Genomic DNA, 57,671 nt, shown 5'->3' on the forward strand with positions numbered 1-57,671 from the left:
GGGTACTTCGCCGTTAACCTATCAGTGGCGCTTGAATGGACAGAACATCCCCAATGCGACCAACACATTTCTCATCGTGACGAACGTGCAATACGGTCAGGCGGGAAATTATTCGGTGCGCGTAACGAATCTGCTCGGGTCGGCCACGAGTTCCAACGCCGTGCTGATTGTCAATCATCCGCCGACCGCGAATCCGCAAACGCTGACATTGGATGAAGACACGGTTGTGGCCATCACGCTCAGTGGTTCGGATGTGGAAGGCGATCCGCTCACTTACACCGTGATGACGCCGCCGGCGCACGGGAGTTTGACCGGAGTAGCACCGAATCTGATTTATCGACCGGCGACCAATTACAACGGCTCGGACAGTTTCACTTTCAAGGTCAATGATGGTTTGATCGATTCAACCGCCGCGAGCCTCAACATCAACGTCCGTCCGGTCAATGATCCGCCCGTGGCGCAGCCACAGTCCGTTTCGGTCAACGAGGATACGGCGTTGCCCATCACTTTGACCGCCTTCGACGTGGATGGCGATGCATTGAGTTACAGCATTGTGGCACGACCCTCGCACGGCACGTTGACCGGAACGCCGCCGAACGTCACTTACCTGGGAGCGACCAATTACAACGGCCCGGACAGTTTCTCGTTTAAAGTCAACGACGGGCATCTCGATTCTGATCCGGCGACGGTCAACATCACCGTCGCGCCGGTGAATGATCCGCCAGTCGCCATTATCAGAATCTCGCCGCTGTTCAGCCTTTCAACCAACGACACGAACTTGGTGGTCTTTTCGGTGGACGGAATTTCGGCGACGGTGATTTTCGACGGCTCGCTTTCATCAGATGTGGAGAATGATCCGCTGCAATATTTCTGGTTCGAAGAAGGGCAGACCAACGCTTTTGCGACTGGTGTGACCGTGACGAACGAACTGCCGCTGGGCGAATACAGCGTCGCGCTCGTGGTCAGCGACGGACAGGACACGGGCACCAACCGCGTCAGTTTTTCGGTGATTTCGCCCGCCCAGGCCGTGGCGGACTTGGTGTTGCTGGTGGAGCAGGCCGATCTCGGCACGAAAAACGATCAACCGTTGTTGGCGACGTTGAATGCCGCCATGTCGGCGTTCGACCGCGACAAATTCAACGCCGGCGTCAACCAGTTGAATGCGTTCGAGAACAAAGTGCGCGCCCAGATTGCGCCGCTGGATCCCGCATTCGCGGACATTCTGATCAACGCAGCACAACGGATAATCAACTCAATCAACGGGCCTTGATCCCATCGCGGCCGTCTGATGGTGGTCAACACTTGCAGTGACTCCCGCCGTTGCATTGTGTGATCCGCGCTTTCGGGATTGATTATGAGAAGTGCTTTGATTACGACCTCCAACCGCATTTGAAGGTGTTGAGCCTCTGTGTCGTCGAAGGAAGGTCGCGAATCCTGGCGGGACTGATCGGGCGTTGTGTTCAAGAAATAAAACGAAAACTATGCGAGTGTGGCGAAACCAAGTCGGATCGGTGTTGGTTTTGAGTTGCGCCTGTGTCCTGACCGCGCAAACTCCCAAGCCGCTTTACGAAAACAATTTTGAGACTGCGGCGGTGGGTTCAGTGCCGGGCGATTTTCTGGTTCAGGACGGCGCGTTCACCGTGAAGGAAGAATCAGGGAATAAATTCCTGGAGTTGCCCGGCGCACCATTGGATACGTTCGGCCTGTATTTTGGCCCGACAGAGAAAGATGAGACTGCCGCTTCAGCGCGTTTCTCCGGGGTTGGCAAAGGCCGCCGCTTCCCCACTTTCGCCGTCGGTTTGGGCGCGGGCGGGCTTTATCGCTTGCAAGTTTCACCGGCAAAAAAATTACTGGAGCTTTACAAGGGCGAGATCTTGAAAGGGTCTGTGCCACACGATTGGCAATCCGGGACGTGGACGTTTCTCAAGTTGCAGGTTCGCAAAGTCAAAGACGGCGAATGGAAAGTGGAGGGGCAAGTGTGGGCACAAGGCAAAGCCGAGCCGGAAGGGTGGGCGATCATCTACGACGAAAAGGAAGAACCCATCGCCGGGCGCGCGTCGCTGTGGGCTAGTCCGTATGCCGGGACGCCGATTCGTTTTGACGATCTGGTGGTTGCGCCAGTGTCCGCAAAATAATAGCGACGCTTGAAGTGCGAATTGGCTTGCGTCCGGCCGGTTGATAAACCGAAATCACCTCACTTATGAATTTTCAAACCCTCGGCTGGATCATCTGTTTCATGTCGGCTTTCACCTCTCTTCTTGCCGCTGATCTGCGCGTCGGAATTATCGGCCTCGACACTTCGCATGTCCCCGCTTTCACGAAACTATTGAACGATCCGAACGACAAGAATCATGTTCCTGGCGGGAGGGTTGTCGCTGCGTTCAAAGGCGGCAGCAAGGACATCGAATCGAGTTGGTCGCGCGTGGACAAATACACAGAACAGTTGCAAAAGCAATTCGGCGTCAAGATTGTGGATTCGATTGAAGAACTTTGTCAGCAGGTCGATGTGGTGATGATAGAAAGTCTGGATGGCCGTCCACATCTGGAACAGGCCCGCCCCGTTCTCAAGGCGCGTAAACCGTTGTTCATCGACAAACCGGTTGCCGGTTCGTTGCGCGATGCGATTGAAATATTCCGGCTCGCGAAGGAATACAATATGCCGGTTTACAGTTCGTCATCCTACCGTTTTTACGACAGCATGGTGGAGTTGAAGAAAACCGACGTGGGTGAAATCCGTGGCGCGATTTCCTACGGGCCTTGCGAACTGGAGCCGCATCATCCTGATTTATTTTGGTACGGTGTCCATCCTACCGAGGCGCTGTTCACGGTGATGGGAACGGGCTGCGAGAGCGTGGTGCGCACCTCGACGCCCGACACGGACGTCGTCACTGGGGTTTGGTCCGGGGGGCGCGTTGGGACATTGCGTGGTTTGCGCAACGCCAGCGCGCCGCACAAGGTGATCGTCTTCGGCACGAAATCCGTGGCTGAGCAAAAGGGCAGCGGCGATTATGCGCCCCTCGTTCGCGAGATCATGAAATTCTTCCAAACCGGAATCGCGCCCGTATCGCCGGAAGAGACGCTGGAGATTTTTGCGTTTATGGTGGCCGCCGACGAAAGCAAACGTCAGGGCGGCAAGCCAGTGAAAATCAGCGACGTGATGAAAAAGAACGGCGGTTGAAATCGTTCTCCCGAAGAACAGCCACGCTGTTCAGTTCAGCTTCAGGAAATTCTTCATGATCGTCCGCCCATTTTCGGTCAGGATGCTTTCGGGATGGAATTGCACGCCCCAGATGGGCAGTTCCTTGTGCCGCACGCCCATGATTTCTCCCTCATCGGATTCGGCCGTGATTTCCAAACAGTCGGGCATTGTATCGCGTTTGATGACCAATGAATGGTAACGCGTTGCTACGAATGGATTAGCCATGCCCTCAAACAACTCACGCCCATTATGCTTAATCGGAGAGGTTTTGCCGTGCATCATGCGGTAGTTCACGACGACTTCCGCGCCGAACGTGTGCCCGATGCATTGATGACCAAGGCAAACGCCGAACAGCGGAATCCGCGCGCCAAACGTGCGGATGATTTCGTTGGACAGACCGGATTCGCGCGGTGAACAAGGCCCGGGCGAAATCAAAATGCGCTCCGGATTCAACTCGCGAATCTGGTCGAGACTAATTTGATCGTTTCGATGGACCTGCATCTCCACCTTCAACTCGCCGAGGTATTGCACGAGGTTGTAGGTGAACGAATCGTAGTTGTCGATGACGAGAACCATGGTGTGAGTTGCTACTGAGGCGAAAGGACGCGCGCGGGCACAATTTCCTTGGTGGCGCCCGGCGGCTGCCAGAAAAATTTACAGCCCGCATCCACGTCGTTTTCGAAGAATTCCACTTTGATGACGTGCGTGCCTTCCTTCAACTCCAGTTCGCCTGATTTTTCTTCCATCGCGTGCAGGCCATTGTTGTCGATGATCTGCTTGCCGTCGATGTAGAGTCGCGAGCCGTCATCGGACTCAAGGAAGAACGTGTATTTGCCGTCCTTCGGCACATGGAGTTTGCCGGTCCAGCGCACGTAGAAGTAATCGACCAACGGCGTGCCGTGAAACGGTTCCTGGGTGCTTTCAAAGTTGACCGTTTTGTCCACGCGCTTCACCACCGGTTTCTTGTCGGCCGCGATCGTCGGAAAATCTTCCAACGAACTTCCGATATCAAAATATTCACCCGTCAGACCGGTCGAAGACTCAGCCGCAGCGGCTGAAGCTGCCGGATGAAACAGAGCCGTCGCGGGAACGATTTCCTTGGCTGCCCCCGGCGGTTGCCACCGGAAAATGCATCCGGCGTCCACGTCGTTTTCAAAGAACTCGACCTTGATGGAATGATCGCCGGATTTCAGTTCTATCTCGCCCGGTTTCTCTTCCATCGAGTGGAGACCGTTGTTGTCGATGATCTGTTTGCCGTCAACGAACAAGCGCGAGCCGTCGTCGGATTCAAGGAAGAATGTGTAATTACCGTCCTTGGGGACGCGGATTTTGCCCGTCCAACGGATGTAGAAAAAATCCACCAACGACGTGCCGTGGAATCCTTCCTGAGTGCTTTCAAAATTGATCGTCTTGTCCACACGGCTGACGACAGGTTTCTTATCATCGGGAATTCTCGGAAAATCTTCCAGTGAAGTGCCGATGTCGAAGTATTCTCCCGTGAGACCGGGCTGGAGGTCTTCGGCGGCAGCGCAACGGCTGACGGCAAACAACAGCAAGGCGGCGAGCTTAGGTAGAGTGGATTTCATGTGATATCGTGGGTTTTGGTTTCTGGGCGCTGTAATGTTATCGGTATCGCGGCCCTTCAAAATCCGGGCTGACAAAACCGTAGTTTAACCGCTCAGGTTGTCAATCCATCGGTGAGCGGAAAATCTTTCAAGAACACCACGCATGGCGAAGGGTTTGATTCGCCGATTCAACGGCGCTTGCGTCTCGATTTGAACAACTCCAACTGCGCTTCCCTGAAGAATTCATAGTTCTTCAGGATGCGGATCATCTGGAGCAAGTCGGACTTCTGGTAATTGCGGTTCACCTCGATGTGGGCGATGAGATCGGCCAGCATCGTGCGAAACGGAATCACGGCGTCCACGCCTTTGGAGCGGAGCAGGGAAATGCTCTGCTCGCGCGCGTCGGCATTGGCGGGTAGTGCGGGAACGACGAGGATTTTGGTCAGCAGCCCTTCGCCGCCGAACGCGCGGGCCGCCTGCTGAAACACCTTCGGCTCAACAAAGCGAAAAATCTCCGGCGTGCTGGTCAGCCGAGCCGAACTGAAGGTCTCCGTGTGCCAGCCTTTGACGACCACGATCGCTCGCTCGACGAACTGCAAATCAGGCGAGGTCAGCACAAACGGCGGCTCAGCCGCGGGTGGTTGCGGATGCGGGTTTAGGACAAAGAAATCAATGTCATCCTCCTCGCGCTTGGTCTGGACGATGTACTTGCGATGCTGCCGGACGAGGAATTCGTGCAGCTCGAAGTATTCGCGGACGATAGTTTCACTGACGGCGGCCACGAGGTTAGTTGAGAGTTGAAGGTTGAGAGTTGAGGGTTTGTTGGATCAGCGCGGCGGGGACGTTGTGGCCGTAGTCAACCCGGCCGATCTTTCGTGCAAAGACGAAGTTGATTTCACCGCCTTTGACTTTCTTGTCCAGAAGCATCGCGTCAAACAACCTCACTCGCTGCGCAGTGGTTAATTTCACATCGGTCGGCAGTCCGGCGCGCGCGAACAAAGTCCTTATCCTTTCGGTATCGCGCTGCGGGAAACCGAGCAGCCGCGTTGAAAGAACCGCCGCGGCGACCTGACCAATGGCGATGGCCTCGCCGTGCAGATATTTGCCGTAACCTGAAATGGCTTCGAGTGCGTGTCCGATGGTGTGGCCGAAGTTCAGGATTTGTCGCAAACCACTTTCGGTTTCGTCCTGACTGACAATCGCCGCCTTGATCTCGCAACAGCGCGCCACGATCGTAGCAAGCGTTTTGCTGTCCCGTCCCAGGAGTTTCGGCAGGTCACGCTCCAGTCGTTTGAACAGGGTCGCGTCGTAAACGATGCCGTACTTGATGACTTCAGCCAGACCAGCGCGATATTCACGCGCTGGCAGCGTCTTGAGCGTATTCAAATCGCAGAGCACGAGCCGAGGTTGGTGAAAAGTGCCGACGAGGTTTTTTCCCGCGCTCAGATTCACGCCGACCTTGCCGCCGACGGAGCTGTCCACTTGCGCAAGCAGCGTCGTCGGCACTTGGACGAAATCAATCCCGCGCAGATAGGTCGCCGCGACAAATCCCGCCAGATCGCCGACGACGCCGCCGCCCAGCGCCACGATGAATGACTTGCGTTCGAGGCGATGGGCGGCGAGTTGATTGTAACAAGCCTGAACTGTTTTGAGATTCTTGGCGGTCTCGCCCGCCGGAACGGTAATCAAGATCGGGTGAAATCCCGCTCCTTCCAAAACCCGCTGAACCCTCTCTCCGTAGCGCGGCGACACATTGCGGTCGGAGATGATGGCGCACCGCTGGCCGAGGTTGAGTCGGGAGCATTCCGCGCCAAGGCGGGATAACCGACCCTCGCCGATCAGGATGGAATAACTGCGGTCGCCCAATGCTACCTTCACTCTGCGCATGCCCTGAGCATAAAGATTGGCCGGAGCATGTCAAAGATTAGCCGGTCGCGGAAAAATAACCTTTTCCTTCGTGCGCAGAATTTTATCCTCAGCCCGAATGAATCCAGTTGCTCTCATCACCGGCGCATCGCGTGGTATCGGTCGCGGCATCGCGCTGGAACTGGCGAAGCTCGGTTACGATCTGGTCATCAACTTTGTCAACAACCGCGCCGCCGCCAGACAAACTGCGAGCGACTGTTTGTCGCGCGCCGAGGCCCACAACCAGAAGATTCGCGCCGAGATTTGCCAGGCGGATGTTGCCAGCGCTGGCGACCGCCGGAAACTCATTGGTTTTACCAGATCGAAATTCAAACGACTGGACCTGCTTGTGAACAATGCCGGCGTCGCGCCGAAAGTTCGCGAAGACATCCTTGAAGCAAACGATAGTAGTTTTGACCGGCTCATCAGCATCAACGTCAAGGGCCCGTATTTTCTGACCCAACTGGCTGCCAAGTGGATGATCGAGCAGTGCAGCATCACGCATCACGCATCACGTATCACGTATCGCCCACGAATCATCACCATCTCCTCCATCAGTGCCTACACGGCATCAGTGAATCGCGGCGACTACTGCATTTCCAAAGCCGCCCTTTCCATGATCACTCCACTCTACGCGACGCGGCTGGCGGAGTTTGGCATCAACGTCTATGAAATTCGACCCGGCATTATCGCCACCGATCTGACCGCGCCGGTGAAAAAGAATTATGACCAGCTACTCGACGCAGGGTTCACTCCGATCAACCGATGGGGAACGCCGGAAGATGTCGGCAAAGCCGTCGCCGCCATCGCACAGGATTCGCTCCCGTTCAGCACCGGCGAAGTGATCAACGTGGACGGCGGCTTTCATTTGCGGCGATTGTAGGAGCCGACGTGAGGAGGCTCTAATTAGTTTGCGGAACAATAGTGACCCGCTTGCGTCGGCTGCTACGAATAACCTATGGCGATCAAAATCGACAACAAACTGACTGCGCGAAAGCTCGTTCCCAAAATCGAGCGGCTCTTCGAACTTTCGGCGGAGAAAATCCTGAGCCTCGAGAAGACTTGGAAGCCGGAGCAGGGGGCACCGGTTTTCACGGTGAAGGGCAGATACACGACGCGCGGCTGGACGGAATGGACGCAGGGCTTTCAATACGGCTCGGCGCTGTTGCAGTTCGACGCGACCGGTGATGAGCGCTTTCTCGAAATCGGCCGCCGCAATACCATTGAGCGGATGGCCACGCACGTTTCGCACATTGGTGTGCACGATCATGGCTTCAACAACATTTCGACTTACGGAAATCTCTGGCGGCTGATGCGCGAAGCGAGAATCCCCTTCAACGAGCAAGAGAAGAACTTTTACGAACTGGCGCTGAAAGTTTCCGGCGCGGTGCAAGCCGCCCGGTGGACGTCGGTCTTCGGCGGCACGGGTTTCATTCATTCGTTTAACGGACCGCATTCCCTTTTCGTTGACACAATCCGCTCGTTGCGCTCACTGGCGGTGGCACATCAACTTGGCCATGTGTTGATGGGCGAGCAGGACCAAACAATTTCGTTGCTCGGGCGTTTGATTCAGCATGGTTTGAACACAGCGCGCTACAATGTCTATTATGGCGAGGGGCGTGATGCCTACGATGTGGGGGGGCGCACCGCGCACGAAGCCATTTTCAACACAGCAAGCTGGAAATTCCGTTGTCCGAATTCTCAGCAGGGTTACTCACCATTCAGCACTTGGACACGCGGGCTTGCGTGGGCACTTTGTGGATTTGCTGAGCAGTTAGAGTTTCTCGATACGCTGGATCGAAACGAGTTGTACGGGAGCCAAAGTTCCAAGCCCGGCCGCAAGCCCAAAGCAAAAGGAGCTCGCATTGTTCGAAATGAATGGGTCGAGGATGTGTTTCTTCGTGCAGCGGGGGTTACCGCGGACTTCTACCTCGCCAACTCCTGCGCCGACGGCATTCCGATGTGGGACACCGGCGCGCCGAATTTGCATCGACTTGGTGATTATCTGAAGAAGCCCGCCGATCCGTTCAACAAGTTTGAACCCATGGACAGTTCCGCCGCCGCAATCGCGGCACAAGGTCTGTGGCGGCTTGGCAACTATCTAAACGCCTCACGCCTCACGCCTCACGCCTCACGCTACAAACAAGCCGCGCTAACCATCGCCAGCACTCTCCTCGGCGAACCGTATCTCAGCACGAACCCGAAGCACCAGGGCTTGCTGTTGCACTCGGTCTATCACCGACCTAACGGCTGGGATTACATCCCGCGCGGACAGAAAGTTCCGAACGGCGAAAGCTCGATGTGGGGCGATTACCACGCGCGCGAACTGGCGCTGCTGTTGTTGCGCGAAGCGCGCGGAGAACCGCATTTAACCTTTTTCAAACCTACGGGTACCAAATGAAATCTTTTCTCCTCCATCTGTTCACTACGGTTGTCGTATTGGCTGCGACACACGAACATAGCGCCGCCGCCGGCTTTGCATTAGAACAAAAGGGCGACGAACTCGTCATTACCTGCAACGGCCAGACAATTGCCACTTACGTCCTGCACGACGATAAAATTCTCCGCCCTCATTTCAAGAACGTCCGCACGCTCGACGGCCTTCAAGTGACGCGTAATCACCCACCCATCGCGGGCAAAGATGCGACCGATCACTCGGACATGCATCCCGGCATCTGGCTGGCGTTCGGCGCAATCAATGATCAGGATTTCTGGCGCAACAAGGCGAAGGTTGAACATGAGCGATTCGTCGAACCACCTTTCGCTCGCGACGACGAAGCTGGTTTTACCGCACTCAACCATTACATATCCACCAATGGCCAGTTGATCTGCCGCGAGACCTGCCGCATCCGATTCAAGAGCGGGCCTGAGGGTTGGTGGTTGCTTTGGGATTCAACGTTTGAGTCCGATCGCGAGGTTGTTTTTGGTGACCAAGAGGAGATGGGTTTGGGTGTGCGCCTGGCGACCCCGCTCACAGTCAAGCAGGGCGGCTCAATTCTGAACAGTGCTGGCGGCCAGAATGAGAAGGGCACGTGGGGCAAGACCGCCGAGTGGGTTGATTATTTCGGAAACCTCGAGGGCAAGACTGCGGGAGTGATGCTCATGCCTGATCCCGCGAATTTCCGGCAGTCATGGTTTCACAGTCGCGATTACGGATTGGTAGTGGCGAATCCGTTTGGCCAGAACGCCTTTACTAAGGGCGAAAAGAGCCGGGTCGTGGTTAAATCGGGAGAGCGCTTTCGTCTGCGCTTCGGGTTGTTGATCCATTCTTCGCCGCAAGACAAACCGCTAAATCGCGTTGCTGCGTACCAGACGTCTCTCGCAGAATTGAAACGAGCCGAGTGAAAAGCCCGTCGAAGCAAATCGGTTTGGTTGGCCTCGGTTTGATGGGCAGCGCCCTCGCCGAACGATTTTTGAAATCCGGTTTTGCGCTAATCGGTTTCGACGTGAACGCCGCTCGACGGCGTGCGCTGAAGACACTTGGCGGGAAACCGCTCGACTCAGTTGCAAAAGTGGCTGCGGCGTGCGGGCGAATCGTTTTCTCACTACCGACGACCGAGGTCGTCGCCGAGGTGATTCGTGAGATGGGGGACAAATTGCGCCCCAGCTCCATAATTGTCGACACGACCACTGGCGAAGCCGAAGAAACTGTGCGGCTGGGCGCAAAGCTGGCAAAGAGGCGCATCCACTACCTGGATGCCACCGTCGTCGGTAACAGCGAACAGGTTCGTACTGGGGATGTAATTGTATTGGCTGGCGGCACACGACCATCGGTGGCCGCGTGCCGCGACGTCTTCGAAAGCTTTGCGCGTCAAACTTTTCAGGTCGGGCCATGCGGCAGCGGTTCGCGGATGAAACTGGTCGTTAATCTGGTGCTCGGTTTGAACCGCGCGGGACTCGCCGAAGGACTTGCCTTCGCCGAAGCCGCAGGCGTTTCACCAAAGCGCGCGTTGGAAATTCTAAAGTCCAGCGCGGCCTATTCTCGCGTGATGGACACGAAGGGAAGCAAGATGCTCAGGAGTGATTTCAAGCCGCAAGCCAGGCTCTCACAGCATCTCAAAGACGTGCGGTTGATTCTTTCCCTGGGCCGGAAGGCTGGCGCGAAACTGCCGCTGTCCAAACAACATAGCAAGTTGTTGGAACAAGTCGAAGCCGCGGGCGGTGGCGATTTGGACAACAGCGCGATCATCAAGGCGTTCAAATGACTCAGGTCCAACTCTTGATGCACGGGGCGTTGGAGTTCAAACTTTAGTTTGTCTCCTGAGTGCGGGTTGTTTTACCGTGACAAGCTGAAGCTTGAACTCCAACAACGGTTGCATCTTCGTCGTCGGGCGTGCGCGTTCCGATTTTAGTCCCGCAAACTTTTTCCCGTCGTGTCCGGCGCGAACCAGATGATCACCATGCCAACGGCGTAGATCAGACTGGTGATGACGCCGACCCTCGCGTAATCCCCTTCGAAAACTTGCATCAACGCGCCGGCTCCGAGCACGCCTGCCGCTGACGCGAAGCGACCGAAGTTGTAACTCACGCCTGTGCCGCTCGCCCGCACGCGCGTTGGAAAAAGCTCCGGCAAATAGAGCGGCAGCCAGCCGAAGAAAAGCGTGGAGATGAAGCCTTGAACAAAAACGCATGGCAGAAACACGGTGTCCAGCGGTTTCAGAAACACATAGATGCTGACCGTGGCGGTCACTGAGCCGAGGCTGATGAGAAAATAGGTGAGCCGACGGCCCATCAGGTTGGCCAGATGTCCGCCGAGCAAACTACCGAGCGCAGCCCCCACCGCCCAATACGCCTGGGTCGTGGCTTTGTAGCCGGGTTGAGCCGCGCCGCCAATTTTGTCCGCCCAAGGGATCATCCATTTGCTCGCGCCCCACGCGCCGATCAGCGGGATCGCGCCGAGACAGATGCCGATCAGCGTCAGCCGCAGCAGCGGCGGGTGAAATAACTCGGCAAGCGGCGACTTGGACATTTTAGTTTTATCCTTCGAGCGGGTTGACAACCACGCCGGTGATTCCGGTACGAACCAGAGTGAAATCAGTCCGAGGATTACCGGGAGCGCGGTGACAAGCATGAGCCAGCGCCATGAATCGGGAGTGACTTTGCGGAACGTGCCGAGTTGCGACATCACGAACACACCGATGTTCGCCGACGTCCCCAACAAACCGGCCAGCATTGGGCGCGACACGTCCGACCAGAACTCCGACACAAGGGCCACGCCGTTCGGCCACATGCCTCCGATGCCGAGTCCGGTGAGAAAGCGCAGCAACAGCAATTGCTCCTGGTTAGTCACGAAATAACCCGCGCCACCGAAAATCGAATAGCAAAGAATGCTACAGCCCATGGCCTTTGCCCTTCCGATGCGGTCGCCCAACCAGCCCAAAACAATGCCGCCGATGGCCGCGCCGAGCATGATCGACGCGGTGTAGCGGGCAAACCAATCGCCGGCATCCGCGTCGTTGAATGCCCCGCCCATCAAATCTCGCGAGACCGAGAGCGACGCCAGCGGCATGAGTCCGAGTTGCACGCCGGCACAGAGCCAGCCGAGAAAACCGGCTGCGAGCACAGTGTAACGCAGTTGGGCCTGGAACGAAGTTGAAGAGTCGTTGCTCATGCGAAAAGGTTTTCCAGCAACGCTGGAGGAAGCGGACCTGCTTGTGCGAAACCAACGGCTTCATCAAGTTGTTCTGGGCCGGCGAAGCCGATCAACGCCGTTGAGATTTGTGCATCCCCAAGCACGTAACGAATGGACGCTTCCTTGAGGCTCGTGCCGGGCGGCAGTAACGCTGCCAATTGCGCGGCACGATGCTGATCGCGCTGGTAAAGTTCGAGCGGGAAGAATTTCGTTTGCAGCGTGTGGGCGCTGGGTGGTTGTCCGACGAGCGCGCCGCCGGCAAAAACGCGGATGGCCAGCACCGCAATCCCTCGTTGGGCACAGGTCGCTATCCAATCACCTTCAGAACGGCGCGGTCCGAGGATATGGAATGGAACCTGGAGCGTCGTCCAATCTCCCTCGGCAATCACCTCGCGGATTGACAACCCGTCGCCCAGTCCGGTCAGGCCGAAATTCTCGACGATGCCGTCGGCTTTCAACTTCAGGAATGCGTCAAGGACACTAGCCTTTCTCAGCACATCACGTGGAGTGATTGAAGTCGGCTGGTCGCCACGGTTTGGCGTGATGGAATTGTGGAGTTGAATGAGCGTGATGCGCGGAACGCCAAGCCGTTTCAAGCTGGCGGCAACGGAGGACTTCACTGCTTCGCCAACATTACCGAGTTGCTGTTCCGTCAGGCGCACTTTGGTGGCGATGTGCACTTTCTCCAGAGCGCCGAGTTCACGCAGTGCCGCGCCAAGATTGGTTTCAGAATGGCCATCCCCGTAGGTCGCAGCCGTATCGAACCAGTTGATGCCGACCTCAAGCGCGCGCCGGATGGTCTTGAGTTGAGCCCCTCGCGCTTTGCTTGTCATGAGTGCGGCGACTGGTCCGGCGCCGAACGAGATTTCGGAAATGCGAAGACCCGTCGAACCAAGCGAGCGGGTGTTGAGCATCGGAACGGTCATGGCGAATGCCGAACAGTTCATCATCAACTCACCTAGATGGCAAGGTGGGATCGCGGACAGGACCCTTGCCTTGCGGTCGTTGACGCGGCTAGTGTCATTTCGACATCGCGAACATTATGGCCGCCGATTTCAAGCTGACGCGCATTCCGACACTCAAGACTGTTGCCGACTTTCGCAACCAGGTCGCAGCACTTGGCATTCAACTGCCGTGTGAAGATGAAATCTTTTTGGGAAATGCGTCACCCCTTGCACAACCAATCGAGGGGATAACCATCAACGGCAAACGCATCAACAATCGCTGGGCGATTCAACCGATGGAAGGTTGGGACGGCACGACGACTGGTGGCGCGACGGATGAGGTGCGTCGTCGCTGGCAGCGCTTCGGCGAGAGCGGCGCGAAGACGATTTACGGTGGCGAAGCGATGGCTGTGCGCCCGGATGGTCGCGCAAATCCGAACCAGCTCGTCATAATCGAGCAGAACCAGCGCGACTTTGCGGAGTTGCGGGAGATTTTGCTGAAGGCGCATCGCGAGCGTTTCGGCAACGCGGACGACGTGGTCATCGGCTTTCAACTCACGCATTCGGGTCGGTTCTGCAAACCGAATGACAAGTTTCGCCTTGAGCCGCGAGTTGCCTATCGTCATCCGATCCTTGACCGAAGATTCAATGTCACGAGCGATGCGCAAGTCTTCAGCGATGCGGAGATCGATCGACTCATTGAAGATTATGTCCGAGCTGCCCGCATTGCGTGGGAGGTCGGCGCAGATTTCGTGGACCTCAAGCATTGCCACGGTTATCTGCTGCATGAGTTTCTCGGAGCACACGCGCGGCCTGGTAAATTCGGCGGCAGCTTCGAGAACCGGACGCGAATTCTGCGCGAGATCGTGTCGGGGATTCGTGCGAGCGGGAACAAGGTTGAACTTGGCGTGCGCCTGAGCGCATTTGACTTTGTGCCGTTCAAACCTGATCCGGCGTTGTCGCACCCCGGCAAACTTGGGCCAGGTATTCCGGAGGATTTCTCTCATTGCCTGCCTTATCGGTACGGTTTTGGCGTGAACGCGAACAATCCGGTGGAGTATGATTTGACCGAAGCGTTTCAGTTCGCGGAGCAGTGTGCGCAACTCGGCGTGAAGATTTTGAACCTCAGCGCGGGTTCGCCTTACTACAATCCGCACATCCAGCGGCCCGCCGCGTATCCGCCGAGCGACGGTTATCAACCGCCGGAAGACCCGCTGGTCGGCGTGGCGAGGCAGATCAATGTCGTGCGACAAGTGAAGGAACACCTTGTCAAAATCCGAGATCCGAAATCCGAAATCCGAAATCCAGTCGTGATCGGGACGGCTTACAGTTACTTGCAGGAATACCTGCCGCATGTGGCGCAATATGCCGTGCGCCATGGCTGGACGGACATGATTGGGCTGGGGCGAATGGTGCTGGCATATCCGGCGATTCTGGCGGATGCGTTGGCGAAGGGGGAGTTAGAAAAAAGATCCATTTGCCGGACGTTCAGCGATTGCACCACCGCGCCGCGGAATGGCCTCATCAGTGGCTGCTACCCGTTAGACAAATATTACACGAGCAAGCCGGAATTCGATCGGCTAAAGGAACTGAAGAAAAAAGTTGGGGCGTGATGAATGGATCAGACGGCTTGGTCACCGGTTTCACTCCACTTGTTCAGCCAGATTTCGCTTTATCTCTCGATAATCAATAGACTCGCCACCGCACAATTTGTTCATGATCACTTTTCCCGTGCGTGGCCAAGGGCCTATAATCACGCCCTTAATTATTCGCCACACGCTGAGTCTTTCTCTTACATATGGTCCGGTCTTGATCTCGCCGATTACAAGAAATTGATTTCGCCGATAGAGCCGAATTTCCTTAACTTCGATTAAGGTCCCCTTTGGAAGAACGCCGATTGGCTGAATGTAATACGGGTGGTAATCCTCATACGGCTTGTAGTTCTGAAGATTATAGTTGGGGTTTTCGACTGAGTCCATCAAGCCGCGATTCGCCAAAAGGATGGCTTCTCTTTGCAGTAGATATCTTTTCCCAATCGTCAAGTGTGCATCGTTAGAGCCGACATGACTAACTGAGGTTGAACATCCGACAAAAGCGAGCATCACCATCCAGAAGATCGGGTAAGAGTGTGTGGCGAGTTTATTCATCGAAAGTTTCGTGCTTATACAAGTCACTGGACGACCTCGACGCGGTAGAAGCGCGCCATGGCCGCGCCATCATCAGTGAAGCTTTGAGTGGACGGCTGCCCCAATGGCGTCGGGTCGATTTCTTCGGCAGCACTCCGTTCAATGGATTGGAAGCCGCCTCCGAGGTCGCCGTTGGCATCAGGTTCGACTCGGCTGATCCGGTAACGCGTGCCGCCGACGGAGGTCCAAGTCAGAATGAAGCGCCTTTGCTCATCCATTCGCGCGCTGAGAATCCTCAGGCTCGAGCCGGCATCGCGTGGATCGGTGTTGGCCCAGTATTCCGCCGCGTTGCCGACGCCATCACGATCCTCGTCGCCGTCCGGATTCGTGAGGCCGTGTTTGGTCATCCAACCGGCGGAAACTCCGTTGGGCAATACATCGGGCGGATTGAATACATTAAGTGAGAAAGTCGCCGGCTCACTGAACATCAACCCGTCAAAAACGCGGAAGATGAAGTGATCCGGCCCAGCATAGCCGTGCGCTGCCGTGTAAGTGCATTTGCCCTTTATAGGATCAAAACCGGTGATCAGGCCGTGTCCCGGCAGCGAAAAGAGTTGGTATGTCAACACGGCATCCTCGGGATCACTGCCGTGCAATTTCAACGGTCGCGGTGTATCTGCGTGGATCAGAGCGGCCAGGTTGTTGGCGCTGGGCGGGTAATTCGTGGTGGAGGTGAAATGCCAAATCGGTCCGCTGACAATGTTTGTTCCATCACTCACACTGACCTGCCACTCGTACAGAGTGCCACGGGCGAGATTTGTCCACGCGAGCGAAGCATTGTTGCCGGAAGGAACTCCGGCCACAGTGCCGAGCACGGCAAAGGGGTTCGTCGTCGTGCCTTCCCGGCCGTAAAACGTCACGGCTAGATCATTCGTCTCCGGATCGGAAACATTCACCGTCAACTCCGGTGGTGTGGGCACTTCCACCGCGCAGTCAAGCGGAGCGATCAACACCGGCGGATTCGGTGGATCGTTCAGTTTCTGGATCGTGAAGAAGTCATTGGTGGTGCCGTTCTCGCGAATGAACTTTGCATCAAGCCGGTTGCCCGAGATGTCAAGGACGAGTGAACCAAGATTGTTCAACGAAATGTACATCGCCGGATGGTTCAACGAGCCGCCGCTGATCTGCCCGGAACTTCCGACCACCGCATAGACCGCGCCCTGATGCGAAGCCGGACCGCCGGCGGGCTTAGTGTACACGCCGCTGCCTGATTCGCGCCCGCTGCCGGCGTTCAATTTATTGGTGGTGGAGAGCGTGGACGATTGTCCATAATGACTGTCCAGCAGGAACGACCTTTCATAACAATGGCTGTGTCCGCTCAACACCAAATCCACGCCATACGCCTCGAGGATCGGCAAGAAATTGCGCCGCATCTGGATCAACTCAATTTCAGCGTCCGAGTTGTGTGAACCCTTGCTGTAAGGCGGATGATGCCAGAAGGCGATGATCCAATCTGCCGTCACATCTGCGAGATCGTTGGTAAGCCAGGTGGCCATGGCGCCGTTGGTCGCGCGATTCGCCGTCATCGAGTCCAGGCAGACGAAGTGGATGTTCGCGTAATTGAACGAGTAATAATGTTCCGTCCCGGACGCCAGGCCGCCGGCTTCCCCGTTCTTGGGAAATGTGAAAATATTGAAGTAAGGATAGTTGTCGGTGAACGCGGTGGCCTGGGCAGTCTCATGGTTGCCAAGAGTGGACCACAAGACCGTTTTACGCAGCAGGTTGGCGTAAATATTAAACACAGCGGTTTGGTATTCGCGATCCGTGCCGCTGTCGTAGGCGTTGTCCCCGAGCATCAACCACAAATCCGTGTCACGTCCGGCCGTGAATTTTTCGTAGGCGTTCCGGACGTTGATCTGGTTCGCGTTGCCCGTGCCCGAATCGCCGATGACCCAGATGCGTGTCGGCTTGCGTGTGCCCGGAATCGGCGGCGTGGTGAAGAAATGATTCGTGTCACCGCCCGCGAGGTTGGTGCTCACCGTGCCGACGGCATAAAAGTACTTTGTGTTGGGCCGCAATCCCGTCAAGTTTACCTCGTGTTCAGTGGATGCCGTGTTGACGTCCGCCTGCGAAATCAACTCGGCGAGGTTTGTACCGAAGCGGACGCGACCGCCGGTGGCCACGTCTGTCCGCCAGCGAACCACGAGGCTCGTGGGTGAGGCGCTTTGCAAGTAAGGTCCGCGCGTGACCCGGGCTGAAATCCCGCTTACCAGACTCGCCGCCGAACCCAACACAATGTCGGAACTGTTCGTCGCCTGCTGATGCACTTCCACCGCCAGAACATTGTCGCCATTTACCAGGTTCGTCAGCGTATCACCGGACAATCCGAATACATCGTACGCGGACGCATCTCCCACCACTCGCGAACTCAGCGTCTCATAAACCACCGGGCCCGCCGGCATGCCGAGGCGCTGGATTTCGACGCCGTTCAAATAAAACACGGCACCATCATCAATGAGGTTTGAGAAGACCAGCACGCTGTCCGGTGGCGCGCTGGTCGCCGTAAAGTGCGTGCGGAAATAATACGTCGCGGCACCCAGTGTCAGCGGCGTGTTTTTGGGCGCCGGTAACGGCGCTGTTTCAACGAACAGCAGTGCTGGTCCGGACGCCCAAGACGAATCGTCAAAATCGAACGCAGTCCAGTTGCTGGCATCCAGACTGCCGGCTTGCCAATAACGCCACTCGTTGGTGATGCCGAACAGAAGATTGGTCTGCGCGGCGGCGGCACGCGTAGAGATGAATCCGCCGGTTGTGACCAGCAAGGCGACGATTCCAAGTCGGAGCAAAAACATACGTCGGGGGCGAACCGGCTTCGCAGGCAGGTTGCGAGAATTGCGGAGACGGTATCATAACCGGCCAGAAAGTCACGACAAACCTAGAGCACAGGATTGAAATCCGGCTGAGGTGCCACATAAGTGAGCGATCAACAAATGAGGAACCCTGCCGGTCACCCAGCAGGGTTCAAAATTGGTTGCGGGGGCAGGATTTGAACCTGCGGCCTTCAGGTTATGAGCCTGACGAGCTACCGGGCTGCTCCACCCCGCGATCAACTGCGCTCAATATACCCGCCGTTTCGTTGCTCGCGCAAGCTATTTAGGGTGAAAGTCGGCAAACCGACTTTTTGTGCCAAATGACCATCAAAACCAGCTTGCAATTCCCAACCCACTGCCGAACCCACATCGATTCGCCACAGTTTCGAGCAGCAGACCCATCATGCGGCTGGTCAGTGGCGCCCTCCGACACCGCCTGAATTCACGGTCCCCGGGCATGGGGGATATCCCCCCGTTGTAACGGCAGGGTTTCGACGCTTACTCTCACAAGTCCGGCACCGCACGATCAGCGGTGCCGACCCCGAACCCAAACTTAAAACGGAAAGAAAAAAATGAATGCTCCAAAACAAAGTCCCAAACCAAATTGCGTCGTTCAACCGTCAGATGACTTGCCTACGAACAGGGAAAGCTCGTCCACAGCAAGAAAACCGCAGACTTCCTTCACCTTGCCTTTGTGCCTGATGGCCTTTATTTCCCTGCTATTCGGAACGCCTTCGACCCGCGCTGCTTTACTGCCCAAGAACTTCTGGGTGAATCCGGCTTTCGAGCTTGGCAGTAACCTCAACCAAACCGACGGCACCGTTTCCAATTGGAGTCGCGGAGGTGGCGATTCGACCATCTGCCAGGTGATCACCAATAACTCCGTGAGTTCAAGTCATTCATTGGCGGTCATCGACGCCAATAGCGGCCCCGACGGTTACGGCGAGTGGTACTCCGACCTCACTTTTAGCGGCCAAGCTTACCCCGGCGACACGTTGGATATCCAGTGGTATGAAATGTATAACCTCGACAGTCCTGAGATGCGCTTAACCGTGCTATTTTTCAATGCCGCCGACTCAGTCGTTGGACAAACCCACTTTGTCACGACCAACGCGACCAGCGGCGGATGGGTGAGCACCATCGAAGATTCCACATTTACGAAGCGAAATGAGACCTTATCCGTGCCGCTCGGCGCGGTGAAAATGCGCTGTTCTCTGGTCTCCGGCGGTCCCGCAGCCACCACCGGGGTCATGATCATTGACGACTTATCCGTGGCGCGCTCACCCGTGCCGAACCTACTGTTCGGCAACTTCTGGGTGAATCCATCGTTCGAGCTCGGCGTTAACCTCGACCAAACGAACGGGACTCCTTCAAATTGGAATCGCGGAGGCGGTGACACGACGATCGATCAAGTCCTTACTAATAATTACGCCAGCTCAAATCATTCGTTGGCCGTCATTGATACCAATACTACTGGCAGCGGTTACGGCGAGTGGTACTCGGACGTGACTCTCAGCGGCAATGCCAGCCCCGGTGACACGTTGAATATCCAATGGTTCGAAATGTATAACATCAGCGCCGCCGAGATGCGCTTGTCAGTGCTGTTTTTTGACGGAGCGGATGTGGTCGTTGGACAAACCCATTTTGTCACCTCCGGCACCACTAACGCCGGATGGCTAGGCACCATCGCGGATTCGACGTTTACGAAGCGCAATGGGTCCGTGTTGGTGCCGACCGGCGCGGTGAAGATGCGCTGTTCCCTGGTATCCGGCGGTGACGCATCCATTACCGGGGTGATGCTCGTTGATGATTTATCGGTGGCGCGCGTGGCGCCTACGGTGTCGGGCAACTTCTGGTTGAACTCGACTTTCGAGACCGGTACCAGCCTCGATCAACCTACCGGCACGCCCGCAAATTGGAATCGCGGTGGCAGCGATGGCTCGATTGATCAGGTCACCACCAACAAATCTGTCAGCCCCACACATGCTCTGGCAGTTGTGGATACCAATGCCACTGGTTACGGGGAGTGGTATGCGGACGTTTTGCTCAGCGGCCACGCCAACCCGGGCGACCGGTTGGATGTCCAGTGGTCTGAAATGTATGGCATCACCAATGGAAGCATGCGGGTGACGGTCGGGTTTCGCACTGCCGGCGACGCTTTCATCTCGGAAACTAGTTTCAACGTGTCCGGCAATAGTGCCGGGTGGCTGGGCACCATCGCTGGCTCTACCTTTGTGGCGCGACAACAAGACGTGGTGGTGCCTGCGGGCGCGGGGAAGATTCGTGTTCAACTGGCCTCCGCCGGTCCCGTCGCAACCGTCGGCGTCATGGTCATCGACGATTTGACCGTGGCCCTTCATCCCTCGACCGTCCTGGCGGGGAACTTCTTCCCGAATCCGACGTTCGAGAATGGCGATCAGTTGGACAATCCCACGGCCGCAACGCCGGCCGGCATTTGGAATCGCGGCGGGGGTGATAGTTCGATTGATCAGGTCAGCGCGGGCAACTCCGTCAGCCCAACCCACTCATTGTCTTTGTTGGACAACAATACCGCCGGCAACGGGTACGGCGAGTGGTACGGGTTTCTCACCCTGTCCGGCGTCGGAACTGACGACGTGCTCGATCTGCAATGGTTCCAACTCTACAGCGTGACGAATGGGGCTATGCGTTTGAGCTTCAGGTTTACCGATGCCGGGAATGGTGAGTTGGGATTCGCCAACGATTTCAACACGTCTGGCGAAAGTAGCCCGGACTGGACGGGAAGCATCGCCACATCGCCCTTCGAGCGGCGTAACGAAAGGCTACTGGTGCCTGCGGGCGCCGTGAAACTCCGGGTGAACTTCGCCTCCGGCGGTGCCGGGAGCGTGACGGGTACGATGTTGATCGACGATTTGTCAGTGCGGCTCAGCGTGCCGAACATTACATCGTTTGTGCCTGATTCGGGTGGCTTCAATCTGACTTGGGACAGCATGCCGAGCAAGACTTACAAAGTTCAATTCGCGACCACTCTGGGTTCTTGGGGGGACCTCGCAACTGGCCTGGCTTCGGGCGGCCTCACAACGTCGTATTTGGACACTGCCATCCATGCTGGCACTGCCGGCTTCTATCGCGTCGTTCAGGAGTAAAGGCCGTGGCGGAAACTTCTTTCCGGCGGGGAGAGTACCCGCCGGAGTGAGATAAAAAGCAGGGCTGCCTGTGCAGAGTTCGTATTCTGCCATGCAGCCCTGCTGACTGAAATGATTGCTTTATCGAGCGCACGGCCTTGCGGAATTAATGAGTGACGACCGGCCAAATCACTCTCGTAAACTGTGTCAACCTGTGCCCCTATGTTTCAGCGCGAGCGAAGAGGTCGATCACGTCGTGTCCGATGGTTAGTCCAATTATGAAAAACTCTTCCTTCGTTCTGCGAATCCTGCCAGTCGTTGCCTGGTTGGTGACGACGGGAGATGCAGGGTGCCTCGGCGCGGTTGAGGAGACTTTGCAATCGAGGATCCCTCGCGTTGAGCGGATGCCGAATCTTCCGCAGCCGTTTGCGATGCGCGATTGGTCCCAACTGACTCGTGATTACCTCGACCTCGTGTTCGATTTCGAAAAGCGCGGCGAGCATCTGCCGCTCGTCGGTTGGCTCGATGCGGGCCGCACGATGGTATCGTTCCCGTCTTATGTCGGCGGGCCGAACGATCCGGAGGCCGTCAACTATCTTGCGGCGGTTGTCAGCGGGTCACTTGTCGGCTTGGACATGCGGAATTATCGCGGTCATGACTGGGTGACGTTAGGGACAAATTTCTTCAACGTGGAAGAAGGGGTTTACGTGAACCGCCCGCACGGTAGCACAGGGGGCTCATTTTGGTATGACGTTTTTCCCAATGTTCTCTTCTACCAGCTCTACGAGCTGTATCCGGGCAATCCTGCACGCGACAAGCAGGCGCGCTCGGCGGCGCAGAAGTGGTATGAAGCTTGTGTGGCGTTAGGCGGTAAAACCGACCCACACGCACTGCCGAATTTCGATCACACCGGATTGAATCTGAAAACCATGAAGCCGACGGAGCAGGGGCGGATCGAACCGGAAGGCGCCGCCGGCATCGCGTGGCTCGAATACATGGCGTGGCTGAAATTCAAAGACTCGCGCTTCCTGACCGCCGCAGACTGGGCCATCCGTTCACTGGAGGAAAGGCCGGTCGCTAAAAGTCCCCTCTATGAAGTTCTGCTGCCCTATGGCGCCCTGATCGCCGCACGCATGAACGCCGAACTGGGTCGTCATTACGATGTCGCCAAGCTGGTGAATGCTTGCTTTGAACCGCGCGGCCAGCCTCAAGCCCGACCGGGATGGGGAGTCATAGCGGATCGCTGGAATGGGCTGGATGCGGATGGCCTGGTCGGCAGTACCACGGACGGCGAAGGCTATGCGTTTGCCATGAACACGTTTCAATGGGCGGGCGCATTGGTGCCGTTGGCGCGCTATGACTCGCGATACGCGCGGGACATCGGCAAGTGGACGCTGAACCTGGCGAATGCCGCGCGTCTTTTCTATCCCAACGCCCACGACGCCGGGCACCAATCGAGTTACGCCTGGGCCCAAGCGCATGACGCCAAATCGGTGATTGCCTACGAAGGAATCCGCAAGTGGAAGCGCGGCGCGGCGACCGCCCGTGCCGATTACCGTACGGTGCGGGGAAAAATCGTGGAGGGAAGTTTCGCGTCCACACATTTTCGGAGCGACGTGCCGCCCGATCGTGAGGTATTCGAAGAGGCGTCCGGCAATGGGCCGCCGTTTGAACATATCTGGGAGTTCACCCTTCCCGAGGCGCGGTCAAAGTGGCTCGTGGTGGCGGCAGACCGCATTAATGGCGGACATGCTGGCAATGTCTTCCGGTTTTCTTACGCGAGCCGTCCTGATGGCCCGTACACGCCCGCTTTCTCGGTGGCCGGCTCAGGTCCCGCTCAGGTGGTTGAACTGCCCGCCGCGCTTCAGACCAAACTCTACGTCAAGGTGGAGAGCAGTGACCGATCGGCCGGTTGGAGCGGCCCGGACCGGCTATCGGTGGACGCCATGGCGATTTCCTATCAATCCAGTATCGGCCCGTTTGCCCAAGGTGACTTGGTGGTTACATTCATTGACCTCCTCAAAGAAGCCACCGTTCCCATTGTGCTCTATCGCCCCGCTGCGGCCGCGACCGACCTGGGTCTTTATGGCAGTTCGCATGTGGGAATTCTTGGCGGCATCATCAAGCCAACCAACGTCGAAAAAATTCTGCAATTGGACCTTCTGAAAACGGATTACTTCCACGCCAAAGCGTATCCCACCTACCTCTATTACAACCCCTACCCTTCAACCAAGACAGTGGAGATCGCTGTCGGGGCAGAGGCGAGGGATATTTACGATGCGGCCAGCGATCAATTTCTCCAAAAGAACGTTTTCGGTCGCGCGCGCATCACCATCCCGTCAGACACCGCGAGGATCGTGGTGCTCACTCCGGTGGGAGGGAAAATATTGCGCGAGGGAAAACGGACTCTGATCGACAATGTCATCGTGCGTTACAGGGATTAGGAAAAATTCGGGTCGTGTCCTAATTCGACGGAAGTCCGTCTGCTTTTGCGCGAGAGCTAGCTGTTTCCGTTTCCCCCTGTTGGGGCGGGAACAAAATGAGATTGCTGGGGGAACAAAATGCAGGAATCAATTGTCTTGCACGCCGCCGACAGGAACAATAAGTTAACGCACAGACTGAACTCGTCGGTCAAGAACATGCCATTGAAACTACCAAGCTTTAGAAAATCGCGCTGCCAGATGCTAACGGCTTGCGGCGAAATTGTGGACGCCGCGGATTTCAGCATCGAGCGTTTGGTAAAGAAGAAAACTCTCAGTGCATCATACAAAGCGGCTGATGAAAGAGCCTCCATACGCATCTTCAGTGGAGGAAAGAAAGGAAATCATCTTCATATCGACATAGCCACCCCCGCGTTCTTTGGCGGCAAAGTGCCAAAGGCCACTCACAAAAGGTCGGATATCGATGCAATTCTGAACCAAGTTATTGGGATGAAAGTCAACGTAGGCGTGCGGGGTATGTTTGTAGCGCCCGTTGAATCCTTGCCGGCAGACGGTGTCATTCGCTCGCTTTCAGTTCAGAAGACATCTGGGAAAGTGGGCCTCAAAATGACAGGTGGCACGGTGTCAGTCGAGGGTGCGCCGATCCGAAAAATGGAATGGTCGCTAATCCAGAACGGGAAGCGCGTTCGGGTTGCCGTTTGGGCAGATAAGTCGCAATTGATTCACGAGGATTACCTCGTCGACTTGCTGAAGTGGATAGAGTCAACGTTTGATACTTTTGTGCTCGGAAAAGAATCTCATGCCTACGATAAAGAACAGAATTGAGGCTTTCCTCCCCGAAGCGCACGAGGCCGAAGCTCAGGGTTGGCGTCCGCCGGAATGCGAGCAGGTCTTGGTTGTACATCGAAAGCCAAGGCAGTACGTTGCTCCGAACTGGCAGAGGATAATGCCCATATTGCTCGCCAAGTTTGCGCAGACGTTTCTCGCTGCGCGGATTGAAGCCCTGGAGCGCGACGTCGAAGCCTTGCGGAAGCGACTCGACCAAGTCGGCTCATCGCGTTCAATAATTGCGCCCATCGAGACATTCGCCCCAGAGCCTTACGAGGCGACCAAGCCATTCCACGTTGTTGTCGAGCCGGTAGACGATGAGTTTATAGCCACGCTGTTCGATGCAAACATCAACGCATCGGGCGACACGGCAGAAGAATCCGTCTCAAACCTGAAGGACATTATGCTCACGCTTTTTGAGCGCCTACAGAGAGAACCCCAAGGGAAACTCGGTTCTGGACCAGCCCGCCAGTTAAGTGTCTTGAAAAGCCTGGTGAGAAAGCAGCCTTAGCATGGCGCGAATCATAACCAAGGAATCGGCACTCAAGATTGCCAAAAAACTGGAAGCCGAAATTGAGACGGGGGGCAAAGCCCACGACATGGCCTATGTTTACCACGAGGGTAAAATGATAGCCAATTTCGGTATCCGCAGAGGGTCGCAGAAGGACAAAGGTCATGACCATATCCCTCGCGATTTACATGTTGGCCCGCATGATGCCCGTATGCTAGCCCAGTGCCCACTGACTCGCGCGGGATGGCTCGACATCTTGGGCGAAAAAGGGTTGCTGTGAGCCGTGTTCCCGGCGCGCAACCAGACCCGTGATGCGGAAAACCAAACCCGCTTCACACTTCGTCCGGCGAGTGATGCTCGCGCTTCTCGTCCGTCTTAAGATTGCTGACTTTGATTCGCTCAACAAGTTTGATGTCCACGCGCGGCGAGCTGCCGGTCGGCGGCGTGCAGCGCAACGATGTGGCGATCCCGCGCCTTGGAGGGACTTGGCGACGTGAACAATAAGAAAGCGGCGGGGGGGGAATTCTCCTCACGCTGGAAAAGCCATCCAAGCCGATGCGCGACGAAGCCGTGGACGCAGGCCGTTACGAATCGAAGTTCTGGCACGACAAGGATTATCCAAAAATCCAACTGCTCACGATTGAGGGCTTGCTGAACGGCAAAGAACGCGTGGACGCGCCACCGCAGATGAATCCCTTTGCCAAAGCCCAGCGCGAAGCCAAACCGGAGAAGCAGACGGAGTTGATTTGAGCGTTGCTTCGCCGCAATCCTGCCGTCAAATTAGGACACTACCAAGAATTCGGATTATGCCTGACATCGCGAAACGCTTTGCTGAAAACCCGATCCTGAGGCCGGCTGACATCCGCCCGAGCATTGAGGGAATGAAAGTCGAATGTCTGCTGAATCCCGGCGTCTTCCGGTTCAACCACAAGACCTGGCTCCTCTTGCGCGTGGCCGAGCGCCCCGAGCAGAAGCCGGGCAAGACGTCGTTCCCCATCCTGGGCGCCAAGGGAGAGTTGCAGATCCTGGAATTCGACAACTCCGATCCGAAGCTCAATCGCGCCGACCCCAGGGTCATCGGCTATGACGGCAGGGATTACTTGACGACGATGTCGCATTTGCGGCTGGTCGCCAGTGCCGACGGAATTAACTTTGCCGAAGACGCGTCTTATCCATCGATGTTCGGCCAGGGCGAATTGGAAGCCTACGGCATAGAGGATTGCCGGGTGGTGCAGATCGGTGAGACCTACTATCTTACCTTCACGGAAGTGTCGGAGCACGGCGTGGGCGTGGGCTTGCGCAGCACAACCGACTGGCGCAATATTTTCCAACACGGCATGATTCTCCCACCCCACAACAAGGACTGCGCGATTTTCGGCGAGCAAATCGGTGGCAAATACTACGCCTTGCACCGACCCAGCAGTCCGGCCCTCGGCGGAAATTACATCTGGCTCGCTGAATCGCCTGACCTCGTGCATTGGGGCCGGCACCATTGTCTGGCGCACAGTCGGCCGGGCCTGTGGGACAGCGCCCGTGTTGGGGCTGGGGCCGCCCCCATCCGCACACCGGAAGGCTGGCTGGAAATTTACCACGGCGCCAATGGCGAAAACCACTACTGCCTCGGAGCGCTGCTGCTCGATCTTGAATCTCCGTGGAAAGTCCTCGCCCGCTCGCGTCAGCCAATCATGGAACCGATTGCGGACTACGAACGCACCGGTTTCTTCGGCAATGTCGTCTTCACCAACGGCCATCTGGTGGACGGCGACACGGTGACTCTTTACTACGGCGCTTCCGACAGCGTCATCTGTGGCGCGCGACTCTCCATCCAGGAGATTCTGCAAACCCTCCGTTCAGCCGCGTTATGAAAAAGTGTTTGCACGAGTATCGGCACTTCCTCTCGTATCCGCGCGACATGCGGATTCTCCTGATCACCAATCTGGTCTATGGGTTGGTGATGCCGGTGATCGAGATGTTCATCGGCGCCTACGTCATGCGGAAATCCGACGACGTGAAAATGGTCGTCATCTACCAGTTAGCGGTTTACACGGGAATCCCCTTCACGTTTCTGGTCAACGGCTGGCTGCTGCAACTGGTGAGCGTCAAGCGCCTTTACTCCGTCGGCATGTTGCTCAGCGGGCTTTCGATGGTGGTCATGATGTCCTTGACCGAGTTGAGCCTGATGGGATTGGGTGTGGCAGGATTGCTGATGGGCATGTCCTTCGGGCTTTATTGGGCCAACCGTGATTATTTGGCCCTGTCCAGTACGAGCGACGGCAACCGAAACTATTATTACGGCCTGGAAACTTTCTTCGCCACCAACATTGGCATTGTGGTGCCGTTCGCGGTGGGAGCATTTATTGGCTGGTATGGCGGCGAAGTTACCGGCCAGGTCTCCCGCGCGTATCAGGTGGTCACGGCGGTCGTGTTCGTCATAACCATCGCGGCTTCGGTCATTGTCCATCAAGGTCAATTCAAGAATCCTCCCCGGAGCCAGTTCCTGTATTTCCGTTATCACTGGATTTGGAACCGGATGCAACTGCTCGCTATCCTCAAAGGGTTGGCTCAGGGCTACATTGTCACGGCGCCGGCCATGCTGATCATGACGCATGTTGGCAAAGAAGGCTCGCTGGGCACGATCCTTTCGGTCGGCAGTGTCCTGTCGGCCATCCTGCTCTACATCCTCGGGCGGACCACCAAACCGAAACACCGCATTTACCTCTTCGCCGTCGGCCTGTCGTTGTTCGCCTTGGGCGCGCTGGCGAATGGAATCCTCTTCAACAAACTCGGCGTGCTGCTGTTCATGGTGCTTCTGGTCCTGGGACGTCCCCTGGCCGACATCGCTTATTTCACGATTCAACTGTTGGTAATAGACACCGTCTCCGCGCTCGAGAAACGCAATCAGTACGCCTACATCTTTGTTCAGGAGTTCGGATTCTACATCGGGCGGTTCACCGGATGCGGGTTGTTCATCCTGCTGGCAACTCAAGTGTCAAACACGTTTGCCTTGCGTTTCGCATTGCTCATCGTCGCCGTGCTGCAGCTTCTCTCGGTGTTCGTGGCCAAACGGATCTTGAAAGGCTGCGCCGACACCGGGCAAGCGGGAAATGTCGCGCCAGCGGGAACACCGATCCCAATCCCGGCGGCATAAAAATCCGGGAACAACAGAAGCAAAGTCGCAGCGGCCTTCGGAAACGGAAACCGCTTTTATTTCCTGGTGCTTTCCTTCACCAGATCGCATTCGGCGGGGGTCAGGCCGTAGAGCGCATACACCAACTCGTCTATCTTCTGCTCCAACACGCTCGTGTCCGCATCGGGATCGCCGCTGCCTGGCGCATCACTCGCCCGATTTATAGCCTCCCGGCAACCGGTCGTAGTCCGGCGGCTCAACGTCCGGGACTTCCTGCAAGGCGTCGAGAAACTTTTCCCGGCTGGCGCGCTTGGCCCGCACGGCCATGTAGCTCTCGTTGCTCCACACGCCGACGGCTTGGGCGACTGCCAGACTGATGATCTGCGCCAGAGGAACATTCTCGCGCGCCGCCAGTTCTTGCGCCTGTTTGAGCACCGGTTCGGGAATTTGGGCTTCAATGGTTTTCATTTTGTCGCTCGTAATTTCAACAGCATTTGCGCCGGAGTGATCGGTTCGATTCCGAAACTCTCCATTCCCGCTCCAACCGCGCGTCAGGCGGTGACGGCGTAATCCACGCCACGCGGGTTTTCGACGCGCTGCGAGGCGTTGAGCACTTCCATCCCCACCACGTTGCCGTCTTTGTCGTAATCAAGAATCACGCCGGGTTTGTCCTCGTCGCTCTCTTCAACCGGAACGTCGCGGAATAGAATCCGCAGCACGTCCACTTCGGGATCGTAGGTCACTTTCATGTCGTTGCCTTCCAGTATTTGTTGATCTTGCTCGTGCGATAAACCGTCACCACTTTCGGCGGTGTTGCCGTCTCGTTCCGCACCGGCGTCCTGTTGCTTTGCTGCGGATGCGCTCAGGCGGGAGCTAAGTCTGCCTCCAACGGCTTGTCCTTTTTGAACTTGCTCACGCCCATGACGCTGAAGCCGATGACGTGGCCTTTGGCATCCACCCGCTCCATGACGGCGTCGTGCTTGGTTTCCTTTTCGTAACCGGCAGCGTCCGAAAATCTCACTTCGAGATAATCGGCTTCCGCGTCAAACCAGACTTTTATTTTATCGGCCATAAATCTTCTCCGGCTTTCGGTTTGTCGGTCAGGTAGGCCGTGACCACAAACGCATCGTTCTCCGCATACTTGACCACAACGCACAGCCATTTGCCACCCACAATCGTCTGCGCGTAAAATTCGTAAAACAACCGCACCGCTTCATCCGAACGCGAACGCCGCACCAATTGGGGTTGAATCAACACCCGCTCAATCTCCGCGCCCATCTCCTTCATTTCGGGATGCTCAAGAATGTGCGCCAGCCGCTCATCCGTGAGCCGGACTTGATGGCCGAAACAATCTTGCAGCGTTTTCATTTGGCGGCTTGCACGAGGGCTTTTTCTTCCGCCGTCAGGCCGTAAAGGCGATAGACGATCTGGTCAATCAACTCGTCGGTGAAGGTGATTTGCGATTCCAGTGGCACGACTTTGTCTTTGGCTGTCTGGAAACGGGTGCGGAGTCTTTCTTCGTCCGAATCTTTGAGGCGGAACTTGTTGGCGCGAAAATGGGCGAAGGCTTCGGCGGCATCAAGCTCCCAAAACTTGTCGAGCTTGGTTTTGGGTTTCAAGGCGTGGGCGTCAACGCCGTGGAAATCTTTGAGGTCGGTCAGGAATTGTTTGGCGGTGGCACGTTTCTCCCGGTTCAAGGTTATCATCTGTTCGGCCAGGAAGGCGAGCAGGTCGTGGACGATATCCGCGCGTTCGGGTCTGGCGGCAAGTTGCTCCGTCACGAAGGCCAGCACACTGTCCGGGTTTCCATCCGACGCGCTGCGTTGGTGAAGTTGCTTGGATTTGGCGACGAGCGATGCACGCGACTTCTCTGGCGTCGTGAATTCAATTCGGCGGATGGGAAGCTCGCCAAGATATTGTTTGGTGCATGTGATCCAGCCTCCGCGAAAGAGATTGCTCATTTGAGCAAGCTTCCAAAAAAGCAACTTCGAGTTTATGAGCGCTAGCACGTAGCCTGAATTAACCGTCGCGGATTCGGCCAAACTAATCGTGAAGCCTCCGCTGGCCATCGGGCAGAATTCGTTCCGGAGGCTGATTGGAACGTGAGCGAACAATCCGCGATCTGCCAAGAGCGGGATGTAGATTTGAGCACGGTCGTGAAGTTCAAGATTTCGTGGCGCGCTGTAGCCAAACCATTGCGCGAACTGCTTACGCTTTTCAAGCCTCTGTCGCGCGTTCTGCAAATGGGCGAACGCTTTCGGGAAACGGGCTTTCAGCTCATCCTCCGAGTAAAGTCGGTACGAACCTCCGTCGAGCCAATATGGGAAAATAATTTTCCAGCGTCCGGCCGGAGCAAAAGAGTATCGGCCGAAGTCCGAAGCGAACACCGGGACGCGACAGATGCCTTCCTCAATGTCTTCGTTCTCATTCATGAACACATCATCGTCCCCGCTGCTGCTCCCTCGGCTCATCTCTGCCGGGAGATCGAGCAAGCGGATGGAATCGCGCTGAATCTTCTTGAGAAGATCCGCCGCAGCATCGGTGGAAAACGTCCATGAGCTTTGGTCTAGCGATTTGCCGGCGATGCGCGTGAACTTCGGGGATCGCAGTGAGTGCGAGTCCGCTCGCGCTTCAGCATAGTCGAACGCTTCTTGAATTCCGCGTGTGAGGAAAAGCAAACAAGTATAAGTCGTGGCGGGAAACACCTGGCTTGCGCCGAAGTCAACGATCTGTGTCAACATGCCCTCGCGTGTTATCAATCGCCGCAAACCCTCTCCATAATCCGTCTTGAAAAACTTGTTCGGTACAATCTCGCCGAGGAGTCCTCCCCGTTTGAGCATTTTCAAGCCGCGCTCGATGAAACTCACATATAGATCAACATTGCCTGTGGCTGACTCAAAGTTCTCTGCGAGGAAGTCAATTTCCAGACGTGGGAAGCCTTGAATTCTCACGTATGGGGGATTTCCGATCACAGCATCAAAGCCTGGACTGTCTCTGTGCGAACCATCGTCGTTGAAAAAGACTTCAGGAAATTCGAGTTCCCAGTGGAAGTAAGGTTTGTCGAGCTCTTTGATCCCGTAGCGCGCCGCTGCTTCCTGCAATCGGGCCGCGCTTTCTTGCGCCACCACGAGGATTTCTTTTGCCGCAGCCAAATACTCTTCCTCACTTAGCGGCCCATCGAAGAAGATGTTTGTCCAGAGGTCTGCCACCCTCTTGTACGGCGCGAGCCGGGGCAGGATTTCAGTTTCCCAGCGCTTTTCCTTTGCCTTCACCGTCGCCATATCGAGGCTGACTTGTCTTTCGATTTCGTGAATCTGGCAGATGGTTTCGGCCACGGCCTGCTTGAAGTCAGGGCCGAACGTAAAATGGATTTGTTGCGCGCCGCCTTTGCTCTTTTTCTGCGGCAGACTGCCGAGCTGATCGAGGCGCGCGCCGATGAGCGAATTTCCGCGCCGCAAGTGATGGTCGAGAAAGTTGAGTGGCTGGTCGCTGGAGATGGTGGTGAGCCAGAGCGAAAGTTTGGCAAGCTCCACGGCCAGCGGATTCAGGTCCACGCCATAGATGCAGGCTTCAACGACGCGCCGCCGCCAATAAGCGATCTCGGTTTCTTCCTGAGACTCGCCCTTGACGAACTCCGCCTGAAATCTCGTGGTCGGGTGATAAACGATTTGGTCAGCCAAAAACGTGGTTGCCTCGACGAGGAAATGGCCCGAACCCATTGCTGGATCGCAGATGTTCAGCTTGAGGACTTCGCCCGCGAATGAGTTGTCCTGTTTGCCGGCGGCACGGGCGGCTTTAACCATCTTTCGTTGCTCGATTTCCTGCAACAGTGGCGTGATCGTTTGCTCGACGATGTATTTGACGACGTAGTCAGGCGTGTAATATGTGCCGGTGGCTTTGCGTTCCGCTTTATCGGTTTTAAGCACGAGCTTGCCGCCCTCGCGCACGAAGTGGTGTTCGAGCAGTCCTTCGTAAATCGAACCGAGTTGTTGGACACTGAGGTCGGCGTAGTCCACCGACTCGAAGGGGACAAACTTTTGTCCGCGCTTTTCCGGGGTAAACATGAGTTGCCGCAACACGTCCGCCAGCACCGCGTCGGCCACGGCCCACTCCTTCAGCAGCGGGCAGTGGTCGGGGTCGAAAAGCCCGCCGTTGTAGCGCGGAACTCCGAATTCATCATTCGCCTTCTTGTCTGTCCCGTTGATGACCAGACAGAGCGCATGGATGTCGCGGTAAAAGCGCGTTTGAGTCTGGCTGTCGTACTCGGTGAAGCTTTTCAGTGGCACGAGGAGGCGGGCGAGCGACAGTTGCTTGTAATATTTGCGCGATTTGGGTTCAACCGGCAGCAACAAACGGCCTTCGGCGTAGAGAATAAAAAGCAATCGGTACAGAAAGATGAGACAATTTTCATAAAGGCGCGGCAAGTCCGCGTCGTTGATTTTGTTTTCCGGGCGTTCGGCAAATCCATTGGCGAGAATCTCGACGATGGTGAAGATTCGCTCACGAAGGTCGGCTTCCAATTCGGCCTGCGTGGCCAAAGCGCTTTCGCGGACCTGGTCGAGGCGGCATTTGCCTTGGGCATCGCGCGTGAACGCGGCGGAACTGAACAGTACCAGGAAAATTTTGAAGTCTTCGAGGGATTTGAGGGCGACTTCAAAGTTCAGCGCGAAATAGTGGCTGGCCTTGGAGTCGCGGCAGTAAAGTCGCCAGACCTCGCCGTTCGTCAGAATTCCCCAAACAATGGAATCCGATTCCTGTAGGTAATCCCGAATTTGCTGATGGGGGTAGCGCTGCTGATGCTTGCTGATTTGGGAAAGCGGGTGTCCAAACTTCTTCGCTTCCAAAATGCCCACACCAGCGCGATACCGCTCGGCAACGCTTTTGTTGAGCACGCTTTCCTTGGTCTCGCCATTGGGGTACAGAATGTAGTCAGGCTCTAAATCCTGCTTAGTTTCCGGTAGTCGCAAGTTGTCCGACCAGGCGAAGCCAAGTCGCTCCAGAATCTTGTCGATGAATTCCTGACGGACTCCCATTTCGTTGTCATACTTGCGCAATGCAAAGGCGCGCTTTTCATATAGCTCTTTGCAGAACTGGAAAGTCGGTTGTGCTTCGGCGTCGTTGGGCCACCAGTCATTATTTTTGAGGCGTGCTTTGAGGTAGTGATCGGAGAAAAGCCCTTCAGTTTGCCAAAGCTTTCTGACTTCTGGCATTCCCAGAAGTTCAGGATGGTCGTGAAATTTGTTTTGCTTCGGCACGTTGGCGCTATATCCCGAGCCGGTCACGCGAAATTCTACCCGGTTCGTTCGTGATGAAGGTCAGGTCGGAGGACATTGATGCAGAGCTTGCCTGCGGTTGCACTTTGATTCAACCCGATAACCGCGAAACTTTTCACTTCGCGTTCGGTACGATGACCACGCACCACGGACTGCCAGAAGATTTCACCCGCCGGTTCGGATTCATGATTTCCTGCGGATTTTGTAAGCGACTTTTGCTTCCGACAGGGTCATGGGTGCGGATTCCTCCTTGGGTGCGATGGTGACGCGGATGGTCGCGCCGAGGATTTCCGCCACGCGGCGCAACATGGTCAAGGAGTGGCCTTCGTAAGAAGGCGATTCGAGGCGGCTGATGTTTTGCTGGGAGGTCTTGAGTTTCCGGGCGAGGTCCTTTTGGGAGAGGCCGGCCTTTTCGCGCAGCGCGGCAAGCTGCATGGCCACGTCCCATGCCTCACCCGCTCTTTCAAACCGCTCGGCGAAGACGGGGTCTTTGAGTTGTTCTTCCAGATAAAGGTCGAAGTTGGTTTTTTTCATGTTTCAAATCTTTCCTGCCAGTCCCGCATCCGCGCCTGTGCCGTGTCGAGGTCGCGGGCCGGGATGGCCTGGCCTTTGTTGCGGATGCCGTGAACGGCAATGATGCGCCGGTCTTTTACAAAGAACCACATGACGCGCGTGTTCAACTTGCCGACATGGCGCAACTCAAACAGGCCGTCCCCCAGCGCCTTGGACAGCGGTTCGCGGTGGTACTGGCGATTCCGCAGCTTCGCCAGACCTCGCAGCACCGCCGCGTGGTCGCCGGGGTCGCTTTGCTTGAGTTCATCAAGAAACTCCTGCACGGGCGAGCGTCCGCTGGCATTGACGTAGAACTCTACGGTGAACTCCATAAATGAGCAACATCAAATTTGATGTTCAGCGATTAACCACGAGGAAAGGAGGCTTCGCGCGGCGCGAGCGCTTGTCTCGTTCGTGATGAATGTCAGGTCGGAGGACATTGCCGCAGAGCTTGCCGCCGCTTGGATTTTGGTTCAACTCGATAACGGCGAAACTTTGTGCGATTAAACGTGGGTTGCTCCGAGGCGATCCGCCTGCGAAATTAGAGCACTACCGTGAGCCACGTACTGTGAACTCGAATGTGTGTTATGATTTAAATGTGATTTATGATTTAACCATGGCCCGGTCGTTTCATGTGCCCCGGCGGTTCTTTTATCTTTTGACAGCGATACTATCGCTGGTCTGGGCGCCCCCACTCCTCCAGGCGGGACTCCTGCCCGGCAACTTCTGGCCGAACCCGACTCTCGAAACCGACACCAATAACGACGGAGTGCCGGATTTCTGGCACAAAGGCGGGGACAGCCAGGCGATCGACGTGTGGACCACTGCGCTGTCGCTCAGCCCTACACATTCCTTTCAGCTCAACGACACCAACGCCACTGCCTATGGCGAGTGGTATTCCGACCGGCTCAACATCACCGCTGGCACGAACTATCAACTACGCTACAACCTGCGCTACACCATCACCAATGTCGGACCGATGCGCTTGAGCGTAAACTTCTATAGTGCTGCCGATGCGTCATTACCCGGAGTGAGCTATCTGTTCTCCAGCGCCCACGATTTCTGGGAGGAATTCACGCAGTCGTTCACCGCTCCGGCAGGCGCAGCGAAGCTGGAACTCCACTTCACTTCGGGCGGCGGCGCGGATGTCACCGGCCAGGCTTGGCTGGACGACATCTCCTTGGCCCCGGCGACGAACGTTAATTCGTTGGTGCCTTACCTCGAAAACTTCCCGTTCTTGCCGGATCCACTCGTCATTCGCGATTGGAAGCAAACCGCGCTTGATTATCATCAGCTTGCTTTCAACCCATCCGTCACGGGCCAATATCTGCCGCTGCTCTATGAATACACCGCGAACACCGCAGCGGGTTTCTCCGGGCCGGCCTTTGGTCTGCCGAGTTACGTCGGCAACCCGCGGGACAGCGGGGAGGCGCTCACAACGCTCGGCGGCGTGCTGGGCGGCACCCTCGCGGGCCTCAACCTGGCTTCGCTCAACGGCCAGGACCGCGTGCAACAGTGCGAGGTTTTCTATTGCGTCGTCAATGGCCACGGCCTGCTTTTGAACAACATCAACTCCCAGGGCTCTGGCTCCGCCTGGTACGACATTTTCCCGAGCACGCTGCTTTATCAAATCGGCTCGCGCTATCCGGGGCGGGCTTCGTTTCAAACAAAGATGGCTGCCATCGCGGACAGTTGGCTCACCGCGCTGCCGGTGTTGAGCAATAACTGGGAACATGCCGGCTTCAGCTTTCAAACGATGACGCCGGTCAATAAAGCCTGGATCGAACCGGACATGGCCATCGGCATCGCGTGGCTCGAATACATGGCTTACGTGCAATTCCACGACGCCAAGTATCTCGCCGCTGCCGACACCTGCCTGACGCAGATGAACAGCCGCACGACTAATCCGTTTTACGAAACGCTGGGCTTTTTCGGCCCGCCACTGGCCGCCCGCATGAACGCGGAGTTGGGTCGGAGCTATTCGACGAGCAAACATCTGAACTGGATTTTTGCTCCCGGCTCCGATGCCCGGCCCGGTTGGGGCTGCGAGAACTCACGCTGGGGAAACTATGACGCCTACGGTCTGATGGGCAGCACGACCGACTCCAGCGGCTACGCCTTTTCGATGAACTCCTATACCGCCGCCGGCATCATCGCGCCCGTGGTCCGTTATGAGCCGCAATTTGCCCGGTTGCTGGGCCGCTGGTTGTTGCATGTCGCCGCCAACGCAAACCTTTTTTATCCGAGCACGCTTCCAACTAATATGCAGTCCAGCGCCGCGTGGGTGGAGCAAACCGGCGTGCAAAGCATCTCTTACGAAGGCGTCCGTCACCTCGGCACCACGACGCCTTACGCGACGGGCGACGCCGCCGCGCCGATTCAAGATTTGAATCCCTATGGCACGTGGGGGAGCGGATTCATGGCGGCGTTGTTCAGAACGTCGAACGTGCCGGGCATCCTCCAAATTGATTGCGTAACCTCGGAAGCCTTTCCGCCGCCCGCCTATCCAACTTATCTTTTCTACAACCCTCACGCTATCGCGCAACAAGTCACCATCAACGTCGGAGCGAACACGAATCATTTGTTTGATGCCGTCACCGGCGCTTTCGTGGCCACCAATGTTACGGGGAATGCCAACTTCACGATTCAGCCGGACGTCGCAGTCGTTTTGGTGCAGTGCCCGGCGACGGGCGCCATCAGCCAGGCTAGTCAGAAATTGTCGGTCGCGGGCGTTGTCATCGATTACTGGAATGCCGCGCGAGACAGCGAAGGCGACGGTCTGCCCGACTGGTGGGAAAGCCGATACTACGGAAGCATCACCAACGCGTTGCCACAAGCGACCGCCGCCAATGTCTACAACAACCTCCAATGTTACTGGCTCGGGCTGGACCCAACTAATCCCAACTCCACCTTCAAAGTGCAAGCCGCTGTCCAGCCCGGCACTGGCTATCCGCAAATCACGTGGAGTTCCGTCGGCGGAAAGACCTACGCCGTGGAATACGCGAACAGCCTTGTTGCATCGGGGACGGTGTTCACCCAGGCGCTGACTGTGACCGAGACTAATGTGCCCGCGGGCGTTGAGAGCACCGAGACGTTTGTGGACAATTACGAACTCACCGCTGGACCACCCGGCTCGAAGGGACGTTACTATCGGATCAGGTGGGTTGGGCCCTGAGCGCGCTTAATGTTGAGGGCGACCAGAGCGCAATCATGCGCCGTCTATTTCGTGCCAGTTGGTGCTGAGATCGAGCCTGAGTTCGATTCGTAAAAACGCCCCAGTTCGAGCAACAGCTTTTCGAGTTCGCGGTAGTAATCGTCCTCCGCCAACTGACTTTTCTTCTCGCGATGAATGTTGATAGCTCGTTCCAATGCATCGCGGCGTGCGCGTTGTTCCAACGTCAGCTTTTGTTCCTCTTGACTGCGGATTAAATGGAATTGCTGAGCCAGCAGGCCGTCCACCAGCGCCCCTTCTTTCGGTTTCTTGATCGCTCGCAGGCCACGAAACCAATCGGCGGGTGTCCCCAAGCCGTCGCCGCTGTCGTCGAGTAAGGCGTGTTCAGTCGCGAGGCGACCCTCGACCTTATAAAATTCACTCGCCTGACGCGACGCCATCAAAAACGCTTCCAGAAGCGAAACCTGGCCATCTTTGTCTAGGTCGGCTTGGGGATTGGCGATCGCCTCGGAAAGATATTGTCCGAAGCGCGCAAAGTTTTGTTCGTTGCCACTGCGGGTTGCCGTGATGACGACGCGGTTGGTGGCGGATAGTTTGGTAAGGAAGGGCGCGCTGGACGAAGCCGTGTTGATCACCGCCAACGGCCGTCGAAATGGCTGAAGCCAGTGCGCCAGTTCCGTGGCGGACACATCGGGGCCACGAAGATTGAATCGGGCCTCCTTGCCATCGAATGTTCCGTGGCCAAGCAACACCAGCCACAACTCACCCGGCCCGTCCTTCGGTTCGAGTTCAAGAGTTTGCTTCAACCGATCAAAGTCGTTAGTCTGGCCGCCGTCGTCGAGCCCCAAGGCGATCTGCCGACAGTCTGCTTGTTGACACGCTTTTTCCCAGAGACTTGCCTGCCGTACAAAATTACTCCCAAACTCCGGCTCACCCGGCGCGCCGACAACCAGGATGACAGTGGGCCGACTCATCGGTGTTTCTCCGCGCGCCGTCGGAACGGTGAGGAGAAAAATGGCCAAGACCAGAACTTGCGATACCCAACAAGCCACGCGCGCACAGCTTTCGACGTTGGATGTTGGATGTTGGATGTTGGATGTTTTCTCTTCCCTCCTCACGGCATTCCTTTCCAACGACGCAGTCCCCATTCGCCGACGAAGCAGGCGAGCGCAAACGCAAACATCGCGGGCGTGTGCCAAAGCGGGAAGTTCCAGGAATCCATGACCGGTGCCTGTTTGTGCGGCAGGTTGCGGGCGAACGTGCTGAGGTTTGCTGCCGCGACGATTTCGCCTCCGGTCTTTTTCGCAATGGACTCCAACAACGCCACGTTCGGAGTGAGCGATCGGAATTCCTCGGCGGCAAGATCGGTGCTCCAACCGGCCTCGGCGCGACCCACCTCAGCCCCGACCGAGTTCGTCACGAACGCCGTCGTCTTGTAGCCGCCGGTGGCGCGCGGAACATAAGTGATCTGGTAAAGACCGGCTTCGTTTGCCGACGGTTCGGCCTGGAGGCGGATGGAATTGGTCGTCGCACCGGATGAGGTTTCCGTCAGGAGCGGCTGGATTTCCACGCTGACACCGGCGTTGTCGAGTGGTTGAAATGTTTTGTCGCGCACGCGCACCTGCAACTGCATCGCGCCACTCGCGTCTTGCGGTTGCGGCTCGACCGTGAGGTCCACTGGATTCGGCACGTCGGTCACCAGCCAGCGCATCAACTGTCGCCAGGACTTGTCCATGTCGTGGTGCGCCGCGGCATCATGCAAGCCCCACCGCCAGACATCGCCGATTGTGAGGGCGGCCGTTCGACCGCGACCTAACCGTTGCACCACGAGCGCTGGAAAACTCTTTCCGGCCGCATCAGACACCGTGGCGATGACGCTCGCGCCGGGCTTCACTTCACGAACTTGATTCAGGACTTGGAATGGTGTCATTGATTGCAGGCGCGCTTTCTCATCCGATTCGTTGTCGCGCAGCCGCGCCCAAGGTTGCAGCCAGCCTTCACGCGTAAGGTCCAGATGCAACGCATCCGGAGGCTTGTTTTCCTCCGCACGGTCAAGATAAACCGGCAGCATGTCGCCGATGGGCGTGCGCAGATACTTGCCTTGCTGAAAGGTGTCGATGCCGCCGAGCATAAGAAAACCGCCGCCGCGTTCGGACACGAACTTTTGCAACAACGCCGCCTGATCGGGCGTAAAGAACTCCGCCTCGACATCATCGAGGATCACGGCATGATAATTGTAGAGCGCGTCGGCCGTCCTCGGAAAACCGCCGCTCAGACCCGGCTCGCAACGGTCTTTGACGTCATCATTCGGGTAGAGCCTGACGAGCACGGGTTGATCGTAGCGTTCGACCTGTTCAGGCGACTGGTTGCCAAAACCGCGATAGAGCGGATTGCTGGTCTCGCCCGCGCGGCCCATGAAATTGAATTTCGGTTCGCGCTTGGCGACGCGAATCAAGCCGACCAGGTTGATCTGCTCATCCTCCTGCACAGCGCGATTGAGAAACTTGAATTCCCAATTGGGCCGGCCCGACACATAAAGAATGCGATACGGCCCGCGCCCGCGATCAACCACCAGCACGCGACTGTTGTTCGCGAGCGTGGCCTCGCTCGATTTGTTCTGCGCGCCCGGCGTTTCAATTTCATTCTTTGCTCCCGCGCGCAGCCGGTAGAAGGACAAACCCGGCTTCTCCGGACGGAACTGAAACCGAAACGCAAGCGTCTCGTTGTCCTTGCGCGCCCGGAGTGTTTTCTCTTCGACGTTTTTGCCAGACGCGTCGAGCAACTGGGCCACGATGGATTCGCCGCTGTAACCCGCGGCGGACACGTCGGCTTGGACGGAAACTGGCGCGTCCTCAAAGTCCGTTTGACTGACATGGGTTTGTTGCACCGCAATGTCACGCGGCGACTCACGGCCGCCGAGGATGACCGGGTAAATCGGCGGCAATCCAGTCAGCTCCGGCGCACCTGGAAGATCAGTGGCGTTGCCGTCAGTCAGAAGCAAGACACCCGCGAGCGGACGATTACGGTAACGTTCCGCCAGCGTGTGTAATGTCGCGCCGATGGCTGACGCGCGACCATCGAACGTCAGTTCGCCGAAGTCCTTGGTGGTTTGCAGCCGGGCATCGAAGAAATAGCGCCGCAATTCGAAATTGTCCTCCATCGTCCCCTGCCAATTCGCGCGTTGGGGATTGAGCAGCTCGCGGAGCAACTCACCGCGACTGAGCGTCTCGCCCCGATCTTTGATCTGCAACCCCTGACTGTTGTCCGCGACGATGGCAAACAGGTTGGCGCCGGGTCGCGCCCGTTGTCCGGACCAAAGCGGTTCGAGTAAACAGAATGCGAGCGCTGCCAGTCCGAGCAGCTTCAGGCCGAGGCACACCCACCGTATCATTCCCGTGGGCGCGGCGCGGTAGCTCCAGATCAAAAGCACAAGCGCAACGCCTATCGCTCCGGCAGCGGGCCAGAGCCAGTTCCAACCTGAGAATATCAGGGTAGCGAGGAACATCACGATTCGAAGGAGAACATGCAACCTCCAACCTCCAACGTCCAACACCCAACGGCGCGGAACGCCGGCCAGTTCGATGTTCGGCGTTGGAGGTTGGAGCTTGGATGTTTCCCGCTTCTCACTTTACTTGTCCTTCCCCAACTCCTCGTAGTATCGGCGCACCAGTTCGGAGAAGCGGCTTGGCACGGGATCACGATCAATCGGCACGAGCGAGTCCGTGGACTGCCGCCGCGCCAGCTCCTCGGCGATGCGGTCGCGCACCTCGACGAGCGGCTTGATCACCTGCAAACGTACGACCACCCAGTCCGGCTTCTTGAGATCGCGTTTGAAATCCTGCCTCATCAAACGGACGCGCTCGCGAGCGGTGGCGACGTCAGTGCGCAAATCGGGCAGGTCGATCATTTCCTCCACGTCACGCAGCCGATCCGACCAGGGGCCGAAGTTATCACCTGTGATCGGTCCGCCCGTCGGCGTGGCGTCCCCGTCCAGAATACGGTCCCAGTCAAAACGTGAGCCGCCGCGTCGATAATTGCCGTCACCATCGGTCGTGGCAGAATTCACTCTCCCGTCCCGCGATCCACTCCGTTGACCGCCGCGCGCAGATGCCGATTGCCGAACGGATGCTTGTCCGGGCGCACTTTGTTGCGAGGCGTTTCCACGAGCCTGGGCTGGATCTGAAGTTTGCTGGCCTTGTCCGTTTGCTTGTGATGATTGGCCCGGCTGCTGGCCCGGATTTTGTGCTGGTGAGGGTTGATGGTCGCCTGAGGCCGGCTTGTTGTCAGGTTGTCCGGCGCTCGCTGCTGCAACTTGACGCGGTTCCTGGTTCGTCTCTGAATTGTCGGTCTCCGGCCGGGCGATTTCTCGCTGCAATTGATCGGTCAGCTTATCAAGTTCCTGTTGCGCCAGACGCAACGCTTCGGTGTCGTCGCCAAGCACGCTTTCCGCCGCCCGCTCCACGCCGCGTTTGAGATCGTTGATGCTGGAGCGGGCGCGTCCCTCGGCCTGCCGGGCTTGCGGAAGAAATTCCCGGCGCAGCATCTCCGACGTCAGTTCGAGCGATTTGGTGTCGTCTTTTTCAGCCATTCGCTTGATGCGGTCGTAGAGTTCACTGCCTATCAAACCACGCTGGATCAGTTCCTGTTGAAACTCCTTTACAGTGTTCGCGTCATCCTGGCTGAATTTTCGCAAAGTGTCATAAAGCTGGTGCGAAACGAGCGGTTCGGCTTCTTCGGTCTGTTGCGAAAGCTGCGTGGCTTTCTCGACTACATTCGTTAGCCGTTGCTTTTGTTGCGCCAGTTGATCGAGCGCTTGCTGGCGCTCCGTGGAATCGTCCAACGTCTTCCGACCGCTGTCAGCAAGCGTGTCCATCTTTTTTTGAATGTCCTCCTGTTGCCGCGCCAGTTCGCGGGCTTCGGCGCGCATCTGGCGCAGCTCGTCGGCGAACTGGCTGGAATTCTCCTTGCGCATCTGGTCGCGGAGTTCCTGCAACTGCCGCTGCGCGCGTGTGCCGGACGCGAGTGCTTGTGAAGCGGACCCTTGGCTCGCGGCCTCGGCAGCCCGCTGCACGTCGTTGCGCGTTTGCTCCACTTGTTTTCGCTCCTCGGCCATGCGCGACTGGTTTTCAGGCCGGTCCATCCGCTGACGCACCTCGTCCACGTCGGCGAGCATCTGCTGTTCTTCCTCTTGCAGGCGTTTCAAGCGGCGTTTGATTTCCTCGCGCTCCTCTTCGCTGCGCGCTTCCTGCAAAGCGGTCTGGAGTTCCTTGAGACGGTCGTTCAAGTCCTGCTTGCGTCGCGCGAGTTCCTGGAGGCGGTTCATGACCTGCAACTGCTCGCGACGCTCGGCGCTTTGCGGAGATTGGGCCTTGCTTTGCGTTTCGTAACGGTTTTCCGACTGGGTCAGATCCAACTGCTCAAGCTGACGTTGCATCTGTTGGTCGCGACCACCGCCCCCGCCGCGTTGATTGCGGCCCTGACGCATCACCTGATATTCGTGCTGTTGCAGTTTCAACAAAGCCTCATAGGCGGCCTGTTCAGCGACCAACGCATCGGCCATTGCGGCCGGTGAATTGGTGGCCTCGTTTAAGCGCTTTACCGCCTTCTTCATTTCTTCCACCGCGTTTCGCCAGAGAATTGCGGCGCGCGGATCTTGCTGGCGTTCCGCGGTGGCTTCCGCCTGTTCCAGCGCCTGGGCTTGCGAATCGAGGACAACCACCGCGTCGCTTTCGTACTGCGAAGTCTTGGTTGGGCCAGGAGTATTCTCGCGAACGGAGCGCGTACCTTTTGGAAAAGGAGACGGCACATCTGACTCTGCCGCGCGCTGGCCAAATACGAGCGGCCCGAACCCACCCCCAACCCCTCCAAGGAGGGGAGAATCTTTGGACGCGAGCTTGTGAGAGTTCCTCTCCTGGGAGGGGTCAGGGGTGGGTCGGGAGAATTCCCTCTCCCCTTCAGAAGGGGAGAGGGTCAGGGTGAGGGGTTGGGTTTGCGCGATTTTAGGCACGGCGCGAGTTGGTGAAACGTGCCTCCCCCTAACCCCGGCCCTCTCCCCCGTCGGCGGGGGAGAGGGAGAAGTTTCGACAAATAGCGACCCGGAGTTCCGGCCGCGCGAATCGCTCGTCGGCGAGTTGTCCTTCCCGGATTTCCGCGGAGCAGCAGGTTGAGTCTCGGCTGGCCGGGTTGAACTGCCGTGCTCACGCTGAAGTCTCCAGGTGGCGTTGATGATTTGCTTCTGCAACTCCGCGAGCTTGGCGGTCTGGCTGGGCTGCTGGCCGGAGGATTGCCCATCCATCGGCTGGCCTTCCCGATAAATTTCCTCGAAGGGCCGCACCTCGGCGAAAAACAAATCGCCCGTCGAGCGCCGCACCTGTCCATCGGGTCCGATGTCGTCCGCCCAAACAAACCAGGAGATGAGCTGATCGGGCTGAAGGCCGAGGTCTTCAATGCGTAGCACGTACTGGAAGGGATGTTTTTCTTTCGCGGCGACGGGTTGACCCAACTCGATGAACTGCGGCTCTTGATTGACCAGCGCGTAGGCCAGCCCGTATGCCTGCACACCGAAGTCGTCCCAGACCGTACCGTCGAACGAAATCTCTTCGAGCGGGGAGGGCCGCACATCGCCACGAGGCGAAGTGAGCGTGAGTTCCGGGGTGCGATTCTTTAGCGCGACGAAAACAAACTGCGCGGGCACTTTGTTCGTCCGGTTTTCTGCATCCACGAGTTGCAGTTCATAAGTCTTGTTCGTTTCGAGCAGGAACTGCTTCAGTTCAGCCACGGCGCGATTGGTTTCGACGATCAATGGGATAGATTTTGTTTCTTTGTTCTTCTCGATGAGGTGGGCGGAGGTGACCGGTTTGTTAAGTTGAAGATTCAGGTCCACACGCGAGCCTTCCACCGCCGTGAGTCGGCGGGTGTCCTTGATATGCTTCGGTGACAGGCCGGTGTAATCAGGATAAGTCAGGTCAGCGTCGGAGCGCTCGAGGCGCGGATAGTCGAACACGGTCACCTTGAAATCACGCGTCTGCTGGCCGGCGAATTCGATGCGATAAACCAGATTGCTGGTGACCTCGGACACGCTGCCGCCGAACATCGGATCGGCCAGGCTCTTGACCAGTGGTATGCGTCGGCTGGATTCCGAAGAGTCACCTACAACGAGATCGACCGTTACCGGCAACCCACCGCCAAATCGAGCCAGGACGACGAGGCTGTTGCCGCGCTCGATGCTGGTGTCGCCGGGCGTTACGGTGATTGCTGAATCCGCAATCCGAGCGAGGAGACTGTGTCCCCCAGTCGTGCGCAGCCCGAACAAAACGGCGCCGAAGAAAACCAGCGCCAGGAGGTGAGCCAATTGCGCGGCACCGATGCGGGAGTCCGGAATCATTTCCGCCCAGTCCTCGCGCGCGTGGTGGGCGACGACTTCATGGACGAGGCGGTCCTGGAGATAATTGAGTTCGCGGCCCCCTTTGGCCTCTTGCTGGACGGCGGTCAGAAGTCGCCCGTCCAGTTTCGGATGGCGCGCTTCGATTTCCGCAGCGACGCGACGCCAATCCGGATCGGCCCGGCGATGTCGCAACGCGAGGACAATTGCGGCGACGACGCCAAGCGTGGCGACGACGGGCAGCACGAGCGACGATGCCCAGCCGATTTGCCGTTGAAGAATCAGCAAACCGAGGCCGAGAAACGCCGCCACCGTCCAGCAACCGGCGAGCCTGGACCAGAATTGCAATCGTCGCTTCCGGTCAACGACCGTTTGCAGGCGCGCTCTGATAAGTGGCGGCATCATATGGCACCTTCCCCTTGAGCCACCGTTGCCCAACCACGGGTCATCTCGCGAAGGAACTGCCACTGCCACCGTTGGCGGTTGATCGGCTCGGTATGAATTTTGAATGGGCGATCAATCATTTTGAACTCGCATTAAATTGCTCCGCGTGGGGCAAAGATGCCAGCAGATATTAATGCATCAACGCCGGTTTGGAGAAAGGACGGCTCTTTAGCTTGCATCGCCCGCGCGCGTGAGATAATTTTCGAACGTCATGAAAGAGCCAGCCCGCAAACGGAAGAAGCTTGATTATCCGGATCAAACCGAAGACAGCCGTCTGGCGGCCAAAGCCCGGAAACTGGCGAGCAGGCTCACGCCGGAAGAACGCCGGGCACATTTCAACGCGGCGATGGTGAAGATCTTTGGCGGCCGGCCCCAAGCGAAAACTCTTACTGGACACTAACCATGCGACGAAAAGCGGCCAAGCGAAAGCGGCTCGATTATCCCGACGTAACCAACGGCACGCGCTGGGCGGCCGAAGCGCGCCGGCTCGCCAGCAAACTGACACCCGAACAAGAGGCTGAATACATCCGGCGCGGAATGGCCAAGGTCTATGGCGGCAAGCCCAAAGAAGTCACTGGCGCTTGACGCCAACCTCCTGCTCGACCTCGCCGAGGAAAACGACTTTGCCCACGATTTCCGGGAGGAATTCACCAAGCGGGGTTACAGTCTGGCGGTTCCACCGACGGTGCTCGCGGAGTTGGAAGCGCTCTCGGCGTCCGGACGCGCGCCGCAATGTCATTTCGCCGACACGGCGTTGGAAAAGCTCGCAGATTGGGAATGCCAGCCGTTCATGTTGTCCGCCCTGAAGCTTGCCATTGCCCATCGTTTCGCGGAACGGCTGCTCGACATGCGACTCATCCCCGAAACCGAACGCAACGACGGAAAGATTCTGGCACAAACTTCACTCGTGCAGATTCCGCTGCTCGTCACTTCGGACAAACATTTGCTGGACATTGACGAGGAGGCGCTACTGCTGGCGTTCAACGAAGCGGACTTGTTGCCCGTGCATCCCGCGCATCCGAAACGATTGTTAAAGGCGTTACGATAAACTGGCTTTCAGACGGCGACGTTGCCCGAGGTCGCTTCGACAGGCGTGACCAGCCGGCGCGCGGTGCGTCCGGCGAGCCAAGTTTCCACCAACAACGCCACCAGCGTCGCGACGATGAACCAGCGCCACAGCTTTTGTCGGCCCTCCAACTCGGCGGTCTGAAGCTGGACCTTGCGCGCCGCTTCGCGAGCGACGGTCTGGGTTTGTCGTCCGACCGGCGCGCCCAACCTTTCCAACTCCTCAAGCGGCAAAGGAGCAGTGCGGCTTTCGGCGGCGTCGAGATTTACGACAAACCGTTTGGATGGTTGCGAATCCACGCTGTAGATTCCCGGCGTCATCGTTTGGGAGAAATTCGTTTCAGCCGGAGACAAATTCAACTGCGAACCGTCGGGAGCGCGGAGAACCCACCCCTGACCCCTCCCAGGAGGGGAACTGGCCAGCGGGACAACATCGCCGACGTGATATTGCACAGGTGGAGGCGTTGCCGCGCCGCTCAAGTCCAGTATGGAGTAAAGCAACGGAACGAACTTCGTTGAAAGCGCAAGCTGGCTGTCGTCCGATTGCCAGCCCGAGGTCAGCACAATGACGCGGCCTTTGCCTACGGGAACATCGACGACCGCCGGATCGCCGCTGTCGAACTTCGCCACGACGCGAGCGTTGGGAATTGTTGTCGCGTCAAGGCGGCGATATTTCCAGAAATGAATCTTTGTGAAATCGCTGAAACGCGGGTCGGCAAATGGAGCGAAGAGCGGATGGCGAAAATCAATCTCCGCGAGCATGGCGTAGTTGCTGGGGCGCGCTTCTTCGACGGCAAGGCTGTCCACGCCAAGCAGACGGGCGAGCGTTGCCGCACCTTGGACGAACCCACCCCCAGCCCCTCCCGGGAGGGGAGCAAGCACCAAAAGCACGTTCTTCCCGGCAGCAACCTGATCGTGCAGCGCTTTCGCCTGCGGTTCGGGCAGCGGAGCGGTGGCGACGAAGAGTGCGGCGGTATTCGCCTCGCCTTCTGTGAGGGGCGTCGCAGGCGGGCGGACCAACACTTGAACCGCCTGTCGTCGTGTTTCCTGAAATGCGCGTTGGAGGAAATAAAGCGGTTGCCGCGCGTCCTTCTCCGAATCGCTGCCGAGATAAACGACGACCGGTCGCGCGATCTCCGGCGGGATCACAAAAACGGTGTTGTCAAAATCCTCGTCGTCGCCCTGCAGAATAATCCGATCAACCAAACCCATACCCGGCCCCTCCACGGAGGGGAGTGCGACGATGCGGCTTTGGCCGGGCGGCACGTACACTTCAATGGGCTTGCCAACGGAGCTGCGCGCGTCCGCCGGCGCCCATCCCACCTTGAACTGCTCGCGCTTGGAATCGGCGGCGTTGCTGACACGCACCCGCACACTGGCACTGGCTTTGGGATCGGCGTCGTCTGAGTCAGTGACGAGTTGCAGAGCAGCATTGTTTACGTGCTGTGCTTTGACGGGTTCGACGGACACCTCGATTCCTTTCGGCCATTCATAACCTTGCAGTTGATCCAGACGGCTACCCTCCTGGAAGTCCGTGATGAGAACTATCTGCCGCGGACCGGTCGTCGTTTTTCCGTCAGTGTCCGCGAGGAGTTCAGCGGCGCTGACGAGCGCGTTGCCAAGGTGCGTGGCTGACCAACCCGGCGAAGTCGCCTTCAGCCGCTGCGTTGCCAGCGACACGCGCTCGCCACTTGGAGCCGTGTTCCACTGGTCGAACGTCACCAGCGGATTCACCTGACGATCGAAAGTGGAGATGGCCACCTGATCCGCCGCCGAAGTTTTCCGCAGGATCGATTCGACTTTGTCGCGCGCGTCCGACCAAAGATTCGCGCGGCGCATGCTGGCGCTAGTATCGACGAGAATCACGATTCGTTTCGGTGCTCCCGCATGCTGATCATTGCTGACAGTTTTCTTTATGAAGGGGCGCGCAAAGCCAACCGCCAGCAGACAAAGCACGAGGCAACGCAACGCGAGCAGAAGGATGTGTTCGAGTCGGCTGCGGCGTGTGAGACGCGGGGGCGAGGGGAGCAGGAACATCAGCGAACTGAAGATGGTCCGGTCCTTGGTCGTGCGCCGGATGAGATGAAATATCACCGGCAGCGCAATCGCCAGACCGCCGAGCAAAAAAAGTGGCGCGAGGAAACTCATACATGCCTTCTGGTTGCGTAGCGACCCACATGCTGGACCTGACGGCGGCGTTGCATTCGCTCCCGCACAAAGTCGAACAATGTGAGTTCGAGCGCGCGATCCGTTGGGAGACGATGGAACACAATGCCGAGCCGCTGGCAGGTCGCGCGCAACGTCGCGGTATGAGTTTCAAGCCTGCCCAGGTATTCCTTGCGAGCTGCAGTGGGATCGATGAAAAGGATGCGCCCGGATTCGATGTCTTCAAACATGGCGGATGGGCCGAACTCAAAAGCCAGTTCTGCCGGATCGAGGACTTGGAACAGAATCACTTCGTGCCCGCCGGCGGTAAGCGCAATGAGGTCCGCCTCCAGTCGTTCGATGGGCGCAAGAAAGTCGGAGAGCAACACAATCAGGCCGCGTTTGCGGACAATCTCCGCGATGCGCTTGAGGGGTGCCGCCAGATTCGTGTCTTTGCCGCCCGCGGGTTTTTCCAACGCGAGCATCAGGTGACGAAGATGTCCGGTGCGATGGCGAGCGGGCAGATAGTCGCGAATTTGCTCGTCGAATGTCAGCAGACCCACCGCGTCGCCTTGCAGGTAAAGGAAGTAGGCGAGCGTCGCGGCGAGCGTCGCGGCGTATTGGGCCTTGGAATATCCGCGCGAACCGTAGCTCATGGAGCGGCTATTGTCCACGAGCAGATGGCAACGGAGGTTGGTCTCGTCTTCAAACTTCTTGATGAAGTAGCGGTCGCTGCGGGCGAAGACGCGCCAGTCGAGATAGCGCGGATCATCGCCGGGCGTGTATTGGCGGTACTCGGTGAATTCGACGGAGAAACCGTGATAAGGGCTGCGATGAATGCCGTTCCAAAAACCCTCGACGACCACGCGCGCGCGCATTTCGAGATTGCGAATGCTCATCAACGCCTGCGGGTCAATCAGCGAGGCGGAGGGGAGAGACGAGGTGTTGGAGGTGGCTAACATGAGGAGCGGGTGAACGTGGCAAATAAACATTCAACATTCAACATCCAACGCCCAACATTCAAGGAGTTGCGACGCGCGCATCCATTCAATGTCCGGCATTCCCTGTTAAGCGTTGGATGTTGGATGTTGGATGTTGAATGTTTCATTGAATCGGAGGTTTGATCGTCTCCAAGAGCCGCTTGGTGACATTCTCCACGCTGACGCCTTCCGCTTCGGCGCGGTAATTGAGCAGAATGCGATGGCGAAGGACAGGGTAAGCGAGAGTTTGAATGTCCTCCACCGTCACGTGAGCACGGCCTTTCAGGAGCGCACGGGTCTTGGCGCCAAGCACAAGGAATTGTCCGGCGCGCGTGCCGGCACCCCAACTGGCCCATTCGTTGATGAACGGCGGCGTGCCGTCTTGATGCGGGCGCGAAGCCGCGGCAAGCTGCACGGCGTAGCGGACGATTTCCTCGGCGATGGGCACTTTGCGGACGATGTCGTGGAAACGCAGCACATCCCCGCCGGTGAACAGTGGTTCGATAAGGGCAGGCAGTTCCGATGTGGTGCGGGTAACGACAGTGACCTCGTCGTTCTCCGGCAGATAGTCCATGACGACATTGAACATGAAGCGATCGAGTTGCGCCTCGGGCAACGGATACGTGCCTTCCATCTCGATGGGATTCTGCGTGGCGAGCACGAAGAAGGGTTCTTCCAGTGCGTGGCGAACACCGGCGGCGGTGACCTGGTGTTCCTGCATCGCTTCGAGCAACGCGGCCTGGGTCTTCGGCGGCGTGCGATTGATTTCGTCGGCGAGGATGATGTTGGCAAACACCGGACCGCGCACAAAAACCATTCGCCGTCCATCGCCCGTGTCCTGCAAAATCTCTGTGCCGGTAATGTCCGCCGGCATGAGGTCGGGCGTGAACTGGATGCGCTGGAACTTGAGATGGAAAATCTGCGCGATGGATTTAACCAGAAGCGTCTTGGCCAGCCCCGGCGCGCCCGTGATCAAACAATGTCCGCCCGCGAAAAGAGCGATCAATAGCTGCTCGATCACGTCCTTCTGTCCGACGATGACCTTGCCGAGCTCCGCTTCGATCTGGGCGCGGCCGGTGGTGAGGCGCTCGACGGTTTCGCGCTGGGTCTGGATCGTTGGCGATACAGCTTCTTCGGGTTTGGCTTCTGTGAGAGTGCTCATTTAGTGTGTCATTACGTAATAGATTATGTTGATGCCGAGCGGATAGGAAATTTTCTCAGAAAACTTTTCGAAATACTCAAGGTCCTCGCCTTCACGTTCCCAACCGTCGCTGATGTCGCTGTTGTGGATGGCGATGATCATGAGGCGCTGTTTGTCGTCAAACCAGGCGCGGACGTGCATTTCCTCGGAGCCTTCGCCGCGAAAGACGCGTTGCAGACTCGACCCCGGATCGCGCGGATCATAGTCGCGATTCCAAAATTGCTTGGTCGGCACTTGAAGATTGTTCAGAGGGCCCTTGAGATCACAAACGCAATGGAACAACGGATGACCCATCGGCAGGTCGCTCCACGACCGGCCTGGTAACACGCGTTTCATCTGCGCTTCAAATCCGTTCCATTCCTGCGCGCCCCAAAAATCGTTCATGAAGAGGACGCCCCCATTGAGCAAGTATTTGCGCAGCGCGTCCACCTCCTCGTCCCGCAAACGCATGTAGCCCGCGTGCTCCATGTAAAGGAGGGGATAATCGGAAATAGACGGGTCGGTGAGCTTCAGCACACGACAGTCTGGATCAGTCTTGAACGAGGTCATCTGCTGGAGGCGGTGGGAAAGATTCAAGTCGGCGTCGGGGTAATCGACCCACCAGCCCAGCCAGCGCCAGCGTCCGTCCCCGCGCGATCTGGGACGCAGGTCAGATTTGAAAATGACGCGGGCGAAGGTGAACACGTCCTTCTCGAAGCCGGCGGCGTTGGTCCAATTGGGCGTGCCGGTACTGTGGGACATCGTTTCACGCGCGGTTCGAACCGTGTCTTCGTTGACCAACCCGCTGCCTTCCGTCCAGACATACGAGCCGCTTTCCTCGTAGTCAGCGCTTCGGAAACCGCTGCGACCCGCGCCGCGCCGGTATTGCGCGACACAAATGCCCGCTCCAATCGCGGCCACAGCGCCAACGAGAAAAATCTTTCGGCCGGTGTTCATCTAATGAGTCATGACGTAGAAGATGACGTTGATGCCGAGCGGATACGCGATCTTTTCCGAGAAGTGTTCAAAGAAGTACTGGTACTCGCCTTCGCGTTCCCAACCGTCGCCGTTGTCGGTGTTGTGGGTGGCCAACACCATCATGCGTCCCTTGTCATCAAAGATGGCGCGATGATGAACTTCGATGCATTCCTCGGCGTCGTGGTATTCCCAGGTGACATGTTGCGGATCATATTGGCTGCGCTCGCCCAGCCAGTAATTGGGGACCTGTCCTTTGGATTTTATCTCGAAGACACAATGATAAATTGGATGGTCGAGCGGCAGTTCAACGAAACTGCGACCTGGAAACACACGCTTCATTACGGCGTTCATCCCGGCCCACTGAGCTTCACCCCAGAAATCATCGAGCCAGAGAAATCCGCCGTTGAGCAAATACGCACGCAAGGCGTCGATTTCCGGGTCCGTGAGCGAGAGGCTGCCGGGTTCCACCATGTAGATGAAGGGGTAATCGACCAGTTCTTTTTCGGTCAACCAGAGGAAGCGGCCGTTCGGGTCGGTCTTCAACGAAGTCATTTGTTGCAAACGAAACGACAGGTTGAGGTCGCTGTCCGGGGCGTCCGTGGTCCACGGCCCGCCGCTGCTGTAAGGCTCGCGACCACGCTTGATCCGCACAAAGGTCCAAACATCCTTCTCGAATCCGGGCGCGTTTGTCCACACGGGTGTGCCAGTGCTATGCGTCGGCACCTCACGTGGAGTCCGGGTGTCATCAGGAATGTAGCTTTCGCCGCCGAACCCGCCCCAGTAACCACCTCGACTGCGACGCTGGGCAAGCACGGCGCCCAAGGCCAAGGCAAGAACGAAGAGTATCAGCCAAAACTTTTTCATGGCTTCAATTGAACTTTGGATTCAGACAGCGGGACACTGGCTTCTGATTGTAGCGACGCGCCATTGATTCGCAGCAGTAGCTTAAGGGCATCACGATAGCGCGGCGACTCTTCCAAAGCCTGTAAGACGTGACGGCGCGCCTCCGGGTCATGGACGCGATGGAGAGCCTGGGCCAGATGGAAATGCAATTCTGCCGGATCGGGTGGATCGAGTTGCAGCAAGGCGCGGTAAGCCGAGATGGTTGACTGTGGCGCATCGGTCTGCTCGCTGGCTTTTGCCAGGAAACGATAGGGCGGCGACACCAGCGGGTCCACCGCCAGAAAGCGTTCGGCATTTTCAGTGACCGCCGGCCAGTCTTGCACGGCGGTTCCCAATTCCATCAGGCGAAGATAGGCATCAATGGCCTCATTGTCTTGTTCCGCAAGCCGGGCGAGGACTAGGCGCTCTGCATTGGTCTCGCCCAACTCGCGATGCACGATCGCCAGCATACGATAGGCGCTGTCGGCACCGATTTGCGCTGGATAAAGCTGAATCAGTTTTTCCAACGGCGCCTTGGCTTGTTGAAATTTCTTCTCCTCGATGAGTCGTCTGGCTTGCTCGCTTAACGCGTAAAAAGTCGTGGGATGGCTGGCAATCCATTTCGTAAGTTCGACTTCGCCGTGTCGAGACGGAGAGCGAAAGCGAGGATCAATCTTAAATTGGTCCTTGGAATCAACCGATGCGTTTGTTTTCTGACCATCGTGCAGGGGAGGAACTGGCACGACAGCCCCAATTTCAACTGGCGCATCCTTTAAGTCCGGCTTTGCCCAGTCGAGACCGGGCGCGAGTTTGTCGGCCCGTTCACGGGCGAAAGCGGCGAATTCTTTTTCAATTTCTGCCATCGCCACGGTGTTTTTCTCGAGGGTCTGATTGATCTCTGCGCCGTCGCCCAAGTCGTGGAGAATCGACTTTAACTTGTCCAACCCAAACTGTTGAACAAGAAATTCCACGACGAGCGAAGATTCGTAATAGGCGAATTGAAGATGGTGCTCGGATGGTGCCGTCAAGAATGCGGCGCTCAGCTTCGACACCGGTGTCAAGTCCTCGCCCAGGATCATTTCACGGTAACGCGGCGTCAGGTGTTCTCCCCAACTCGGATTGGCCTGCCGCTCCTCGTAAACGGAAATGCCCTCGCTCAGCCAGCGCGGCATCTTGTTGCGCGTCATCTGGAGCGTGACGACGTGACAAAACTCGTGCCAGAGAACAGCCTGCCAGTTGACCGGATGTCCGGGATGCGCCGCCGGACTATTAGCAGTCACCACCGTGCCGAAGCAAACGCCGAGGTAGCCGGGGTTGCCCGGCATGCCGAAGGTGCGCACTGCAAAATCCTTTTGCTCGGGGAACACCTCAACCGTCGTGGGCCGCTTCGGTTCGAAACCGTATTTCGCGCTGAGGTTGCTGCGAGCTTGTTCCAGCAATGCCAGCACGCGCTGGCCGTACACTGCGGCTTCGTGACTGCCCATGCGGACGATGAAGTTCTGGTTGGTGAGCGTCGCAAACTTTCCCATCGTGTCGTGCAATGTCGTCAGATTGAAGGCTGCCACGTCATAGGCGTCGCGCTTTTGCACTTCTTCGGCGAGCTTCCAGCCGTCCGCTTCCTCGCCAAGTCGCAACAAGTCCTGAGCGAGTTGGGCCTTGGCGGGAAGATAGTTGGTGTCGAACTCCAAGGCTTGTCGCTGATGCGCCGAGCCTTCGGCAAAGCGATATTTCTCGGAGAGCTTTTTCCCGATCAAATGGTCCACGCGTGGATCCGTGGGCCAGAATTTCAGCGCGGTCGCTCTCGCATTCTTTTCGGTGTCGGGCTGGTTCTGGAGATGCGCGATCACGGCGCGGTAGGCCCAAGCCTCCGGCTGCCACGGGTTGATGGTCTTGATTCGATCCAGGAGTTTTCCAGCCTCGCCGTAATCTTCGGCGTCGATGTTGTGATCGGCCAGCAAGAGCAGGCTGCCGATATGATTGCTGTTGCGTTCCAACGCGGCTTCCAATGCATCAATCATGCGCGACTGGTCACTGGGCGCGAAAGCCTGTGCGAGACCGAAATAAAGGTCGGGATCCTCCGGCAGTTGCTTGAGACCCTCCTGAAATTTTTTCGCGGCGAGCGCGAAGTCATGTTTTTCCAGCGCCAGTTCGCCGCTCGCGAGATAGACGTCTCGCAATTTCGGGTCGGCTTTGCGCGCGGTTTCGAGGATTTTGTCCAACACGCGTTTCGGATCAGCGCCACCGAGGAGGGCCGCCTTGCCCAACACCACGAGACTCGCTGCGTCCCGGTAGCTGCCTTGGTAGGACGAAAACCGTTGCACAATTTCCTCCAGCAATTGTGCGGCTGCGTCGGGCTGGCCGTTGTGGAGGAATACGTCGCGTGCCTGCCACCGCAATCGAATGCTCTGTCGCTGTTGAGCCAGCGCGTTGGTGATCGCTGCCAGAGCCCGGGGATACTGGCCGGTTGTCAAAAGCGCTTGGCTCAACAAAATGTGCCAGTCTTCATCGTCCTCGCCATTCTTAATTGCTTTCCCCGCAAGCGCGATGCACTTGTCGTAATTCCCTGATAGAAACTGTTGTCGTGCCTCCTCCACGTCCGCTGCCGCCGCGGCTGTCGCAGCCTGGATCAGCAGCGTGCCGACAACCGCCAGGCACATCAGGGTGGCAACAGAGCGAATCATTCTTTTTGGGCTACTTGATTAATGCTCCACCTTAAGCCATGCCCATATCACGCGCAAGGAATTCGGCGCGACGATTGAGTTTGTTCTGCGTCGGAAACTCGCCTTGCGTGGGTGGTCCGCAGACGCAAACACCGCATTCGCCTTCAGCCTTGAAACGGTTCGGGCTTTCTTCTAGCGTCGCCGGATGCAACAACACGATGTAATTGTATCCTTCGATAACTGTGAGACGAGGACAAGGTCCGCTGTCTCAACGGGCCTGCTATTGCTCGCAATTTCCTGTCTGACCTCCGCCGTTGCGTCCGACTTCCCGACGCTGCAAGCGCGGCTGCAACAGACGCCGTTCAAGATCGCGTATGAAACCTACGTGGACAACAACTGGGAGATTTTCGTCATGAACGCCGACGGGTCCAATCCGGTGAACCTGACGCACACGCCTGACTTGAACGAGCATTATCCGCAAATTTCCCCAGACGGCACCAAGATCGCGTTTGCGGTGGACGAAGGGGAGGGCCGCGACGCCGTCCGCACCATTTACTACATGGATAGCGACGGGAAGAACCGGAAGAAAGTCGCCGACCACGCGCGGGAACAGTTCTGGAGCCCGGACGGAAAGACGATTGGGTTTCTGAAGCAGGAATACCCGAAATTCAACGTGATGGATTACTACACCACCGGGATTGAATACTTTGATCTGGCCAAGGGCACTATCACGGCGCATCCCAACAGTGAGCAAATCCACCATCTCTATAACCCATCTTTTTCGCAGGACGGTAAGTGGATTGTAGCTACCGTCCACGCCGGCATGGGGTTTGGCCATGCCATTCTGGCCATCGAAGCTTACGGCGATAAAATCTTTAATCTCGGGATTTCCGGCTGTCGGCCCTGTCTCAGTCCGGACGGCAAACAGATTGCGTGGGGGCCGGGCGATCACGAACTGGCGGCGGCGCCCATCGATCTGGACTCCAATCCGCCGAAGGTCGGTCCCAAGCGCGTGCGGATTTTCGATTCCAAGAACAAGATTTACCATGTGGACTGGTCGCCGGACAGCCGCTTTTTGAGTTTTAGCCGCGGGCCAGACGGGGAGGGTGACCTCACCAAACCGGGAACGTTCCAGGCCGCTTGCGAGATCGTCGGCGTTTATGCGAAAGGTTGGGACCTCTGCGCCGTCTCGGCGGAACACGATCACGTTTTCAGTTTCGCGACGGCGACCAACGGTGAGATTGCCGTGCTTACCACGAATGGCTTGAGCAACAAAGAATCCGCCTGGTTCCGCCCCAACCCAGCGACAAAGGCCGCACGATGAAACGCCTCAGATTCGTGGCTGCGTTGATTGTCGTGCCGACGATTTCGCTGATTCCCGTTCGGGCGCAATCAACCGAGCCGGTGGAGGTGGTCACGAAATCCGGCGTGGAGATGGTTTACCTGCCGGCAGGCGAGTTTCAAATGGGCACCAGTGACGGCAATCCCGATGAAGCACCGGTTCATAAGGTAAAAATCTCCGGACTGCTCATGGACAAGTTCGAGGTCACTCAGGAGATGTTTGCCAAAGTGCAGTTACCGAATCCTTCTCATTGGCAGGATCATCCCAGAAACCCGGTCGAACGAGTGCGCTGGCGCGACGCGAAACAGTATTGCAATGAACGGTCGCGGCTCGAAGGGTTGAGCCTTTGTTACAATGAGAAAACCGAAGGCTGGGACTGCAATTATGACGCTACTGGGTACCGGCTTCCGACAGAGGCGGAGTGGGAATATGCCTGTCGTGCCGGCACGACCGGTCCATTTGATTTCGGTTCGGAAGACAAGCTGCGCCAATACGCCTGGTTTGATCGAGACGCCGCTGCGCGCACGCACGTGGTCGGCACGAAACGGCCGAATCGCTGGGGATTGTATGATCTTCACGGCAACGTCTCCGAATGGTGTGAAGATGTTTATAGCCCGGGCTATTACCGCGAAAGTCCGGGCGCGGATCCAAAAGGTCCACCAAGTCCCGGCAAGGACGTGAAACGCGTTCTGCGCGGTGGTTCCTGGAAGTCCTCCGCGGCAATGTGCCGCGCCTCATTCCGCCAGGGTGAGCGGACCGGGAACACAGACGCTTGCTTCTCCACGGATTTTTGCGGGTTTCGTTGTGTTCGGCGAATTGCGCCAGACGAGTTGTCGAAATTGCGCAGCAGGCCCAAGTCGTAACGATGCAGACCGACGAACTCCTCGGCCTCCCCATGAGCCTCGTTGCAGCGGACGTGAGTCCGCTCGATCTGAATTCGATGAAAGTTAGAGCCGACTCACGTCGGCTGCCACGGTCCGGTGGTACATTGCGCGAACTTTGTAGAGGGATTCTCCCTCCGTCGGAAGGGGGAAGGATCGGAATCGACAACTTCGTTCTGAATTAGTGTCGCACTCGTCGCACGCGTATGCTTTTTCATACCTGGCCGTTCCTGCTCTTCTTGCTCGTCGTGTTGCCGGTCTTCTTCGCGTTGCGGAAGACACGGTTCTGGATTCACTGGTTGATGGTGGCCTCTTACTTTTTTTACGGCTGGTGGAATCCCTACTACCTGGTCTTGGTGGTTTATTCGACCGCGCTGGATTTTTTTCTGGTCGCGTTGATGGATCATTGTCCACGTGAAGGCAAACGTGTGGACGTAATCGCCCGGCTGACGCAGTTGCGTTTCGACGATCAAACACTCAAGTA

47 protein-coding genes and 1 tRNA gene (2 of these 48 running past the window's edge) are annotated in these 57,671 nt (G+C 57.3%); 23 read left to right on the forward strand and 25 right to left on the reverse strand.

Annotation, left to right across the window (positions count from 1 at the left end):
• The 3 genes from HY298_19135 to HY298_19145 form a co-directional block, all read left to right on the forward strand.
• Positions 1 to 1,270: the 3' portion of a tandem-95 repeat protein gene (locus HY298_19135; GenBank protein MBI3852376.1), read on the forward strand. It extends 2,429 nt beyond the left edge of the window; the window shows 1,270 of its 3,699 coding nt (coding positions 2,430-3,699); its start codon lies beyond the left edge, outside the window; it ends in the stop codon at positions 1,268 to 1,270.
• Positions 1,271 to 1,487: 217 nt separating this feature from the next.
• Positions 1,488 to 2,135: a hypothetical protein gene (locus HY298_19140; protein ID MBI3852377.1), complete on the forward strand. Its 648-nt coding sequence runs from the start codon at positions 1,488 to 1,490 to the stop codon at positions 2,133 to 2,135.
• Between the two features lie 65 nt (positions 2,136 to 2,200).
• On the forward strand, positions 2,201 to 3,178 hold the full coding sequence (locus HY298_19145) for a Gfo/Idh/MocA family oxidoreductase (GenBank protein MBI3852378.1): 978 nt from the start codon (positions 2,201 to 2,203) through the stop codon (positions 3,176 to 3,178).
• Between the two features lie 30 nt (positions 3,179 to 3,208).
• Here the strand turns inward: HY298_19145 and HY298_19150 are convergent, their stop codons facing one another.
• The 4 genes from HY298_19150 to HY298_19165 all read right to left on the reverse strand — a co-directional run bounded on the left by HY298_19150 (position 3,209) and on the right by HY298_19165 (position 6,651).
• A complete protein-coding gene (locus tag HY298_19150; protein MBI3852379.1) occupies positions 3,209 to 3,775 on the reverse strand; it encodes an aminodeoxychorismate/anthranilate synthase component II in 567 nt (188 codons plus the stop codon).
• 11 nt (positions 3,776 to 3,786) lie between these two features.
• Positions 3,787 to 4,785, reverse strand: a complete 999-nt coding sequence (locus HY298_19155) for a hypothetical protein (GenBank protein MBI3852380.1) — start codon at positions 4,783 to 4,785, stop codon at positions 3,787 to 3,789.
• Positions 4,786 to 4,952: 167 nt separating this feature from the next.
• The gene (locus HY298_19160) at positions 4,953 to 5,546 is read right to left on the reverse strand and encodes a hypothetical protein (GenBank protein ID MBI3852381.1); all 594 of its coding nucleotides are present in this window, start codon (positions 5,544 to 5,546) and stop codon (positions 4,953 to 4,955) included.
• 4 nt (positions 5,547 to 5,550) lie between these two features.
• Positions 5,551 to 6,651, reverse strand: a complete 1,101-nt coding sequence (locus HY298_19165; protein ID MBI3852382.1) for a 3-dehydroquinate synthase — start codon at positions 6,649 to 6,651, stop codon at positions 5,551 to 5,553.
• Positions 6,652 to 6,748: 97 nt separating this feature from the next.
• On the opposite strand from HY298_19165, the gene HY298_19170 reads away from it, so the two are divergent.
• From HY298_19170 to HY298_19185, 4 genes are all read left to right on the forward strand, one after another.
• Positions 6,749 to 7,552 (forward strand): 3-ketoacyl-ACP reductase, encoded by an 804-nt coding sequence (locus HY298_19170; GenBank protein MBI3852383.1) that lies wholly within the window; start codon positions 6,749 to 6,751, stop codon positions 7,550 to 7,552.
• 75 nt (positions 7,553 to 7,627) lie between these two features.
• Positions 7,628 to 9,070 carry a glycoside hydrolase family 88 protein gene (locus HY298_19175; GenBank protein ID MBI3852384.1) on the forward strand — a complete coding sequence of 481 codons (1,443 nt, stop codon included), beginning with the start codon at positions 7,628 to 7,630 and terminating at the stop codon, positions 9,068 to 9,070.
• Positions 9,067 to 10,014 carry a PmoA family protein gene (locus tag HY298_19180; GenBank protein MBI3852385.1) on the forward strand — a complete coding sequence of 316 codons (948 nt, stop codon included), beginning with the start codon at positions 9,067 to 9,069 and terminating at the stop codon, positions 10,012 to 10,014. The genes HY298_19175 and HY298_19180 overlap by 4 nt, the downstream gene beginning before the upstream one ends.
• Positions 10,011 to 10,874 carry an NAD(P)-dependent oxidoreductase gene (locus HY298_19185; protein ID MBI3852386.1) on the forward strand — a complete coding sequence of 288 codons (864 nt, stop codon included), beginning with the start codon at positions 10,011 to 10,013 and terminating at the stop codon, positions 10,872 to 10,874. Before HY298_19180 ends, HY298_19185 begins: the two co-directional genes overlap by 4 nt.
• A 143-nt stretch (positions 10,875 to 11,017) precedes the next feature.
• Here HY298_19185 and HY298_19190 read toward each other — a convergent pair whose 3' ends face one another.
• Positions 11,018 to 12,280 (reverse strand): MFS transporter, encoded by a 1,263-nt coding sequence (locus HY298_19190; protein MBI3852387.1) that lies wholly within the window; start codon positions 12,278 to 12,280, stop codon positions 11,018 to 11,020.
• Complete coding sequence (locus HY298_19195) at positions 12,277 to 13,227, reverse strand: aldo/keto reductase (GenBank protein ID MBI3852388.1); 951 nt, start codon at positions 13,225 to 13,227, stop codon at positions 12,277 to 12,279. Before HY298_19195 ends, HY298_19190 begins: the two co-directional genes overlap by 4 nt.
• Positions 13,228 to 13,343: 116 nt before the next feature.
• Here HY298_19195 and HY298_19200 point away from each other — a divergent pair, with 116 nt between their 5' ends.
• On the forward strand, positions 13,344 to 14,858 hold the full coding sequence (locus HY298_19200) for an NADH:flavin oxidoreductase (protein ID MBI3852389.1): 1,515 nt from the start codon (positions 13,344 to 13,346) through the stop codon (positions 14,856 to 14,858).
• A 30-nt stretch (positions 14,859 to 14,888) separates the two neighbouring features.
• Here HY298_19200 and HY298_19205 read toward each other — a convergent pair whose 3' ends face one another.
• From HY298_19205 to HY298_19215, 3 genes are all read right to left on the reverse strand, one after another.
• Complete coding sequence (locus HY298_19205; protein MBI3852390.1) at positions 14,889 to 15,392, reverse strand: hypothetical protein; 504 nt, start codon at positions 15,390 to 15,392, stop codon at positions 14,889 to 14,891.
• A 23-nt stretch (positions 15,393 to 15,415) separates the two neighbouring features.
• Positions 15,416 to 18,223 (reverse strand): metallophosphoesterase, encoded by a 2,808-nt coding sequence (locus HY298_19210; GenBank protein ID MBI3852391.1) that lies wholly within the window; start codon positions 18,221 to 18,223, stop codon positions 15,416 to 15,418.
• Between the two features lie 176 nt (positions 18,224 to 18,399).
• A tRNA-Met gene (locus tag HY298_19215) sits at positions 18,400 to 18,476 on the reverse strand.
• 337 nt (positions 18,477 to 18,813) lie between these two features.
• Here HY298_19215 and HY298_19220 point away from each other — a divergent pair.
• The 8 genes from HY298_19220 (at position 18,814) to HY298_19255 (ending at position 28,273) form a co-directional block, all read left to right on the forward strand.
• Complete coding sequence (locus HY298_19220; protein ID MBI3852392.1) at positions 18,814 to 21,366, forward strand: hypothetical protein; 2,553 nt, start codon at positions 18,814 to 18,816, stop codon at positions 21,364 to 21,366.
• Positions 21,367 to 21,623: 257 nt separating this feature from the next.
• On the forward strand, positions 21,624 to 23,789 hold the full coding sequence (locus HY298_19225; GenBank protein ID MBI3852393.1) for a hypothetical protein: 2,166 nt from the start codon (positions 21,624 to 21,626) through the stop codon (positions 23,787 to 23,789).
• A 195-nt stretch (positions 23,790 to 23,984) separates the two neighbouring features.
• The gene (locus HY298_19230) at positions 23,985 to 24,611 is read left to right on the forward strand and encodes a hypothetical protein (protein MBI3852394.1); all 627 of its coding nucleotides are present in this window, start codon (positions 23,985 to 23,987) and stop codon (positions 24,609 to 24,611) included.
• The gene (locus HY298_19235; GenBank protein MBI3852395.1) at positions 24,586 to 25,125 is read left to right on the forward strand and encodes a hypothetical protein; all 540 of its coding nucleotides are present in this window, start codon (positions 24,586 to 24,588) and stop codon (positions 25,123 to 25,125) included. The genes HY298_19230 and HY298_19235 overlap by 26 nt, the downstream gene beginning before the upstream one ends.
• A 1-nt stretch (position 25,126) precedes the next feature.
• A complete protein-coding gene (locus tag HY298_19240; protein ID MBI3852396.1) occupies positions 25,127 to 25,405 on the forward strand; it encodes a hypothetical protein in 279 nt (92 codons plus the stop codon).
• A gap of 275 nt (positions 25,406 to 25,680) precedes the next feature.
• Positions 25,681 to 25,875, forward strand: a complete 195-nt coding sequence (locus tag HY298_19245) for a hypothetical protein (protein MBI3852397.1) — start codon at positions 25,681 to 25,683, stop codon at positions 25,873 to 25,875.
• A gap of 56 nt (positions 25,876 to 25,931) precedes the next feature.
• The gene (locus HY298_19250; protein ID MBI3852398.1) at positions 25,932 to 26,990 is read left to right on the forward strand and encodes a glycoside hydrolase family 130 protein; all 1,059 of its coding nucleotides are present in this window, start codon (positions 25,932 to 25,934) and stop codon (positions 26,988 to 26,990) included.
• Positions 26,987 to 28,273 carry an MFS transporter gene (locus HY298_19255; protein MBI3852399.1) on the forward strand — a complete coding sequence of 429 codons (1,287 nt, stop codon included), beginning with the start codon at positions 26,987 to 26,989 and terminating at the stop codon, positions 28,271 to 28,273. Before HY298_19250 ends, HY298_19255 begins: the two co-directional genes overlap by 4 nt.
• A gap of 186 nt (positions 28,274 to 28,459) precedes the next feature.
• On the opposite strand, the gene HY298_19260 is transcribed toward HY298_19255, so the two are convergent.
• The 7 genes from HY298_19260 to HY298_19290 all read right to left on the reverse strand — a co-directional run bounded on the left by HY298_19260 (position 28,460) and on the right by HY298_19290 (position 34,409).
• The gene (locus HY298_19260; protein MBI3852400.1) at positions 28,460 to 28,720 is read right to left on the reverse strand and encodes a toxin-antitoxin system HicB family antitoxin; all 261 of its coding nucleotides are present in this window, start codon (positions 28,718 to 28,720) and stop codon (positions 28,460 to 28,462) included.
• 83 nt (positions 28,721 to 28,803) lie between these two features.
• Positions 28,804 to 29,001, reverse strand: coding sequence for a DUF2283 domain-containing protein (locus tag HY298_19265; protein MBI3852401.1), 198 nt, complete (start codon positions 28,999 to 29,001; stop codon positions 28,804 to 28,806).
• A 113-nt stretch (positions 29,002 to 29,114) separates the two neighbouring features.
• A complete protein-coding gene (locus HY298_19270) occupies positions 29,115 to 29,324 on the reverse strand; it encodes a DUF2283 domain-containing protein (GenBank protein MBI3852402.1) in 210 nt (69 codons plus the stop codon).
• Positions 29,309 to 29,530, reverse strand: coding sequence for a DUF4258 domain-containing protein (locus HY298_19275; GenBank protein ID MBI3852403.1), 222 nt, complete (start codon positions 29,528 to 29,530; stop codon positions 29,309 to 29,311). Before HY298_19275 ends, HY298_19270 begins: the two co-directional genes overlap by 16 nt.
• 86 nt (positions 29,531 to 29,616) lie before the next feature.
• The gene (locus tag HY298_19280) at positions 29,617 to 33,462 is read right to left on the reverse strand and encodes an N-6 DNA methylase (protein MBI3852404.1); all 3,846 of its coding nucleotides are present in this window, start codon (positions 33,460 to 33,462) and stop codon (positions 29,617 to 29,619) included.
• 246 nt (positions 33,463 to 33,708) lie between these two features.
• Positions 33,709 to 34,059, reverse strand: a complete 351-nt coding sequence (locus HY298_19285) for a helix-turn-helix domain-containing protein (protein ID MBI3852405.1) — start codon at positions 34,057 to 34,059, stop codon at positions 33,709 to 33,711.
• Positions 34,056 to 34,409: a type II toxin-antitoxin system RelE/ParE family toxin gene (locus HY298_19290; GenBank protein MBI3852406.1), complete on the reverse strand. Its 354-nt coding sequence runs from the start codon at positions 34,407 to 34,409 to the stop codon at positions 34,056 to 34,058. Before HY298_19290 ends, HY298_19285 begins: the two co-directional genes overlap by 4 nt.
• A gap of 284 nt (positions 34,410 to 34,693) precedes the next feature.
• On the opposite strand from HY298_19290, the gene HY298_19295 reads away from it, so the two are divergent.
• Positions 34,694 to 37,252, forward strand: a complete 2,559-nt coding sequence (locus HY298_19295; protein ID MBI3852407.1) for a hypothetical protein — start codon at positions 34,694 to 34,696, stop codon at positions 37,250 to 37,252.
• A 44-nt stretch (positions 37,253 to 37,296) separates the two neighbouring features.
• On the opposite strand, the gene HY298_19300 is transcribed toward HY298_19295, so the two are convergent.
• The 3 genes from HY298_19300 to HY298_19310 form a co-directional block, all read right to left on the reverse strand.
• Positions 37,297 to 38,223, reverse strand: coding sequence for a hypothetical protein (locus HY298_19300; protein MBI3852408.1), 927 nt, complete (start codon positions 38,221 to 38,223; stop codon positions 37,297 to 37,299).
• 140 nt (positions 38,224 to 38,363) lie between these two features.
• Positions 38,364 to 40,754, reverse strand: a complete 2,391-nt coding sequence (locus HY298_19305) for a hypothetical protein (GenBank protein ID MBI3852409.1) — start codon at positions 40,752 to 40,754, stop codon at positions 38,364 to 38,366.
• Between the two features lie 123 nt (positions 40,755 to 40,877).
• Positions 40,878 to 45,035, reverse strand: a complete 4,158-nt coding sequence (locus tag HY298_19310; protein ID MBI3852410.1) for a hypothetical protein — start codon at positions 45,033 to 45,035, stop codon at positions 40,878 to 40,880.
• 250 nt (positions 45,036 to 45,285) lie between these two features.
• Here HY298_19310 and HY298_19315 point away from each other — a divergent pair, with 250 nt between their 5' ends.
• From HY298_19315 to HY298_19325, 3 genes are read left to right on the forward strand one after another with little or no spacing between them, the layout of a single operon-like run.
• Positions 45,286 to 45,474: a hypothetical protein gene (locus HY298_19315; GenBank protein ID MBI3852411.1), complete on the forward strand. Its 189-nt coding sequence runs from the start codon at positions 45,286 to 45,288 to the stop codon at positions 45,472 to 45,474.
• Between the two features lie 2 nt (positions 45,475 to 45,476).
• The gene (locus tag HY298_19320) at positions 45,477 to 45,659 is read left to right on the forward strand and encodes a hypothetical protein (protein ID MBI3852412.1); all 183 of its coding nucleotides are present in this window, start codon (positions 45,477 to 45,479) and stop codon (positions 45,657 to 45,659) included.
• Positions 45,625 to 46,122, forward strand: a complete 498-nt coding sequence (locus HY298_19325) for a hypothetical protein (GenBank protein ID MBI3852413.1) — start codon at positions 45,625 to 45,627, stop codon at positions 46,120 to 46,122. The genes HY298_19320 and HY298_19325 overlap by 35 nt, the downstream gene beginning before the upstream one ends.
• 8 nt (positions 46,123 to 46,130) lie before the next feature.
• Here the strand turns inward: HY298_19325 and HY298_19330 are convergent, their stop codons facing one another.
• The 6 genes from HY298_19330 to HY298_19355 all read right to left on the reverse strand — a co-directional run bounded on the left by HY298_19330 (position 46,131) and on the right by HY298_19355 (position 54,985).
• Entirely contained in the window at positions 46,131 to 48,287 is a 2,157-nt protein-coding gene (locus HY298_19330; GenBank protein MBI3852414.1) for a BatA domain-containing protein, read from the reverse strand.
• Positions 48,284 to 49,183: a DUF58 domain-containing protein gene (locus tag HY298_19335; protein MBI3852415.1), complete on the reverse strand. Its 900-nt coding sequence runs from the start codon at positions 49,181 to 49,183 to the stop codon at positions 48,284 to 48,286. The genes HY298_19330 and HY298_19335 overlap by 4 nt, the downstream gene beginning before the upstream one ends.
• Before the next feature lie 205 nt (positions 49,184 to 49,388).
• Positions 49,389 to 50,426, reverse strand: a complete 1,038-nt coding sequence (locus HY298_19340; GenBank protein MBI3852416.1) for a MoxR family ATPase — start codon at positions 50,424 to 50,426, stop codon at positions 49,389 to 49,391.
• Complete coding sequence (locus HY298_19345; GenBank protein ID MBI3852417.1) at positions 50,427 to 51,401, reverse strand: DUF4159 domain-containing protein; 975 nt, start codon at positions 51,399 to 51,401, stop codon at positions 50,427 to 50,429.
• On the reverse strand, positions 51,402 to 52,286 hold the full coding sequence (locus tag HY298_19350) for a DUF4159 domain-containing protein (GenBank protein MBI3852418.1): 885 nt from the start codon (positions 52,284 to 52,286) through the stop codon (positions 51,402 to 51,404). It abuts the gene before it with no gap.
• Positions 52,283 to 54,985, reverse strand: a complete 2,703-nt coding sequence (locus HY298_19355; protein MBI3852419.1) for a tetratricopeptide repeat protein — start codon at positions 54,983 to 54,985, stop codon at positions 52,283 to 52,285. Before HY298_19355 ends, HY298_19350 begins: the two co-directional genes overlap by 4 nt.
• Positions 54,986 to 55,247: 262 nt before the next feature.
• On the opposite strand from HY298_19355, the gene HY298_19360 reads away from it, so the two are divergent.
• The 3 genes from HY298_19360 to HY298_19370 all read left to right on the forward strand — a co-directional run.
• On the forward strand, positions 55,248 to 56,288 hold the full coding sequence (locus HY298_19360) for a PD40 domain-containing protein (protein MBI3852420.1): 1,041 nt from the start codon (positions 55,248 to 55,250) through the stop codon (positions 56,286 to 56,288).
• A complete protein-coding gene (locus tag HY298_19365; GenBank protein MBI3852421.1) occupies positions 56,285 to 57,169 on the forward strand; it encodes a formylglycine-generating enzyme family protein in 885 nt (294 codons plus the stop codon). The genes HY298_19360 and HY298_19365 overlap by 4 nt, the downstream gene beginning before the upstream one ends.
• A 224-nt stretch (positions 57,170 to 57,393) precedes the next feature.
• On the forward strand, positions 57,394 to 57,671 hold the start of the coding sequence (locus tag HY298_19370; protein MBI3852422.1) for an MBOAT family protein. 1,324 nt of this gene lie beyond the right edge of the window; the window shows 278 of its 1,602 coding nt (coding positions 1-278); its start codon is at positions 57,394 to 57,396; its stop codon lies beyond the right edge, outside the window.

The sequence above is a fragment of the Verrucomicrobiota bacterium genome, assembly GCA_016200005.1.
In the GTDB taxonomy this organism is placed as follows: domain Bacteria; phylum Verrucomicrobiota; class Verrucomicrobiia; order Limisphaerales; family PALSA-1396; genus PALSA-1396.

What these genes read in the sequence shown, in the direction of transcription:
- HY298_19290 (MBI3852406.1), bottom strand. Translation starts at nt 34,409, where the DNA reads ATGGAGTTCACCGTAGAGTTCTACGTCAATGCCAGCGGACGCTCGCCC.
- HY298_19205 (MBI3852390.1), bottom strand. Translation starts at nt 15,392, where the DNA reads ATGAATAAACTCGCCACACACTCTTACCCGATCTTCTGGATGGTGATG.
- HY298_19220 (MBI3852392.1), top strand. Translation starts at nt 18,814, where the DNA reads ATGAATGCTCCAAAACAAAGTCCCAAACCAAATTGCGTCGTTCAACCG.
- HY298_19340 (MBI3852416.1), bottom strand. Translation starts at nt 50,426, where the DNA reads ATGAGCACTCTCACAGAAGCCAAACCCGAAGAAGCTGTATCGCCAACG.
- HY298_19265 (MBI3852401.1), bottom strand. Translation starts at nt 29,001, where the DNA reads ATGAAAGTGACCTACGATCCCGAAGTGGACGTGCTGCGGATTCTATTC.
- HY298_19145 (MBI3852378.1), top strand. Translation starts at nt 2,201, where the DNA reads ATGAATTTTCAAACCCTCGGCTGGATCATCTGTTTCATGTCGGCTTTC.
- HY298_19315 (MBI3852411.1), top strand. Translation starts at nt 45,286, where the DNA reads ATGAAAGAGCCAGCCCGCAAACGGAAGAAGCTTGATTATCCGGATCAA.
- HY298_19330 (MBI3852414.1), bottom strand. Translation starts at nt 48,287, where the DNA reads ATGAGTTTCCTCGCGCCACTTTTTTTGCTCGGCGGTCTGGCGATTGCG.
- HY298_19210 (MBI3852391.1), bottom strand. Translation starts at nt 18,223, where the DNA reads ATGTTTTTGCTCCGACTTGGAATCGTCGCCTTGCTGGTCACAACCGGC.
- HY298_19155 (MBI3852380.1), bottom strand. Translation starts at nt 4,785, where the DNA reads ATGAAATCCACTCTACCTAAGCTCGCCGCCTTGCTGTTGTTTGCCGTC.
- HY298_19270 (MBI3852402.1), bottom strand. Translation starts at nt 29,324, where the DNA reads ATGGCCGATAAAATAAAAGTCTGGTTTGACGCGGAAGCCGATTATCTC.
- HY298_19150 (MBI3852379.1), bottom strand. Translation starts at nt 3,775, where the DNA reads ATGGTTCTCGTCATCGACAACTACGATTCGTTCACCTACAACCTCGTG.
- HY298_19285 (MBI3852405.1), bottom strand. Translation starts at nt 34,059, where the DNA reads ATGAAAAAAACCAACTTCGACCTTTATCTGGAAGAACAACTCAAAGAC.
- HY298_19350 (MBI3852418.1), bottom strand. Translation starts at nt 52,286, where the DNA reads ATGAAAAAGTTTTGGCTGATACTCTTCGTTCTTGCCTTGGCCTTGGGC.
- HY298_19175 (MBI3852384.1), top strand. Translation starts at nt 7,628, where the DNA reads ATGGCGATCAAAATCGACAACAAACTGACTGCGCGAAAGCTCGTTCCC.
- HY298_19300 (MBI3852408.1), bottom strand. Translation starts at nt 38,223, where the DNA reads ATGAGTCGGCCCACTGTCATCCTGGTTGTCGGCGCGCCGGGTGAGCCG.
- HY298_19250 (MBI3852398.1), top strand. Translation starts at nt 25,932, where the DNA reads ATGCCTGACATCGCGAAACGCTTTGCTGAAAACCCGATCCTGAGGCCG.
- HY298_19310 (MBI3852410.1), bottom strand. Translation starts at nt 45,035, where the DNA reads ATGATGCCGCCACTTATCAGAGCGCGCCTGCAAACGGTCGTTGACCGG.
- HY298_19225 (MBI3852393.1), top strand. Translation starts at nt 21,624, where the DNA reads ATGAAAAACTCTTCCTTCGTTCTGCGAATCCTGCCAGTCGTTGCCTGG.
- HY298_19295 (MBI3852407.1), top strand. Translation starts at nt 34,694, where the DNA reads ATGGCCCGGTCGTTTCATGTGCCCCGGCGGTTCTTTTATCTTTTGACA.
- HY298_19230 (MBI3852394.1), top strand. Translation starts at nt 23,985, where the DNA reads ATGCCATTGAAACTACCAAGCTTTAGAAAATCGCGCTGCCAGATGCTA.
- HY298_19345 (MBI3852417.1), bottom strand. Translation starts at nt 51,401, where the DNA reads ATGAACACCGGCCGAAAGATTTTTCTCGTTGGCGCTGTGGCCGCGATT.
- HY298_19180 (MBI3852385.1), top strand. Translation starts at nt 9,067, where the DNA reads ATGAAATCTTTTCTCCTCCATCTGTTCACTACGGTTGTCGTATTGGCT.
- HY298_19305 (MBI3852409.1), bottom strand. Translation starts at nt 40,754, where the DNA reads ATGTTCCTCGCTACCCTGATATTCTCAGGTTGGAACTGGCTCTGGCCC.
- HY298_19325 (MBI3852413.1), top strand. Translation starts at nt 45,625, where the DNA reads ATGGCGGCAAGCCCAAAGAAGTCACTGGCGCTTGACGCCAACCTCCTG.
- HY298_19195 (MBI3852388.1), bottom strand. Translation starts at nt 13,227, where the DNA reads ATGACCGTTCCGATGCTCAACACCCGCTCGCTTGGTTCGACGGGTCTT.
- HY298_19260 (MBI3852400.1), bottom strand. Translation starts at nt 28,720, where the DNA reads ATGAAAACCATTGAAGCCCAAATTCCCGAACCGGTGCTCAAACAGGCG.
- HY298_19355 (MBI3852419.1), bottom strand. Translation starts at nt 54,985, where the DNA reads ATGATTCGCTCTGTTGCCACCCTGATGTGCCTGGCGGTTGTCGGCACG.
- HY298_19245 (MBI3852397.1), top strand. Translation starts at nt 25,681, where the DNA reads ATGCGCGACGAAGCCGTGGACGCAGGCCGTTACGAATCGAAGTTCTGG.
- HY298_19235 (MBI3852395.1), top strand. Translation starts at nt 24,586, where the DNA reads ATGCCTACGATAAAGAACAGAATTGAGGCTTTCCTCCCCGAAGCGCAC.
- HY298_19190 (MBI3852387.1), bottom strand. Translation starts at nt 12,280, where the DNA reads ATGAGCAACGACTCTTCAACTTCGTTCCAGGCCCAACTGCGTTACACT.
- HY298_19275 (MBI3852403.1), bottom strand. Translation starts at nt 29,530, where the DNA reads ATGGGCGCGGAGATTGAGCGGGTGTTGATTCAACCCCAATTGGTGCGG.
- HY298_19280 (MBI3852404.1), bottom strand. Translation starts at nt 33,462, where the DNA reads ATGCCAGAAGTCAGAAAGCTTTGGCAAACTGAAGGGCTTTTCTCCGAT.
- HY298_19165 (MBI3852382.1), bottom strand. Translation starts at nt 6,651, where the DNA reads ATGCGCAGAGTGAAGGTAGCATTGGGCGACCGCAGTTATTCCATCCTG.
- HY298_19335 (MBI3852415.1), bottom strand. Translation starts at nt 49,183, where the DNA reads ATGAGCATTCGCAATCTCGAAATGCGCGCGCGCGTGGTCGTCGAGGGT.
- HY298_19255 (MBI3852399.1), top strand. Translation starts at nt 26,987, where the DNA reads ATGAAAAAGTGTTTGCACGAGTATCGGCACTTCCTCTCGTATCCGCGC.
- HY298_19240 (MBI3852396.1), top strand. Translation starts at nt 25,127, where the DNA reads ATGGCGCGAATCATAACCAAGGAATCGGCACTCAAGATTGCCAAAAAA.
- HY298_19200 (MBI3852389.1), top strand. Translation starts at nt 13,344, where the DNA reads ATGGCCGCCGATTTCAAGCTGACGCGCATTCCGACACTCAAGACTGTT.
- HY298_19170 (MBI3852383.1), top strand. Translation starts at nt 6,749, where the DNA reads ATGAATCCAGTTGCTCTCATCACCGGCGCATCGCGTGGTATCGGTCGC.
- HY298_19320 (MBI3852412.1), top strand. Translation starts at nt 45,477, where the DNA reads ATGCGACGAAAAGCGGCCAAGCGAAAGCGGCTCGATTATCCCGACGTA.
- HY298_19365 (MBI3852421.1), top strand. Translation starts at nt 56,285, where the DNA reads ATGAAACGCCTCAGATTCGTGGCTGCGTTGATTGTCGTGCCGACGATT.